General features: G+C 63.0%; 50 protein-coding genes (1 of these 50 running past the window's edge). 23 read left to right on the forward strand and 27 right to left on the reverse strand.

Annotation, left to right across the window (positions count from 1 at the left end):
• Window positions 1-56: 56 nt before the first annotated feature.
• The 3 genes from GVL04_RS21190 (at window position 57) to GVL04_RS21200 (ending at window position 4,418) form a co-directional block, all read left to right on the forward strand.
• Window positions 57-968 (forward strand): ABC transporter substrate-binding protein, encoded by a 912-nt coding sequence (locus GVL04_RS21190; protein ID WP_159708216.1) that lies wholly within the window; start codon window positions 57-59, stop codon window positions 966-968.
• Window positions 969-1,012: 44 nt separating this feature from the next.
• Window positions 1,013-2,758, forward strand: coding sequence for a urocanate hydratase (locus tag GVL04_RS21195; protein WP_159708217.1), 1,746 nt, complete (start codon window positions 1,013-1,015; stop codon window positions 2,756-2,758).
• A 211-nt stretch (window positions 2,759-2,969) separates the two neighbouring features.
• A complete protein-coding gene (locus GVL04_RS21200; RefSeq protein ID WP_159708218.1) occupies window positions 2,970-4,418 on the forward strand; it encodes an aromatic amino acid lyase in 1,449 nt (482 codons plus the stop codon).
• A gap of 83 nt (window positions 4,419-4,501) precedes the next feature.
• Here the strand turns inward: GVL04_RS21200 and GVL04_RS21205 are convergent, their stop codons facing one another.
• Together GVL04_RS21205 and rraA are read right to left on the reverse strand one after the other, a co-directional pair.
• Complete coding sequence (locus GVL04_RS21205; RefSeq protein ID WP_159708219.1) at window positions 4,502-6,154, reverse strand: MDR family MFS transporter; 1,653 nt, start codon at window positions 6,152-6,154, stop codon at window positions 4,502-4,504.
• Between the two features lie 132 nt (window positions 6,155-6,286).
• On the reverse strand, window positions 6,287-6,760 hold the full coding sequence (rraA, locus tag GVL04_RS21210) for a ribonuclease E activity regulator RraA (protein WP_159708220.1): 474 nt from the start codon (window positions 6,758-6,760) through the stop codon (window positions 6,287-6,289).
• Between the two features lie 158 nt (window positions 6,761-6,918).
• Here rraA and GVL04_RS21215 point away from each other — a divergent pair, with 158 nt between their 5' ends.
• Window positions 6,919-8,220, forward strand: a complete 1,302-nt coding sequence (locus tag GVL04_RS21215) for an MFS transporter (RefSeq protein WP_159708221.1) — start codon at window positions 6,919-6,921, stop codon at window positions 8,218-8,220.
• A gap of 2 nt (window positions 8,221-8,222) precedes the next feature.
• Here GVL04_RS21215 and GVL04_RS21220 read toward each other — a convergent pair whose 3' ends face one another.
• From GVL04_RS21220 to GVL04_RS21245, 6 genes are all read right to left on the reverse strand, one after another.
• Window positions 8,223-9,410, reverse strand: a complete 1,188-nt coding sequence (locus GVL04_RS21220) for a VCBS repeat-containing protein (protein ID WP_159708222.1) — start codon at window positions 9,408-9,410, stop codon at window positions 8,223-8,225.
• Window positions 9,411-10,121: 711 nt separating this feature from the next.
• Window positions 10,122-11,312 carry an FG-GAP-like repeat-containing protein gene (locus GVL04_RS21225; RefSeq protein WP_235036385.1) on the reverse strand — a complete coding sequence of 397 codons (1,191 nt, stop codon included), beginning with the start codon at window positions 11,310-11,312 and terminating at the stop codon, window positions 10,122-10,124.
• 173 nt (window positions 11,313-11,485) lie between these two features.
• Entirely contained in the window at window positions 11,486-12,760 is a 1,275-nt protein-coding gene (locus tag GVL04_RS21230; RefSeq protein ID WP_159708223.1) for a VCBS repeat-containing protein, read from the reverse strand.
• Between the two features lie 142 nt (window positions 12,761-12,902).
• Window positions 12,903-14,747: an FG-GAP-like repeat-containing protein gene (locus GVL04_RS21235; RefSeq protein WP_159708224.1), complete on the reverse strand. Its 1,845-nt coding sequence runs from the start codon at window positions 14,745-14,747 to the stop codon at window positions 12,903-12,905.
• 14 nt (window positions 14,748-14,761) lie between these two features.
• Window positions 14,762-15,910, reverse strand: coding sequence for a VCBS repeat-containing protein (locus tag GVL04_RS21240; RefSeq protein ID WP_159708226.1), 1,149 nt, complete (start codon window positions 15,908-15,910; stop codon window positions 14,762-14,764).
• Window positions 15,911-15,961: 51 nt separating this feature from the next.
• Window positions 15,962-17,089, reverse strand: a complete 1,128-nt coding sequence (locus GVL04_RS21245) for a VCBS repeat-containing protein (protein ID WP_159708228.1) — start codon at window positions 17,087-17,089, stop codon at window positions 15,962-15,964.
• Window positions 17,090-17,296: 207 nt separating this feature from the next.
• On the opposite strand from GVL04_RS21245, the gene GVL04_RS21250 reads away from it, so the two are divergent.
• A complete protein-coding gene (locus tag GVL04_RS21250; protein WP_159708230.1) occupies window positions 17,297-17,905 on the forward strand; it encodes a TetR/AcrR family transcriptional regulator in 609 nt (202 codons plus the stop codon).
• 280 nt (window positions 17,906-18,185) lie between these two features.
• On the forward strand, window positions 18,186-19,376 hold the full coding sequence (locus GVL04_RS21255) for an NADP-dependent malic enzyme (protein WP_159708232.1): 1,191 nt from the start codon (window positions 18,186-18,188) through the stop codon (window positions 19,374-19,376).
• 85 nt (window positions 19,377-19,461) lie between these two features.
• Here GVL04_RS21255 and GVL04_RS21260 read toward each other — a convergent pair whose 3' ends face one another.
• On the reverse strand, window positions 19,462-21,030 hold the full coding sequence (locus tag GVL04_RS21260; protein WP_235036386.1) for an alkaline phosphatase family protein: 1,569 nt from the start codon (window positions 21,028-21,030) through the stop codon (window positions 19,462-19,464).
• Window positions 21,031-21,284: 254 nt separating this feature from the next.
• Here GVL04_RS21260 and GVL04_RS21265 point away from each other — a divergent pair, with 254 nt between their 5' ends.
• Window positions 21,285-21,788 carry a DUF456 domain-containing protein gene (locus GVL04_RS21265; protein ID WP_159708234.1) on the forward strand — a complete coding sequence of 168 codons (504 nt, stop codon included), beginning with the start codon at window positions 21,285-21,287 and terminating at the stop codon, window positions 21,786-21,788.
• A gap of 84 nt (window positions 21,789-21,872) precedes the next feature.
• Here the strand turns inward: GVL04_RS21265 and GVL04_RS21270 are convergent, their stop codons facing one another.
• Entirely contained in the window at window positions 21,873-22,826 is a 954-nt protein-coding gene (locus GVL04_RS21270; RefSeq protein WP_159708236.1) for a polysaccharide deacetylase, read from the reverse strand.
• Window positions 22,823-24,358, reverse strand: a complete 1,536-nt coding sequence (locus GVL04_RS21275) for a cytosine permease (RefSeq protein WP_159708238.1) — start codon at window positions 24,356-24,358, stop codon at window positions 22,823-22,825. Before GVL04_RS21275 ends, GVL04_RS21270 begins: the two co-directional genes overlap by 4 nt.
• Window positions 24,359-24,466: 108 nt before the next feature.
• On the opposite strand from GVL04_RS21275, the gene GVL04_RS21280 reads away from it, so the two are divergent.
• A complete protein-coding gene (locus tag GVL04_RS21280) occupies window positions 24,467-25,936 on the forward strand; it encodes a PucR family transcriptional regulator (protein ID WP_159708322.1) in 1,470 nt (489 codons plus the stop codon).
• A 92-nt stretch (window positions 25,937-26,028) separates the two neighbouring features.
• Here the strand turns inward: GVL04_RS21280 and purU are convergent, their stop codons facing one another.
• Genes purU through glyA form a run of 7 tightly spaced genes read right to left on the reverse strand, consistent with a single transcriptional unit; the run spans window position 26,029 to window position 34,966 of the window.
• On the reverse strand, window positions 26,029-26,928 hold the full coding sequence (purU, locus tag GVL04_RS21285; protein ID WP_159708240.1) for a formyltetrahydrofolate deformylase: 900 nt from the start codon (window positions 26,926-26,928) through the stop codon (window positions 26,029-26,031).
• Window positions 26,929-26,930: 2 nt separating this feature from the next.
• Window positions 26,931-28,334: an L-serine ammonia-lyase gene (locus tag GVL04_RS21290; RefSeq protein ID WP_159708242.1), complete on the reverse strand. Its 1,404-nt coding sequence runs from the start codon at window positions 28,332-28,334 to the stop codon at window positions 26,931-26,933.
• Window positions 28,334-28,978 (reverse strand): sarcosine oxidase subunit gamma, encoded by a 645-nt coding sequence (locus GVL04_RS21295; protein WP_159708244.1) that lies wholly within the window; start codon window positions 28,976-28,978, stop codon window positions 28,334-28,336. Before GVL04_RS21295 ends, GVL04_RS21290 begins: the two co-directional genes overlap by 1 nt.
• Window positions 28,971-31,916 (reverse strand): 2Fe-2S iron-sulfur cluster-binding protein, encoded by a 2,946-nt coding sequence (locus tag GVL04_RS21300; protein ID WP_159708246.1) that lies wholly within the window; start codon window positions 31,914-31,916, stop codon window positions 28,971-28,973. The genes GVL04_RS21295 and GVL04_RS21300 overlap by 8 nt, the downstream gene beginning before the upstream one ends.
• Window positions 31,917-31,918: 2 nt before the next feature.
• On the reverse strand, window positions 31,919-32,350 hold the full coding sequence (locus tag GVL04_RS21305) for a sarcosine oxidase subunit delta (protein ID WP_159708248.1): 432 nt from the start codon (window positions 32,348-32,350) through the stop codon (window positions 31,919-31,921).
• Between the two features lie 16 nt (window positions 32,351-32,366).
• A complete protein-coding gene (locus GVL04_RS21310) occupies window positions 32,367-33,587 on the reverse strand; it encodes a sarcosine oxidase subunit beta family protein (protein ID WP_159708250.1) in 1,221 nt (406 codons plus the stop codon).
• Window positions 33,584-34,966: a serine hydroxymethyltransferase gene (gene glyA, locus GVL04_RS21315; protein WP_159708252.1), complete on the reverse strand. Its 1,383-nt coding sequence runs from the start codon at window positions 34,964-34,966 to the stop codon at window positions 33,584-33,586. The genes GVL04_RS21310 and glyA overlap by 4 nt, the downstream gene beginning before the upstream one ends.
• Window positions 34,967-35,118: 152 nt before the next feature.
• On the opposite strand from glyA, the gene GVL04_RS21320 reads away from it, so the two are divergent.
• The 6 genes from GVL04_RS21320 (at window position 35,119) to GVL04_RS21345 (ending at window position 42,065) form a co-directional block, all read left to right on the forward strand.
• Window positions 35,119-35,790 (forward strand): GntR family transcriptional regulator, encoded by a 672-nt coding sequence (locus GVL04_RS21320; RefSeq protein WP_159708254.1) that lies wholly within the window; start codon window positions 35,119-35,121, stop codon window positions 35,788-35,790.
• A 601-nt stretch (window positions 35,791-36,391) separates the two neighbouring features.
• Entirely contained in the window at window positions 36,392-37,744 is a 1,353-nt protein-coding gene (locus tag GVL04_RS21325) for an MFS transporter (protein ID WP_159708256.1), read from the forward strand.
• A gap of 28 nt (window positions 37,745-37,772) precedes the next feature.
• Window positions 37,773-39,029, forward strand: coding sequence for an aminopeptidase P family protein (locus tag GVL04_RS21330; protein ID WP_159708258.1), 1,257 nt, complete (start codon window positions 37,773-37,775; stop codon window positions 39,027-39,029).
• Window positions 39,030-39,129: 100 nt separating this feature from the next.
• Window positions 39,130-39,945 (forward strand): IclR family transcriptional regulator, encoded by an 816-nt coding sequence (locus tag GVL04_RS21335; RefSeq protein ID WP_159708260.1) that lies wholly within the window; start codon window positions 39,130-39,132, stop codon window positions 39,943-39,945.
• A 115-nt stretch (window positions 39,946-40,060) separates the two neighbouring features.
• A complete protein-coding gene (locus GVL04_RS21340; RefSeq protein ID WP_235036387.1) occupies window positions 40,061-41,392 on the forward strand; it encodes a sensor histidine kinase in 1,332 nt (443 codons plus the stop codon).
• Window positions 41,379-42,065, forward strand: a complete 687-nt coding sequence (locus GVL04_RS21345; RefSeq protein WP_159708262.1) for a response regulator transcription factor — start codon at window positions 41,379-41,381, stop codon at window positions 42,063-42,065. Before GVL04_RS21340 ends, GVL04_RS21345 begins: the two co-directional genes overlap by 14 nt.
• A gap of 140 nt (window positions 42,066-42,205) precedes the next feature.
• On the opposite strand, the gene GVL04_RS21350 is transcribed toward GVL04_RS21345, so the two are convergent.
• Window positions 42,206-42,685, reverse strand: coding sequence for a DUF4383 domain-containing protein (locus GVL04_RS21350; protein ID WP_159708264.1), 480 nt, complete (start codon window positions 42,683-42,685; stop codon window positions 42,206-42,208).
• 156 nt (window positions 42,686-42,841) lie between these two features.
• Between GVL04_RS21350 and GVL04_RS21355 the strand changes: the two genes are divergently transcribed.
• The 3 genes from GVL04_RS21355 to GVL04_RS21365 all read left to right on the forward strand — a co-directional run bounded on the left by GVL04_RS21355 (window position 42,842) and on the right by GVL04_RS21365 (window position 44,774).
• Window positions 42,842-43,813, forward strand: a complete 972-nt coding sequence (locus GVL04_RS21355) for a hypothetical protein (RefSeq protein ID WP_159708266.1) — start codon at window positions 42,842-42,844, stop codon at window positions 43,811-43,813.
• Window positions 43,814-43,923: 110 nt separating this feature from the next.
• Window positions 43,924-44,274, forward strand: a complete 351-nt coding sequence (locus GVL04_RS21360) for a helix-turn-helix transcriptional regulator (RefSeq protein ID WP_159708268.1) — start codon at window positions 43,924-43,926, stop codon at window positions 44,272-44,274.
• A gap of 32 nt (window positions 44,275-44,306) precedes the next feature.
• The gene (locus GVL04_RS21365) at window positions 44,307-44,774 is read left to right on the forward strand and encodes an SRPBCC family protein (RefSeq protein ID WP_159708270.1); all 468 of its coding nucleotides are present in this window, start codon (window positions 44,307-44,309) and stop codon (window positions 44,772-44,774) included.
• On the opposite strand, the gene GVL04_RS21370 is transcribed toward GVL04_RS21365, so the two are convergent.
• Window positions 44,771-45,427, reverse strand: a complete 657-nt coding sequence (locus GVL04_RS21370; protein ID WP_159708272.1) for a LysE family translocator — start codon at window positions 45,425-45,427, stop codon at window positions 44,771-44,773. The two genes, GVL04_RS21365 and GVL04_RS21370, sit on opposite strands and share 4 nt — an antisense overlap.
• Window positions 45,428-45,528: 101 nt before the next feature.
• Here GVL04_RS21370 and GVL04_RS21375 point away from each other — a divergent pair, with 101 nt between their 5' ends.
• A complete protein-coding gene (locus GVL04_RS21375; RefSeq protein ID WP_159708274.1) occupies window positions 45,529-45,984 on the forward strand; it encodes an Lrp/AsnC family transcriptional regulator in 456 nt (151 codons plus the stop codon).
• A gap of 23 nt (window positions 45,985-46,007) precedes the next feature.
• On the opposite strand, the gene GVL04_RS21380 is transcribed toward GVL04_RS21375, so the two are convergent.
• From GVL04_RS21380 to GVL04_RS21390, 3 genes are all read right to left on the reverse strand, one after another.
• A complete protein-coding gene (locus GVL04_RS21380; RefSeq protein WP_159708276.1) occupies window positions 46,008-46,679 on the reverse strand; it encodes a hypothetical protein in 672 nt (223 codons plus the stop codon).
• Window positions 46,676-48,157 carry a WXG100 family type VII secretion target gene (locus GVL04_RS21385; RefSeq protein ID WP_159708326.1) on the reverse strand — a complete coding sequence of 494 codons (1,482 nt, stop codon included), beginning with the start codon at window positions 48,155-48,157 and terminating at the stop codon, window positions 46,676-46,678. The genes GVL04_RS21380 and GVL04_RS21385 overlap by 4 nt, the downstream gene beginning before the upstream one ends.
• Before the next feature lie 116 nt (window positions 48,158-48,273).
• A complete protein-coding gene (locus tag GVL04_RS21390) occupies window positions 48,274-48,732 on the reverse strand; it encodes an Lrp/AsnC family transcriptional regulator (RefSeq protein ID WP_200846922.1) in 459 nt (152 codons plus the stop codon).
• A gap of 378 nt (window positions 48,733-49,110) precedes the next feature.
• On the opposite strand from GVL04_RS21390, the gene gluQRS reads away from it, so the two are divergent.
• Window positions 49,111-49,998 carry a tRNA glutamyl-Q(34) synthetase GluQRS gene (gluQRS, locus tag GVL04_RS21395; RefSeq protein WP_159708280.1) on the forward strand — a complete coding sequence of 296 codons (888 nt, stop codon included), beginning with the start codon at window positions 49,111-49,113 and terminating at the stop codon, window positions 49,996-49,998.
• A 25-nt stretch (window positions 49,999-50,023) separates the two neighbouring features.
• Complete coding sequence (locus GVL04_RS21400) at window positions 50,024-51,169, forward strand: serine hydrolase domain-containing protein (protein WP_159708282.1); 1,146 nt, start codon at window positions 50,024-50,026, stop codon at window positions 51,167-51,169.
• On the opposite strand, the gene GVL04_RS21405 is transcribed toward GVL04_RS21400, so the two are convergent.
• On the reverse strand, window positions 51,166-51,813 hold the full coding sequence (locus tag GVL04_RS21405) for a TetR/AcrR family transcriptional regulator (protein WP_159708284.1): 648 nt from the start codon (window positions 51,811-51,813) through the stop codon (window positions 51,166-51,168). The genes GVL04_RS21400 and GVL04_RS21405 overlap by 4 nt on opposite strands.
• A gap of 103 nt (window positions 51,814-51,916) precedes the next feature.
• Here GVL04_RS21405 and GVL04_RS21410 point away from each other — a divergent pair, with 103 nt between their 5' ends.
• Together GVL04_RS21410 and GVL04_RS21415 are read left to right on the forward strand one after the other, a co-directional pair.
• Entirely contained in the window at window positions 51,917-52,708 is a 792-nt protein-coding gene (locus tag GVL04_RS21410) for an SDR family oxidoreductase (RefSeq protein WP_159708286.1), read from the forward strand.
• Between the two features lie 100 nt (window positions 52,709-52,808).
• Window positions 52,809-53,345, forward strand: a complete 537-nt coding sequence (locus GVL04_RS21415) for a phosphohydrolase (protein WP_159708288.1) — start codon at window positions 52,809-52,811, stop codon at window positions 53,343-53,345.
• Between the two features lie 44 nt (window positions 53,346-53,389).
• On the opposite strand, the gene GVL04_RS21420 is transcribed toward GVL04_RS21415, so the two are convergent.
• Together GVL04_RS21420 and GVL04_RS21425 are read right to left on the reverse strand one after the other, a co-directional pair.
• Entirely contained in the window at window positions 53,390-54,634 is a 1,245-nt protein-coding gene (locus GVL04_RS21420) for a low temperature requirement protein A (protein ID WP_159708290.1), read from the reverse strand.
• A gap of 117 nt (window positions 54,635-54,751) precedes the next feature.
• A complete protein-coding gene (locus GVL04_RS21425; protein ID WP_159708292.1) occupies window positions 54,752-56,050 on the reverse strand; it encodes an ATP-binding protein in 1,299 nt (432 codons plus the stop codon).
• A gap of 299 nt (window positions 56,051-56,349) precedes the next feature.
• Between GVL04_RS21425 and GVL04_RS21430 the strand changes: the two genes are divergently transcribed.
• Complete coding sequence (locus GVL04_RS21430) at window positions 56,350-57,456, forward strand: FG-GAP-like repeat-containing protein (RefSeq protein WP_235036388.1); 1,107 nt, start codon at window positions 56,350-56,352, stop codon at window positions 57,454-57,456.
• 16 nt (window positions 57,457-57,472) lie between these two features.
• Here GVL04_RS21430 and GVL04_RS21435 read toward each other — a convergent pair whose 3' ends face one another.
• Window positions 57,473-57,671, reverse strand: partial view of an SDR family NAD(P)-dependent oxidoreductase gene (locus GVL04_RS21435; protein WP_159708296.1) — the end only. The gene runs 563 nt beyond the window's last position; the window shows 199 of its 762 coding nt (coding positions 564-762); the start codon falls outside the window, past its right edge; its stop codon occupies window positions 57,473-57,475.

Consider the following 57,671-nt stretch of genomic DNA (forward strand, 5'->3'; position numbering starts at 1 on the left):
CCCCACCCCCACCTGGCCGCTGCATGCCTTGCAGAGCCTGTTCCAGGAGAGTTGACATGAAAAAGTACCTGACCGGTTTCACCCTCGCGGCAGTTGCCGCCATCACCCTGAGTGCCTGCGGCGGCGGGGATCCCCTGAGCTCCTCCAACACAGCAGCTGGAGCGTCGGGCGACAGCATCATCGTCGGTTCCGCGGACTTCCCAGAAAGCCAGCTGATCGCCAAGATCTACGCCGAAGCCCTCAAAGCCAAGGGCGTCGAGGTCACCGAGAAGCCGAGTATCGGCAGTCGCGAGGTCACCATTCCCGCCCTCAAGGACGGATCGATTGACCTCATGCCCGAGTACGGCGGAGCGCTCCTGCAGTACCTCGACTCCGCCACCAAGGCTGTTTCCTCCGAGGACGTCGCCAAGGAACTGACCACCAAGATCCCGGCTGGCCTCGCGGTCCTCACGGCTTCCGAAGCGGAGGACAAGGACGTCCTGGCCGTCAAGAAGGACATCGCCGACCAGTACAAGCTCAAGACCATCGAGGACCTCCAGCCCGTTGCCAAGGATCTGGTCCTCGGCGGCCCGCCGGAGTGGAAGACCCGCCTCAACGGCGTGGCCGGCCTGAAGTCCGTTTACAACCTTGAGTTCAAGGAATTTTCAGCGCTCGACGCCGGCGGGCCGCTGACGCTGAACGCCCTTCTTTCCGGTCAGGTACAGGTAGCGGACCTCTTCAGCACGGATCCCGCGTTGGCCGAGAACAACCTGGTGGCGCTGGAGGACAACAAGAACCTGTTCCTCTCCGAGAACATCGTGCCGGTCATCAATGAGAAGAAGTCCACAGACGCCGTCAAGGAAACGCTGGACAAGGTCTCTGCTGCGCTCACGACTGAGGACCTGATCAAGATGAACGGCCGTGTGGCCAAGTTTGAGGACATCGGCGAAATCGCCAAGGAATGGCTCAAGACAAAGAACCTGGGCTAATCCCGTCGGTTCGCTTCAGCCGGTTGCTTTTAGAGGAGTAAAGAATGACTGCCGATTTCACTACTGGTGCCCGTCCGGTCAAGGCCGCCCGGGGTACTGAGCTTACTGCCAAGTCGTGGCAGACCGAGGCGCCGTTGCGCATGTTGATGAACAACCTGGATCCTGAGGTTGCTGAGCGTCCGGATGATCTGGTGGTTTACGGTGGCACGGGCCGTGCTGTGCGGTCGTGGGCTGCGTTTGATGCGATCACCCGGACGCTGGAGACCATGGAGAAGGACGAGACGCTGCTGGTGCAGTCGGGGAAGCCGGTGGGTGTGTTCCGCACCCACGAGTGGGCGCCCCGCGTGCTCCTGGCCAACTCCAACCTCGTCGGGGACTGGGCGACGTGGCCTGAGTTCCGCCGCCTCGAGGCTGAGGGTTTGATGATGTACGGCCAGATGACGGCCGGGTCCTGGATCTACATCGGCACCCAGGGCATCCTGCAGGGCACGTACGAAACCTTCGCTGCGGTGGGTAACAAGTTGGCTGCGGAGGGACGTCACCCGGCACCCGCCGCTGCTGGTTCAACTGAGGGCCCGCTGGCCGGGACCCTGACCTTGACCGGCGGTTGTGGTGGCATGGGCGGCGCGCAGCCACTGGCCGTGACGTTGAACGATGGCGCCTGCTTGATCGTGGACGTCGATGAGACCCGCCTGCGTCGCCGTGCCGGGAAGCGGTATTTGGACGAGGTCGAAACGGATCTGGATGCTGCGATCGCGAAGGTCCAGAAGGCCAAGGACGAGCGCCGCGGCTGGTCCGTCGGTTACGTGGGCAACGCCGCGGAGGTGTTCCCGGAACTGCTGGCCCGCCACAAGGCCGGGGAAGTGACCTTTGATGTGGTCACGGACCAGACGTCCGCGCACGATCCGTTGTCCTACCTGCCTGAGGGCATCACGGTGGCGGAGTGGCATACCGAGGCTGAGGCGGACCCGGAAGGGTTCACCAAGAAGGCCCAGGCTTCGATGGCCCGCCACGTCCAGGCGATGGTGGAGTTCCAGGACGCCGGTGCTGAGGTGTTCGATTACGGCAACTCCATCCGTGACGAGGCCCGCAAGGGCGGCTACGGGCGGGCGTTCGAGTTCCCCGGCTTCGTTCCGGCGTACATCCGTCCGCTGTTCTGCGAGGGCCTTGGCCCGTTCCGCTGGGTCGCGCTCTCCGGAGATCCGGAAGACATCGCCGTGACGGATGCGGCGATCAAGGAACTGTTCCCGGAGAACACGCACCTGCACAAGTGGCTCGACGCCGCGGCGGACCGGGTGGAATTCGAAGGCCTCCCGGCACGTATTTGCTGGCTCGGCTACGGCGAACGCGCCAAGGCCGGCCTGCTGTTCAACCAGCTCGTCAAGGAGGGCAAGGTCAAGGCCCCGATCGTGATCGGCCGTGACCACCTGGATTCGGGTTCCGTGGCGTCTCCGTACCGTGAGACCGAGTCCATGGCCGACGGGTCCGACGCAATTGCGGACTGGCCGTTGCTGAACGCCCTGATCAACACCTCTTCGGGCGCTACCTGGGTTTCGATCCACCACGGCGGCGGTGTAGGTATCGGCCGGTCCCTGCACGCCGGACAGGTCTCCGTCGCCGACGGCACCGACCTCGCTGCCGAGAAGCTCGAACGGCTCCTGACCAACGACCCCGGCATGGGCGTCATCCGCCACGTCGACGCCGGCTACGACCGCGCCGTCGACGTCGCCAACGAACGCGGCGTCCGCATCCCCATGAACGAGAATGCCTCCGAGAAAGCAAGCCAATGAGCGTGTCCACCGGCTCCGCAACGATGCATGCCTCGATGGGCGCCTCAACGGTCTCCGATTCTCCGGCAGTCAGGGTCGAGTGGCCGGACGCGGTTCCGCGGGAACGGGTTCCTGCCCGGACCCCGGAAGTTTGGAATCCAGTCCGCATTGCGCCTGAAACCGACTACCTAGCAGGGATCACTGCATCGACGATGGATGAAAGGATCGGTCCATGATCGAGATCGACGGCCGGAACCTGGCCTTGGCAGACATCGCAGCCGTTGCCGACGGCGCTTCCGTCCATCTTGCGCCTGATGCGTTGATTCGCATGGCTGGCTCGCAGGAGTCAGCCATTGCCACAGCCTCACGGCGACCCGTCTACGGCCGTTCAACAGGGGTGGGCGCGAACAGGACCGTTGCTTTGGCCGAAGCCGACGGCGGCGACCCCCACGGTCTCAAGCTTCTGCGCAGCCACGCCGTGGATGCGGGCAAACCCCTGGACCGCCGGACGGTCCGAGCGCTGTTGGTGGTCAGGCTGTCCCAGTTGGCAGCCGGTGGATCTGGGATCAACCCTGCCATTGCCGTGGCCCTCAGTGAGCTGATCAACTCGGATACGGTTCCTGAAATCCGGGAGTTTGGCGGTATTGGTACGGCCGATTTGCAGGCCCTGGCCGGTACGGCGCTCACGATGCTTGGGGAACGCGCGCCCTTGGGTGGGGGAGGTGCTCAGCGCAGCGTGGAGGGTTGGGCTACCGCGGATGCCCTGCCCTTCATCAGTTCCAGCGCCCTGACCATTGCCCAGGCCGTTCTTGCGCATCAGGAATTGTCGGGGCTCCTCCGCAACGCTGCGTCTGTTGCCGCATTGTCCTTCGTCGCGATGTCGGGCAACCCGGAGGCGATCAGTCCGGCAGTTGCAGCGGCAGCGGACACCCCTGCCGTGGCAGAAATGGTGGACACTCTGCGTGGCCTGGTTGAGGGGAGCGGAGAGCCATCCAGAATTCAGGATCCTTATTGCCTCCGGACCCTGCCACAGATCTTCGGATCCCAAGCCGAGGAGCTCGCGGCCCTGGGTACTTTGTTGAGCCGTCTGGTGACAGCGGGCAACGAGAATCCCTTGGTCCATGGCTCGACGTCCGATGGTTCAAACGACGTCGCCCACCATGGGCTCTTCCAGATGACCAACCTTGCCCGCCGTGCGGATGCCCTGCAGCTGGCCATTGGCGCCGCGTGCGCAACTCATCTTCGAAGGATTGATCTCCTCTGCGACCCCAACTACACGGGGTTGCAGCCCTTCCTGGCTGAAGACGGGACGGGACAATCCGGAGTCATGATGCTGGAGTACGTGGCCGCCGCCGCGGTGGGGCGAATCCGCGCGAATGCCCAACCCGCCAGCCTGCAGACGGTGGTGTTGTCGTTGGGAGCAGAGGAAGACGCAAGCTTCGCAAGCTTAGCCGCGGCGCAGTTGCAGTCCACCGCCGAAGCCTTGGCGACCGTTACCGCCGTCGAACTGGTCTGTGCTTCACGTGCGCTGCGACTTCAAGGACGACGCACCGCGGAGTTCAGCAGCGCCAGGATGCGAGCCATGATGGAGGCTGGATTTACCTTGCCCTCCGAGGTCACCGACCGGGACCTGCGCGGCGACGTTGAACAGGCCCATGAGCTTATTCGGGCCGCACATTGAAAATCGCTTCATGACACAACAACGGCAGGCGGTCCGTGGACTGCCTGCCGTTATTGTTCATGGTGCTTGGAGCGAGTCGCTGCCTAGTGTGCGGACACCGATTCCTTGGCGGCAGCCTTCGGGTCCGTGAGCTTCTTATTCGGCAATGCGAAGCTGATCAGGAACGCAATGATCATGAGCCCGGCTGCGGTCAGCATGACGATGTCGATCGCCTGGGCAAAGCCCTCTGTGATGGGCCTGGTCAGCGTGCTGTTGGCCGAGTGGAGCCAGCTGGTGTCGTTCAAGGACTCGTTGTTGGCGCCGTTCTTGAAGAAGTCGAAGAGCTTCGCATTTGCTGGGTCCGAGGCGACTGCGGGATCCCGCATGACGGCCTGGTAGTCCGGGTTGGCCGCAGCTGTCTTCATGCCGTCGGCGATCTTATCGGCAGCAGTGCTGAACAGCATGGAGATGAACACTGCCGTGCCCACGGCACCACCCATGGAACGGAAGAACGCCGCTGTGGAGGTACCAACGCCCATGTCCTTGGGAGGAACCGAAACCTGCATGGCAAGCGTCAGGGGCTGCATGCAGAAGCCCAAACCAACGCCGAAGAACACTGCAATCAGACCGGGAACCCACAGACCGGTGTCGACGCCAAGCACAAGGCCCATGACGGTAGCTGCAGCTGCCAAGGTGGCCGTGCCCATGATCGGGAAGATTCTGTAGACGCCCGACGACGAGATGGTGCGGCCGGCAGAAATGGAGCCGAAGAGGATGCCCACGGTAAACGTGATCATCATCAGGCCGGCCTCGGTAGGAGTCAGCCCCTTCACTAGCTGCAGGTACATGGGCAGCATGGCGATGGCGCCGAACATGCCGATGCCGATGATGAAGTTCAGCAGCGATGACAGCCCGAACGTCATGTTCTTGAAGAGCCGCAACGGAATCAGTGCGTAGTCTCCAGCTCGCTTCTCAGCGAGCAGGAACGCGACGATGCCGATGACGCCCAGGCCGTAGCAGAGCCACGATCCGGCGGAGGCCCAGCCCCACGTGCGGCCCTGTTCTGCCACGAGCAGCAGCGGCACAATCGCCAGCGTGATGGCGGCGGCGCCCCAGTAGTCGATCTTCTGCTTCACGTGCCGCGCTGGCAGGTGCAGGTACATGAAGACGACTACGAGTGCCGCGAGCCCGATGGGCAGGTTGATGAAGAAGACCCAGCGCCAGCCGTCAAACCCCAGGATGCTGGCCGAGCCGGCAAACGCGCCGCCTATCACGGGCCCGAGGACGGAAGAGATACCGAACACAGACATGAAGTAGCCCTGGTACTTTGCCCTGTCCTTCAAGGCCACGATGTCGCCGATGATGGTCAGCGCCAAAGCCAGCAGACCGCCGGCGCCGAGGCCCTGGATACCGCGTGCGATGGCCAGTTCGGTCATGGAGTGCACCGACCCCGCGTACAGCGAACCAGCCAGGAAGATCACGATGGCCACGAGGTACAGCGGGCGTCGTCCGAAGATGTCGCTGAGCTTGCCGTACAGCGGGGTGCTCACGGTTGAAGTGATGAGGTACGCCGTGGTGGCCCAGGCTTGGAGCGAGAGGCCATCGAGGTCGTTGGCGATGGTGTAGATGGACGTCGACACGATGGTCTGGTCCAGCGAGGACAGGAACATGCCGAGCATGAGTCCCACCATGACGGTGAGGGTCTGACGATGGGTCAGGACCTCACCGGCGGCCCGAACGGGCGTGGTTTTGGACATATCTTCTCCAGAGGTGGCAGAAAAGTGGATTAAGCAGGATAGTTGCTTTCAGTAACTATCTTACGGCCCAGTTGATTCCCGAAGGGAGAATATTTCTTCCACTTTCCCTCTAAGTCGTCCACGAGGGAAGGGTCAGCGCTCAACCAGGATGCCGTCCGGGTCGCAGTAGATCATCACTCCAGGCTGGATGCGGACGCGATCGATCACCAGCTCAACGTCCACTTCGCCCACGCCCGTCTTGGCGCTCTTTTTCGGGTTGCTGCCGAGAGCTTTGACGCCAAGGGGCAAACGGGCAACGGCCTCGCGGTCCCGGATGGCTCCGTTGATCACCACCCCGGACCAGCCATTGGCCACGGCGCTCTCCGCAATCATGTCTCCCATGAGTGCGGTCCGCAGCGACGCCTGGCCATCAATGACCAGGACGGCTCCTTCGCCGGGAGTGCCGAGGACGGCTTTGACCAGGGCATTGTCTTCAAAGCACCGGATAGTGCGGACCGGCCCGCTGAAGTGGGTGTGCCCACCCAGGTTTTCATACTGGACAGCTATGGATTCCAGTTCCTCGCCTCGTTCGTCGTAAAGATCGGCGGTATTTACATGCTCGCTCATAGTGCTTCCCCTCAATCGCTTTGAGGCCACAGTAACGCTCGTGCAAGGGCTATAGCAGCGCTTGTTTCGGCCTATGTGGATAAAGAGCACGACGGCGGTCCAGTGTCGCTACGCCGCGCTAGGCTGAATCCAAACATTGAAACGAGGGGGAACCTGCCATGAGCCTGTCCGACCTGCCGGGTCCAGTGCCGGATCCTGCCGTACTGCGGGGAACCACTACGGCGCTGGACGAACCGGTGGAACGCGTTCGGCCGCTCTGGGTCACGGGAGTGGTGCTGGTCAACCTGGGCATCAACGCGGCCTTCTTTGGACCCCTTCAAGTGCTCTTGGGACAGCAAGCTGCACACTTCGATGACGGCCAGAAGGAAGCAATTCTGGCCCTGGTCACCGGCTGTGGTGCGGCGGTTTCCATGGTGGCAAACCCCTTGTTCGGCGCATTCAGTGACCGCACAACGTCCCGCTTTGGGCGGCGGGTTCCCTGGGTCCTCATGGGCGCCATTCTGGGAGCTGTGGCACTGGTTGCCCTTGCCGGTGCTCCGAACGTGGCCGTCATGGCCTTGTTATGGTGCGTTGTGCAGGCCGGAGCCAACGCCATGTACGCAGCCATCACTGCCGCTGTCCCGGACCGGGTTCCAGTGCCCCAGCGCGGTACGGTCGGCGGCTTGGCGGCCATGGGGCAGACGGTGGGCATCCTGGTCGGAGCGGTGATCGCTGCCGTCGTCGCCGGTGACTTCGCCGCTGGTTACTGGGTGTGCGCCGCAGCGCTGCTGGCCGGCGTCGTGCTTTATCTCTTCAAGAGCGACGATCAGCCGTTGCCCCAGCGGGAACGTCCGCCATTCAAACTGCTGGAGTTCCTCAAGGGTTTCTGGGTTTCCCCCAAGCGCTACCCGGATTTCGCGTGGGCTTGGATGACCCGGCTCTTGGTGAGCACGGGCAACCACATGGTCACGCTATATTTGCTCTTTTTCCTCAGCGACGCTGTGCACTTGGAGGAAACCGAGGGCATCAAGCCGGAGTTCGGCGTTCTCATTCTGACCGGCTTATATGCCATCACGGTGATCATCACCAGCGTTCTGGGCGGGAGGTTGAGCGACAGGATGGGAAAGCGAAAGCCGCTGGTCATAGCGTCATCCGTCATCATCGCGGTGGCGTCGCTGATACTCGCATTTGCCCCCACGTGGATCGGCGGACTTGCCGGTGCGCTGGTGCTGGGAATCGGGTTCGGTGCCTACCTCGCCGTGGACTTCGCGCTGATCACCCAGGTCCTGCCCACCGCACTGGACCGCGGCCGGGACCTGGGCATCATCAACATCGCGAACTCGCTGCCCCAGGTGGTGGCGCCATTGATCGCGTTCCCATTTGTCGCTTACTGGGGCGGCTACGTCTCGTTGTACGTAGCCGCCGCAGTGATTGGGCTCTTGGGAGCGGTGTTTGTGGTGAAGATCAAGAGCGTGGACTAGGCCTAGAAGACGGCGGTGAATCCGCCCCAGCCCCAGCCGACGACGGAGGACCCTTTCCAGCCACCGGCCCCGTTACCGTAGTACATGTGCATTCGGCCGGAATAGTCGATGCCATAAACATCCTGATGACCGTCTGCGTTGAAATCGCCGGCGGCTCCAACTCTGGCCATGACCTGCCACCCAACACCGATGACCTGGCGTTGATCGATCTTGTCACCATTCAGTCGGTAGCTGTAGAGCTGTCCGGAGGGTGTACGCCCCATCAGGTCCTCGACACCGTCGCCGTTGAAGTCGCCGGCCGGGAAGACTGTGTTGAACATGTTCCAGCCAGTTCCCACCGGGTACCCTCCGTAAGTCAGGCCACCACCGCTGTAACTGGCGAAGTGCCAGAGAGTTCCGTTGGCGTCGCGGCCGTAGATGCCGCTGTGACCACCGTCGATGGTCGTGCTGGTGGCCGAGAAAACGGTGTTGAAGACATTCCAGCCAGTGCCGATTTGCCGCTGCTGCAGCCAGCCGCCTTGGCCGTTTCCCGGGTACAGGAAGAGGCGGCCCGCGGCGTCCCTGGCCACGACATCGTTCTTGCCATCACGGTCAAGATCGCCTGCCTTGAATATGGACGTCATCTCAGACCATCCCTGCCCGATGACCCGCGGCGCCTGCCATCCGCCCTGAACTGATGTGGGGTACAGGCTTAGTATTCCGGACCGGTCGCGGGTCAGGACATCCGTCGTTCCATCGCCATCGAAACCACTGGACCAGTGGGAGTCCTTGATATTTTCCTTCCATTCGCTGGTTACAAGCCGCAAGGTGTCCCAGCCAGAGGAAACGGTGACCTCGGCGGCGACGTAGTGCTCGGAGTAGCCGTGGGCTTGGTCCTGTGGGGTTGGCCGATACGTCGCGCCGCCCGGGCGCTCCACATACGGAGGTCCTACCCAACGGTGTTTGACAACTGCGGTAGCCCCAGACGGAACAGCAACTTCGGCAAGGCTGAAGTCAGTTCGGAGAATAGAACCAACTGCTCCTTCGCCCAGTACTTTCGGCCGACGTGGCTGAATGATGGGCCCCACCGCTTTTGAAACAATCGCTGTGGGCAGGTAGTCGGATGCATACACCACTGCTCTGAAGGAAATCAGCGAGCCAACGTCAAACGAGGAAAAGTCATAGTCATAGGTCTTTCGTTCGTGGTCCACGCCATCACGCACCCACTGATAGTCAGCATGTGATACTCCCCCTTTCCACGAGCCAAGGTTGGCTCTCGCCCAAATACCGGTTTCGGGGGAACCCTCAACGTAAGCGGGGGTCAGGTTAACATTTGGCTGAAGTCTCAGGGCCGGGTTACTGACGTCAAAAGCAGCCTTAGGAAAGTCATCCGTTGCAGGTGAGCTGGCTCCGAACTTCTTGGGCCGTATCGTGGCGTTTGAACCGTCGGCGAAGTAAACGGTGGCTTCCCGCAGTGTGTACTTTCCTTCTGCGTCGCTTGCCTGGACAGAACGCACCGCAGACCCGGACACCTGTGGTTCTCCGCCAACAGGCTGCTTCCAAGATAGGAATCTTTCAGTCACTTGCGATGCATCGACCAGCACTATTTGCACACGGGTCGCCGGACGAGCAACCGTGAAGTTCATGCGCATCTCGCCTGAGACCGGAATTGGGGCAGTGGTTGCTGCTGCCATGCTCAGGAAAGCCGGATCCGGTGGCCAAACGTAGGATTCCACGGCTAACGATTGAGCCTCTGACGGCGATGCCTCAGCCGCCGGGCTGTGCAGAAGAAGGCCTGCCAGCATGGCCGTTAGTACTGCTGCAAGAATACGCAGATGGCGGCCTGGGGATAGGGTTGAATACTTCGTCATGTCCGAGTCTCCTCAAGAGAAGCAAATGTTGCCGGGCCGGTAGAATGCGGCCTAGAAGACGGCGGTGAATCCGCCCCAGCCCCAGCCGACCGTTGGGGAACCCTTCCAACGGAAACCGGCGATGCCCCGCTGCCGGAAGCCTGACGTGTCGCCCAAATACATGGTGAGTCGTCCGCTACGGTCGATTCCGTAGACGTCGGAATCTCCGTCTCCGTTGAAGTCACCGGCCATGCCGAAGCGCGCCATGGAATCCCAACCCCAGCCGATGGTTCCGGCGTAGCTTCCGGGGAGGCCGTACTCTTCAAAATAGCCATTGCGATTGGAGGTGCGCGCTTGAAGGTCGCCCCAGAATGACTTGGACAACGTAACAACGCTGGAATAGCCGAGGAAATGACCGGCCCCTACGGAGTCCATACCCTGCCATCCCTGGCCTATCCAGCGAGACGAGAGCCATCCACCGCGACCGTTTCCCGGATAGAGGAACAGGTTGCCTGCATTGTCTACGGCAAGGATGTCGTTGCTGCCGTCACCGTTGAAATCTCCGGCTGCACTTAGCTCCCTGAAGCCTTGCCACCCCTGACCTATCTGGAGTGCCTTCTTCCAGCCACCAGAACCGTTTCCTTGGTACAGGAAGAGGCGTCCCTGACCGTCACGGGCCAGAACATCCACCGTGCCGTCGCCGTCGAAGTCACCAGGTGAAACCAACAGGTTGAAGTTGTTCCAACCCCACCCGATCACCTGGGTTGGCTGCCAGTTACCGCGCCCGTCGGTGGGGTACAGCAGGAGCCGGCCCGAGGCGTCCCGCGCAAAGATGTCCAGGGTACCGTCGCCGTTGAATCCGCGGGCGCGGGGAGCTGCCGCGATGCGCAGCGGGTGGGAGGCTTGCACCGTCGTTGTGGAGTCCGCGTCATAGGTGATCGTGACGGAAGCGGCTACGACTCGTCCCAAGTCAGCTGACGTTGCGCGGTACGTCGTTCCAGTTGCGCCAGGGATTACAGCTCCGTCACGTGTCCAGCCGAATGAAACGGCCGGAGCCCCTCCCTCGGGTGACACATGGGCAAATGTATTTGAGATGTCCATCACCAACAGGCCGCCGACGGTTGCATCGCCGCCCAGTTGGGGTGGGGTACTGACATAGACCAAGCGCGCAGGCACTCCAATCGCCGGCACAGCCGCTTCTGCAGGCAGCGCCGAGGTGACAAGCAAACCGGCCACCACAGACGCGGCAAGGACTGAAAACAAGCGCCGTCGCTTGCGCGCAACGGCAGGCATAGGAGTACTGGTCTCCAAGGGGTTCCTCCAGGAAAGAGGCTGCCTGATTCGGGCAGCGGTAGATAAATTGGAAAAAATGTTCAGAGGGACCCCGCCCGATTCCATCGGCGGGGCATCCATCGTGGATGGGGTACCGAAAGCTTCTAGAAGACGGCGTTGAAGCCGCCCCAGCCCCAACCGACTACGCCCGAGGTCTTCCAACCGCCGGAGCCGTTGCCGTAGTACATGCGCATCTGGCCGGAGGTGTCGATGCCCCAGACATCGTTTGCGCCGTCGCCATTGAAGTCTCCTGCACCACCCAGTTTGGTGATGGCGTTCCACCCCTGGCCGATCACGCTGCTTGTGGTCCATCCACCGCGACCGTTGCCACCGTAGAATCGCAGGTTCCCGGCAGTGTCACGGGCCAGGATGTCGGGCTTGTGGTCGCCGTCGAAGTCGCCCGGAGAGAAGATGGACGTCATGCCGTTCCAGCCCCACCCGACAGTGCTTGCTGCGAAGAAGCCGCCCTGTCCATTGCCTGGATACAGAACGAGCTCGCCGGAAGGCTTGCGCGCCAGGAGGTCGTTGTTGCCATCTCCGCTGAAATCGTCAGCTGCGATAATTGTGGTGAAGATTCCCCAACCCCAGCCGATCTGCTGTCGCGGATACCAGCCTCCATGCCAGTCGCCAGGGTAAAGGAACAGTGCACCGGAAGCGTCGCGTGCGATCACGTCATTTTCGCCGTCGTTGTTGAAGTCCCCGGCTGCGAGCATCACATTAAAGATGTTCCATCCGGAGCCGACTTCGTAGGCTCCCGTCCACGTACCGTTCCCTCCAGTGGTGTACATGCCCAGACGGCCCAAGGAGTCGCGGACCATCAAGTTCATGGTGTAGGGATCCCAGTACTCACGGTAGAACCCGGTGGTGTGGGGACGATCCAGCGGGGTGGAGTATGTGAAGTCCATGGCGTCGAGCCTCACTGCATCGACTCCGGGGATAGCCAGGTTGCCCTGGTTCTCGATGAGTGATCCGTCGCGCCAGTAGACCACTACGTTGCCCGCGGTGGTGTGGATTTCTACGTACTGCGCAAGATAGGCACCTGACGGGGTCTGCTGTTCAGAGAACACGTCAAATGAATACGTCGAGTCAGAGGCGTTGTAGGAGCCCTGCGTCAGCTGCCGGTGAACGGTATTGGTAGCTGCGTGTCGGAACGCCACGTACACGTCGGCGATGGGACTTGTTGCCTGGAAGGTGATCCTCGATGTTGCGTGTCCTCCGGCCTCGAACGAGTTCGGCGTCGTCGACACGGCAACCGGAACCGGCGCGAAGAAGTCGTCGGCATGGGCGGCAGGTGCGTAACCAAGACCAGTAATCAGGACGATGCCGCTCGCAAATGCGGCCAGCCAGGTGCGCGCACGGCGCAGAGGAGTGCTCCCCATTGTTCCCCCAATTCAAGCCGGTCCCAGAGGGCCGGCGGGTGTCAGTGAATTGAGAGTACATTGGCAGAACCGAAGTCTGGGAATTCGCTGGCAAAGATTCACGAAAAAGACAAGTCAAACCCAAAACTCAACCAAAATCGGCTTAGAACACGGCGGTGAATCCGCCCCAGCCCCAACCAACCACTCCAGCGCCCTTCCAGCCGCCGCTGCCGTTGCCGTAGTACATGTTCAGCTGGCCGGCGGAGTCGATCGCCCAGACATCGTTGAGGCCATCGCCGTTGAAGTCTCCTGCGCCGCCGATGCGCGACATGACATTCCAGCCGGTGCCGATGGACCGTGCGGTGGTCCAGCCGCCGCTGCCGTTGCCGCCGTAGAGGCGGAGGTTCCCGGCCGTGTCGCGGCCCATGACGTCGGGGTTGCCGTCACCGTCGAAATCGCCGGGGGAGAAGAGTTGGCTGAGGGCATCCCAGCCCTGGCCTACCGCGCCTGGGGACCGGAAACCGCCCACGCCGTTTCCGGGGTAGAGGACCAGAGCTCCTGCAGGTGTCCGGGCCAGGAGGTCGTTGTTGCCGTCCCCTGAGAAGTCACCAGCGGCCAGGACGGAGTCGAAGACGTCCCAGCCCCAGCCGACTTCTTTGCGCGGCAGCCAGCCCCCGGTCCCATTGCCCGGGTAGAGGAACAGGGTGCCGGCATCGTCGCGCGCCAGGACGTCGTTGAAGCCGTCGCCGTTGAAGTCGCCGGCATTGAACACCAGATCGAAACCACCCCAGCCGGCCCCAATGGTCTTCACTGCTTGCCAGCGTCCGGCGCCGTCAGTGGGGTACAGGAGGAGGTTCGCCGCAGCGTTCCGGGCGAACAGATCCAAGGAAGTACCGGCGTCGAACCCTGCTGTGTGGGCCTTGTTCCGCACTACTGTGCGGCTGTAGACCGTAAACGGGCGCGTGGCCGTGGCGGGATTGCCGGCCTGGACTACCGCGCGGAAGCCGACGACGGCGCCACGGTCCGCCGCAGTCAGCGTGTAGGTTTTGGCGGTGGCTCCGTTGATCGGGGTACCGTTCCGCACCCATTCGTACTTGACGCTGACGGTGCCGCCGGCTGTGCCCGTGGCGACGCTGCCCTCGTTGAACACGCCGGTGAGCTTCTCGCCAACTGTCAGCTTGCCTTGGAGCGTGGGTGCCGTGGCTGTGATGGGCGATGTGGGCGTCAGCGGCAGCGAGGATGCTGACAAAGCGCGGTATCCAGCCTTCGTGGCTGTGACCCGGACAGACAGTGTTTGGTCCAGGTCGGCTTCGGCGACCCGGTAATTGTTGAGGGTAGCGCCGGTGATTGGCTGGCCGTTGCGGAGCCACTGATAGGCGAAGCCGGTGGGTGGGGATGTCCACGTGCCGTTGTCGGTGGTCAGCACTTGGTCATAGCGCGCCACGCCGGACACGACGGGGGCCTTGGTATTGGGATTGTCTACCAGCGGGAAGTTGGGGTTGTTGACGGAGAAGTCGACGCCGTCCAGGGCACCGGGCCGTTGAGTCGGCGCTTCGAGGCCTTGGCTGAGGAAGAGGATGTTGCCGTCGCGGCCATAGCGAACGGAGCCTTTGCCGGATGGAAGCACGATGTTGACGCTCAGGAGTTTGTAGCGGCCTGTGCGCTTAAATGCGCTTCCGTTGACGGGAATCTTGGCCTGGGCACTGTACGGTCCAGGCGCTTGGCTGGTGGGCCCGTACAGGGTTGCCTGTTCCAGCGTGTCCTCGTTGACGTAGGTGAAACCTACTTCCTGGGCGGGGCCGCTCAGGGTGAACGACAAGGAGATGGTATTGCCCGGCACCACTGTGGCCGGAGAAGTCCGCGTCACTACGGTGGGCAGCGGCACGTCCGGTCCCGCGGCCATGGCGCGCGGGGGAGGAACTGCGATCGCCAGGGCGGCGCACAAGAGAGTGGCCAGAAGGATGCGAAAACCTATCCCTGCATTACGCATGGAAGAAAGCGTTGTCATGGTTCCCCCAATCTCTAGAACACGGCGTTGAAACCGCCCCAGCCCCAACCGATGGCACCGGCACCGTTCCAGCCGCCGTCACCATCGCCATAGTAGGCAAGCAGTTGGCCGGAGCCGTCCACAGCGTAAACATCTGCATTGCCGTTGCCGTCGATGTCGCCGGCCGCGCCAATCGTGGTCATGCCGCCCCAGCCCTGGCCGACGACGGTCATCCCGTTCCAGCCGCCTGCTCCGTTGCCGCTGTAGAGGCGCAAGGAGCCGGCATTGTCGCGGGCAAGGATGTCCACGTTGTTATCGCCGTTGAAGTCACCGGGAGTGATCATCTTATTGACCACGTTCCAGCCGCTGCCAACGACAGACCGGCTAAGCCAGCCGCCGTCGCCGTTGCCCGGGTACAGATAAAGGAGGCCGCCGGAATCGCGGGCAAGGATGTCATTGTGGCCGTCACCATTGAAATCACCAGGGGAGACCACGGAATTAAACGCGTTCCAACCACTGCCTACCTGGCGTCCGGCGTAGAACCCGCCATCGCCCTTACCTGCGTAGAGGAAAAGATTTCCGGCGGAATCCTTGGCCAGGATGTCGTTGGTGCCATCGGAGTCGAAGTCGCCGGGCGAAACCACCGTGCCGAAGCCGTTCCAGCCCGGGCCGACAGTCCTGGCTGACTCCCAGGCGTTGTTCATTCGCGGGTAAAGCATGAGCGTGCCGTCAGTACGGCGCGCGAGCATTTCGTAACTGCCGCGGCTGGTGAAGCCGTTTGCCCTGTTGGAGGCAGAGATGGGGGCGGTCTCTTCGCTGGAGACTTCCAGCGGCTCGCACCCGTTCTGGCTGGCTGCCACGTGGGCGGCGATGGTCTTGCCGCGGTCCTCTTCGCCCAGCGTGTAGCGCCACCAGTCCCAGTGGTCCGCCGCGAGGACGCCGTCACGGGTCCAGTAAATCCGGTAGTCCGGCCCGGCAGCTGCGCCGCAGCCACGGTATGAAGCAGGATCGATCTCAAGCGTGAGCGTTGAGCCAACAAAGGGCGCACCGTGAATCACGGGATTCGAAGGGTCCATGGTTGCCATGGCCGGTGCGGGCGCGAAAGCCATCGCGGCAACAACTGCCGCTGCAATCCCAGCCACCACTCGGCGCACACCTGACGTAGGGCGCGTTGGTGCGTTCATGATGTCCTCCCCAGACTTTATGCGGCTAATTCTACCGCGACTGGGATTTCTCTAGAAGATCGCTGTGAAACCGCCCCAACCATTACCGGCGATGTCAGACCCGCGCCAACCGGCGCGGCCGTTGCCGTAATAGATCACCAGACGGCCCTGCTGATCGACGCCGTAAACGTCGTTGAAGCCGTCATTGTCAAAGTCGCCAGCCGCGCCCGCAGCCTTCAGCGCGTTCCAACCGACGCCTATCAGCCAGGACCTCGTCCAGCCGCCGGCCCCATTGCCGCCATAGAAGTACAGGTAGCCGCTGCGGTCCCGCGCGAGCACGTCCACATTGCCGTCACCGTTGAAGTCCCCCGGCGTCAGCAGCGCGTCCATCACCTGCCAGCCCTGTCCGACGGCGGTTCTCGCCAACCAGCCTCCGGAGCCGTTGCCCGGGTACAGGTAGAGGGCGCCGCCCGGTTCGCGGGCGAGGATGTCATTGTGGCCGTCGCCGTTGAAATCTCCGGGGCTGACGATCGCGTCGAAGATGTTCCACGCCTTGCCGATGGTCTGCGCCGGTTTCCAGCCGCCCGTTCCGTCCCCTGCGTAGAGATACAGGGTTCCGGCGGCGTCCCTCGCGATCACATCGCCTTTGCCGTCGCCGTTGAAGTCCCCGGGTGAAAGCGTCAGATTGAAGATGTTCCAGCCCCACCCCACGGTCCGGGCCGCTTCCCATACATTGCCCTTGCGACCGAAGAGCTGCAACGCCCCGTCGTTGCCGCGCGTCAGGAGTTCGAAGCTCCTGCCGGTGAAACCGGCAGCCCGGTTGGCGGCGCCCACGGGCTTGGTCTCGTCGCTGTGCAGCGACTCGCCGCCACAGGCCGTCTTGCTCGCGGTGACATGCGCGGCCATGCGGGCTCCGGTGTCATCTGCCTGCAGGGCATACGTCCGCGCAGTCTCACCGGCGACAAGGAATCCGTCACGGGTCCAGTAGATGGTGAAGTCGGGGCCTTTGCCGCCCCCGCAGCCATAGAACGTATAGGGGCCGATCTCTGTTGTCAGCTTCTGGCCGACGAACGCTTCACCGCTGAGTATGGGGTCCGGCCCGCTGCTGGTAGCGGCCGACGCCGGCAGGGGACTAAGTGCCATGGCCGCCACAGCGGCAGTCAGCAGCGTAGCTGCCATCCGGCGTCGAAATCTCCCCATTGTGTTCCTCCCAAGCAGCAGCTCAAACCTTCATGAAGTGTATGCGGGCGGAACGCCAATGGCTGGGAGCGGCGTGCGCGCTTCCATGTCAGGCGAGCTCTCAGGAAACGGTCATTTAGCTCCCGTATCATTGATGCGATCGGCCAGCCACGGGTCTTGCACCCCAGCCGGCCGCTTCCTTGTCAGCCTGCCAAGAGATCGCCGGAAATGCCCGTATCAAACTCACTGGAACCGTACTCCCTTGACCTGACCACGGGGTTGCCCCGTATGGCTGCCGCACCAACGACACCGCGGCAGCAGCTGCGCTATGCCCGGATCCTGAAAACGGCGGCCGGCTTTGCCCAGCGGCAGTTCGATACCTTGAGCCTTTCCGACGTCGCGGCCCGGGCAGACATCCCGCTCGGCACGCTGTACCGGTACTTTCCCTCCACAGCCCACCTCATGCTGGCCGTTTACAGGCAGCAGCTGCGGGAGCTCCGCGACGGTGTTCGTCGTCGCGAAGGCAAGGGCCATGCGCTCGCGGGTTTGATGATGGAGATCTTCCATCTGAGGGTCATGCAGCCGGGCGTGGAGCATTGCCTCATCCGGCCAGCAGGCAAGGACGATGACACGGCGCAGCTTTTGCGGGAGATCGATGCGCTGTCCGAGGAAGTGGTTGGTTCGCTGAGCAAGGACACCGGCAAGGACGCTGTCAGGGCCAGGATCCTGCTGCACTTGGTCAGTGGTCTTGTCCAGGCTGTGCGTTGCCGGCGGTTGTCGCTGTTTGAGGCGGAGAAGGACCTGAAGAAAGCCTGCAGCCTGCTCACGGGTGAATGACGTAATGTGCCCACTGGTCTAGACCAGGCAGCCGTAAGAACACGGTTTTTTGCATGACGTGGATCACATTTAGCGCTGGTTGAACGTTTTACTCTCGAATCGTCTCTCTTGGTATTGAATCTTGTACCCTCGCCCCCTCCTTAGGCTGGAAACACCGAAGCGGCTAGCAGCCCCTATCTGCAGAAGCAACGCCGGACCAGCCACCCTTGGTCCGCTACAGCAGTTCTGTTCCTGCCCGAATCGTGCCGTGGGTCCACGGCTAGCCTGAGGAGACAAAGACGTGTCCATCGAGACAATTGCTACAGACAACGACGCCCTGGTACTGACCGAAGAAGAGATCTTCGCAGCCCATGAAGGCGGCAAGCTGACCATTTCCAGCACCGTCCCGCTGAATAACAAGCGCGACCTTTCCATCGCTTACACCCCCGGAGTTGCGCAGGTCAGCCGCGCAATCCACGCCGACCCCAAGCTTGCCCGCACCCACACCTGGGCCGAGCGCCTGGTTGTCGTGGTCAGCGACGGCACCGCGGTCCTTGGCCTCGGCAACATCGGCCCGAGCGCTTCCCTTCCCGTCATGGAAGGCAAGTCCGCCCTGTTCAAGTCTTTCGGCGACCTCGACTCCATTCCGCTGGTGCTCAACACCACCAACGTGGACGAGATCATCGAGACCTTGGTCCGCTTGCGCCCCAGCTTCGGCGCCGTGAACCTCGAGGACATCTCGGCTCCCCGCTGCTTCGAACTCGAAGAGCGCCTCATCGAAGCCCTCGATTGCCCCGTCATGCATGACGACCAGCACGGCACCGCCGTCGTGGTTCTCGCTGCCCTGACAAACGCAGCCAAGGTGACCCAGCGCGAACTCGCCGGCCTCAAGGTTGTCGTGTCCGGTGCAGGTGCCGCAGGCATCGCCATTGCCGAGATTCTTCTTGCTGTTGGCATCGAGGACGTCATCCTGCTCGACTCCAAGGGCGTAGTCAACGCTGAGCGCGCCGACCTTGTGGCCGATCCCGGCAGCGTCAAGGCCCGCATGGCCCGCCGCACCAACCCGCGCGGCATCACAGGCGGTCCGGGTGAGGGACTGACCGGTGCCGATGTGTTCGTAGGCGTCTCCTCCTCCAAGCTGGACGAAGAGCACCTGAAGCTGATGAACGATCAGTCGATCGTGTTCGCCCTGTCCAACCCGGACCCGGAAGTTCTCCCCGAGGTTGCCCAGAAGTACGCGGCCGTTGTTGCCACCGGCCGCAGCGATTTCCCGAACCAGATCAACAACGTGCTGGCTTTCCCGGGTATCTTCCGTGGCGCACTGGATGCCGGCGCCCGCCGCATCACGCCCGCCATGAAGATCGCCGCCGCAAACGCCATTGCTGAACTCGCCGCGGAAGACCTCTCCGCCGACTACATCGTGCCGAGCCCGCTGGATGCCCGCGTGGCACCGGCCGTCACCGCGGCCGTTGCTGCTGCAGTCACCGAGTAGCAGCTACTTACGCAAGACCGACGACGGCGACGCCTCCCGTGCTGGGGAGCGTCGCCGTCGTTCTTTGGTTAAGGCGCCTAACGGCTTAGCGGTCCAGCGTCACCTGGTCCACCGTCCAGAAGGCGCTGTTGGTTCCGGTATGCCGGAAGCTGATTTTGGCCTTCTTGGCACCTTTGGGGACCTCGAGACCAAGGGATTCGAAGCCGTTGAAATTTGCGGTGTAGGCCTTCACCAGTTGGGGGATTCCGCCGTCGTAGCTGACAAAGACTTCGCCGCTCTGGGGTCCGTCGATCCTGTAGTTCGAGGCGAAGGACAGTGTTGCCGTCTTGCCGCCCTTGACCTTGAAGCCGGGGCTTACGAGGGTGGAGTCGAACTGTCCGGCGCCGTGTGCCTTGTCATCCCACTCATCGGAGTCGGCGACAGCGAAGACGTTGCGGTTGCGGACGGAGGTCTCGCGGCCCTGGTTGCGGTCGGTGTTTGTCCAGAACTCGTCGGTGGCGAACGACCAGCCGCGCCATTCGGTCACGCCGCCGGCCGGCATGGCGGAGTTGTCGATGCTCCAGCCTTCGGGCGCGGTGGTGGTCCACCCCTTCACGTCGGCGGCTGGTGCGGTTTCGTCGGCGCGGGTTCGCAGGCTGTCCCGGAGGGTATCGAAATCGTCTGCTTTGATGTCGGCGATGGGCTGTCCGTCGAGGTTCCAGGCGGCGTCGGTTTTGACTCCTTCGTGCTTCAGCACGGTGGGTGCGATGTCTGTGATCTTGACGTCGTTGCGGACGGTACCGGCCTGGATGCCCTTGCCTTGGGCGATGACGAACGTCTGGCGCTCGGCGGGAGTGCTGCCACCGTGGCCACCTGTGGGTGTGTGTCCGTGGTCGGCAGTAAGAACCACCAGCCAATCCTCGGACTTGTAGCTGGGGCGGTGCTTCACAGCATTCAGGACTTCGCCGATCTGGCCGTCCACCCTGCGCAGGGCTGCGAGGTATTCCTCACGTTCGGTGCCGTAGGAGTGGCCCGCGCCGTCAACCTCGTCCAAGTGGATGAACGTGCTGTCCGGGTTGCCGTTGGCAAGGTAATCCACGGCCTTCGCCGTGGTGCCGGCGTCGTTTCCTCCTGTGATCCTCAGGTCAACCTTTCCGCCGAACACCGTTTGGGGGATGGGAGACCAGGTGCCCACAACCAGGGTGGAGGCTTTAGGCTGGGTCGTTTCGAGGCGGCTCAGGTAGTCCGGGTACTGGCTGTAGTTGGGTGCCGTGAAGTTGTTGTCCACCACGTTGTGCTTGTCCGGCCACACTCCCGTGGCGATGCTCGACCAGCCCGCTCCGGAGACCGTGGGGGCCATCGGGTTCGCGAACAGGTTGCTCCTGGCGGTCATGCCGGAGTCCACCACGCTTTGGATATTCGGCACGCCGGCCGCGTTGAACTTGGCGATTGCTGCCCCGTCGATACCAATGACCAGGGTCTTCTTGCGCTTGGTCCCATCGGGAAGCCCTGCGTACGGAGCCTGGGCCGGGCGGCTGGCGGTGCTTGCGAAATGGGTGTTGGGCGCGTCCGGTGCCGGAGGCGCGGCTACTGCAGCGGACGGGAGTACGACGGCGGCGGCGAGCGTCAGTGCGGCAGTTGCCGTGACGGTTCGAAAAGGACGTGCGTTGTCCAATGTTTTCTCCAGGTTCGGGTCCGAGTGGGAGCTGTTGGCTGAGTGTTGCCGACAGCCTGACTCCTCAACCCTGCCGCTTCGATGGGGTCCAGACAACAAAAAATGCTACTTGTCTATACAAGTTCGATGCCTGTTAATCTCCTGTTTCCCAAGCGATTCTGCGCGGCCGAGAATCCGGCATGGACCATGGTTGGCTAGTTGTTCATACAGCTCTTGGACGCTCTTCATTGGCGGGCGACACCTAGACTGTGGGCATGAACGCCGAACTCATCGTGACCATCCTCTGCGGCCTGGCCATCGCGGTCGGTGTGGCCGGAACAATCATCCCCGTGCTTCCGGGCAGCATCCTTATTGGCGCGAGCCTGTTGGCATGGGCAATCTGGGGAGGTGCCGGTCCGCTCGGTTGGGTGATCTTCGCCGTCGGAATGGTGTTTGTGGTGGCAGGTATGGCCGCTAGTGCGGTGCTGACCGGACGCAAGCTGAAGCAGCATGGCATCCCCAACCGGTCGGTGCTGATCGGCGTGGTGCTGGGCGTCGTGGGAATGTTCGTCATTCCCGTGGTGGGGCTCTTTGTGGGCTTCGCCGTCGGGCTTCTCCTCAGCGAAGTCCAGCGCACCCGCAACTTCCCTGCTGCCTTGAAATCCAGTGGCGCCGCGCTCAAGGCGACCGGCCTCGGAATCTTGGTGGAGTTCGGGCTGGCGTGTTCCGCGGCAAGTACGTGGATCATCGGAGTGTGGATCAACGCCGTGAACGGTTGAAGCCCTTAAACACCGCGCCGAGATGGCAAAAGATGACAATCCCGAGCTCCAGGATTGTCATCTTTTGCCATCTCGGCGGTGGAATTAGTGGTGCGCGGGGAGGGGCGCCTTGACCTGTGCGGGGCGGAAGGTTGCTCCGGCTCCCGGGAACAGCGGGATGTCGATTCGGGCGTGGGTGTGGATTTCGTGCACGGTGTCCTTGGTGTGTTGCGCGATCCTGGCCAACGTGGTGACCCACATGCCATCCAGGTCCTTAACCCGCTCGATCAACTGTTCCAAAGCCACAGCCCGGGACGGCCGGCCGGAGATGAACGGGTGGTTGGTCAGGACGAAGCAGCTTCCCTGGGCGTGGTGCGCCTGGGCCTCGAGGGTCCACATTTCGAGCGCCTTGGCCGGGCTCTCGATGACCCCGCTCCCCGTGACGCCAGGGTAGAACCCATATTGCTCCCAGTCGTCCAGTGCCCAGTCCACTGGGATCTCCACGATGTCCCTGGAGTCGCCCTCGGCGACGGCCATGCGGTAGGGGGCATCGCCGTCGAGCAGGCTCGAATCGTAGAGGAAGCCGCGGTCCGCCAATAGGGCAGGTGACTGCCAGTTCAGCTCCCACCAAGGTGCCCGGTAACCCACGGGCCTGATGCCGGCAACGTTTGCGAGGGCCTCCAGGCCGCGGTCCAGATAACTGGCCTCGGTAGCGGCGTCGATGCCCTGCATGGGCTCGTGGAGGTAGCCGTGGTGGGCGATCTCGTGCCCACCGTCGGCGATCCTGCGGACCACGTCAGGGTAGCTCTCGGCTGTGAAACCCGGAATGAAAAAGGAAGCCTTGATGTCCTGGCGGTCCAGGATCTGGAGCAAACGCGGCACGGCGATCTTGGGGCCGTACGACTGGTGGCTCATAAGGGACATGCGCCGCGTGCTGGAAGGGTCATGGGCGATGGTGCAGGACTCGGCATCGACGTCGAACGTGAAGGACGCTGCGGCCCGGTAGCCCTCGGGCCACGTGATCGGGTGGAGTGAATCAGCGAAAGCGGGCTGGTTCATGCTGTGGTCCTTTCGGGAACTGCCGGAGCGGCCGGTACCGGCTGTGTTGCCGACACATGGTTCGAGTCCGCGAGGATGAACTTCTTGTGGGCCCGTGGCCCGAGGATTGCATAGGCTGCCGCGCTGGTGAGTCCCCCAGCCAGCCAGGAGAGATCCCACCCGCCCAATGCCACGGCGATGGGGCCCTGCATAGCGGGAACCAGGCCATACATGAACAGCCAGGTGGAGAAGATGCCGATCAGCAGGGATAGGATTCCGGCCCAGTTGATGACGGGCAAGCGGTGCGTTCCCACGGCGTCGAACAGGCGGTCAACCTTGGCAGGCCAGCGCTTTTCCAGCCAGAAGTAGTGCACCAGCATGACTCCGCCCCAGGCGGCCACCCAGGCAACCAGGCCGATCAGCCAGGCATCGAGCACTGCCGCGAAGTCCTCTTGGAAGATGAAGAACACGACGGCGATGAGCGAGAAGACGCCGACGAAGAGGTTCAGTTTGCGGCGGCTGATCTTGATGTCCAGGGCCTGCGTGGCCACGGAGAAGGTGTAGATGTTGAGGATGTTGGTGGCGATGGGGCCGTGGAGGACCATGAGGAGGACCGGGAGGGCAAGGACGCCGAAATTCTGGACGATCAACTTACCGGGATCGATCTCGCCGCTGTTGGTGGCAAGGCTGGCACCGAGGACGCCAAGCCACACCACGGGGATGAACTGGCCGAGAACAGAGGCGAGGTAAACCCTGCGCTTGGGAACCGAAGTGCTGACGAAGCGGGAGTAGTCGGCGGCGTAAGTGAACCACGTGATGCCCCAGCCGATGCCGATTGCTGTCATCACTGCACTCATGGCGGCGATCCGCTCGGATCCTTCCAGGATGTTACCGGCGGGACCTGCGTACCCCCAGTCGATCTTCATGCCGAACCACGCCACGCATGACATGACAGCCAGGATGATGATGGTGGGCGGGACGGTCCACTTTTCAAAAGCTGCGATGGCCTTGTAACCGAACCAGGCGATGGCCACCTGGGCTGCCATGATGGCGGTGGCGACGCCGATCTTCCAGGCGTAGTTCTTGGCCTCGGGATCTACCCACCCAAGGGTGCCGAACAATGCCATCACCAGGTCCAGGATGATCCAGGTATTGACGGCGCACCAGCCGATCACCAAAAGGGCCTGGATGGCGGCGGGGAGGTAGTTGCCGCGGCGGCCGAAGGCTGCGCGGGCCAGCACCATTCCCGTAGCGCCGGTTTTCTGGCCGAGGAGGACGAAGCAGCCGAAGAGCAGCATGCCGATCAGGTTTCCAAGGACCAGGACAATGACGGTGTCCGCGAAGCCGAGGCCGAGGTGGATTCCGAGTGCACCCAGCACCCAGTTAATAGGGGCGAGGTTTGCGCCTGCCCAGATCCAGAACTGTCCGGAAACCTTGCGCGTACGGTCTGCCTCGGGGATGGGTTGGAGCCAGGCTTCACTGTCGTGGGCCGGCGCCGTTGCCGGACCTGACTGTGCTGGGCTTGAAGGCGAAGGGGAGAGGTTGTCTTGCATGGGGAGAGCCTCCGTTTGTGAAAGGGACCCTTTCAGCGTATGTGCCCCAGATCACAGCAACAAGATACTATGTGTCTAAACAAGCCACCAATGACCGTACGGAGTGTCATGTCCATTGTGCTGGGTGCAGCTCTGGAGTACCAAAGCCTGAAATCTGCGGACCCCCGGGTCCTCAACGACGTGCCGGACGCGCTCTCCCGGCCGGTCCGTTGGGTGCACTCAAGCGAAGTGCTGGACATCGCCCCGCTCCTCAGTGGCGGCGAACTGCTGCTCAGCGGTGGGCAGGCGCTCGCCGGCGTGACCGCGGAACGGCAGGCCAACTACGTCCGCGAGCTGGCTGCCCGGGGGATCGCGGCGCTGGCGCTGGAGACCGGTCCGGCGCTTCCCGAGGTGCCGGCCATCATGCTGGAGGTGGCCGAGGCTGCCGGATTGCCGGTGATCGAACTGCGCCAGGTAGTCCCGTTCGTCGGTGTAATGCAGGAGATCAATTCCCTGCTGGTCAGCGAATCCGTGGAGCACCTCCAACATGCCGACCAAGCCAGCCATGCCATGGCCGCCGAACTTGCCCATGGCGGCGGACTCGACCAGCTCCTGGCTGTCCTGTCCGAAAGGACAGGTGCCAGCGCGCGGCTGGTCTCGCCGTCGGGCCTCATCCTCGGCGCCGCCGGCGGCATTTCTGGAATGGACGACGGCGGGAGCGTCACCGTGGTGGACGTTCCGGTGCGGGGAGTCCTTGCGGCCCGCCTTGAGTTGGTCATGCCCGACGGCGGCGACGGTGGCCTGGCGCGCGTGGCCGGGGAGCGTTCCGTGGACATCCTCGGATTGGCGTTGATGCAACGCATGCCGCCGGGGTTGAAGGAGCTGGCGGGAATCGAGCTCATGCGTGCCATCAATTCGGGGAGTCAGCGTTGGCAGCTTCAGCAGCTCGGACCTGCGTCGGGCTTCCCTACGGGCGGCGCGGTAGCCGCCGTCGTGATTCGATCAACAGGCGCAGGGCACTTGCGCCCGGCCGTGGATGCCCTGCTTCGCGAGTGTGTTCCGCACAGCGCAAGCTATGCGGGCAATGCTGAACTGATCGCGCTCGCCGCCTTGGGCGATGGGGCTGCCACCCGGCGTTCGCTGTTGGATGCGTTGCGTCGCTTGGAGGTGCCGGCCGGCTCTGCGGTGGCTGTCGGGCCGTTGGGTGTCGGCATTGATGATGCGCCATGGTCCCTGGCTGAGGCGCGGCGGACGCTTGACCTGGATTCGGGCACCGGGGGTGTGGTGGATGCTGACACCTTGGCGGTGGAGCTCCTTGCCGAAGAGTCCCTGGACCCGGCCGCGCGCGAAGGGTTCGTCCAGCGGCAGTTGGGCGCCGTCCTCGAGCATGACCGCCTGAAAAAGTCCGAACTGTTGCGCACGCTGACCGTCTGGTTGGATTCGGGATGCAACACGGCCCAAGCGGCACGTGGGCTGCACCTGGAGCGGCAGTCCATGCATCACAGGCTGCAGCGGATTTTTGACCTGTGCGGGGGAGATCCACGGGGGACTGGCCGGCTCGTGGCCTTGCATCTGGCAACGAAGCTTGCCCGCTTGTAGCGGCCTTTAACCGCCAATTCGACGGCTCGCTGCCCACTCGACGGCTCAAACCGTCTAACGCGCAGCAAACCGTCGAATCGGGTAGTCAAGGCCTACTTCAACACGATCGTCCTGGTCCCATTCAGGATGATCCGCCCCTCGCAGTGCCAGCGAACGGCGTTGCTGAGGGCCTTGCATTCTGTGTCCCGACCGGCGGCTACGAGATCGTCCGGTCCGAACGTGTGGTCCACCTCCACTACCTGCTGGGCGATGATTGGTCCTTCGTCCAACTCGCCATTCACGTAGTGGGCAGTGGCACCCACAGTTTTCACACCACGCGCGTAGGCCTGGTGGTAGGGCTTGGCACCCTTGAAGCTCGGCAGGAACGAGTGGTGGATGTTGATCGCCCGGCCGTCGAGCTTGCGGGCGAGGTCGTCGCTGAGTACCTGCATGTAGCGGGCAAGGACAATGAGCTCAACGTCCAACTCATCAATGATGTCCAGCAAGCGACCCTCGGCTGCAGGCTTGGTGGCAGCCGTGACAGGAACGTGGAAGAACGGAATCCCGTGCCACTCTGCCAAACCCTGATGGTCGGTGTGGTTGGACACGACGCCCACCACGTCAATGGGCAGCTCACCGATCCGTGCGCGGAACAGCAAGTCGTTCAGGCAGTGCCCGAACTTCGAGACCATGATCAGCACACGGCGCTTGTACCCCTGGCGCTCCAGTTGCCAGTTCATGCCGTACTTCTCGCCTACTGGAGAGAAAGCGGCCCGCAGCTCATCAACGGTGGAGATGCCGGCGTCGGACGCGAAGTGCACCCGCATGAAGAAGTGGCGTTCGGCTCGATCGCCGAACTGTTTGTTGTCGATGATGTCGCAGCCGTGTTCCAGCAGGAAGCCGGACACCGCGTGGACAATTCCGGGACCCTCAGGGCAGTCGAGGGTGAGCACGTGCTCCACAGTCGTCTCAGTGGGGGAAACGGCGGCAGTTTCAGTTTGGATGGCAGTCATGGCTAGCACTCCACTACGTTGACGGCGAGGCCTCCACGGGAGGTCTCCTTGTACTTTGATTTCATGTCCGCGCCTGTTTCGCGCATGGTCTTGATGGCTTTGTCCAAGGACACTTTGTGGCTGCCATCGCCGTGCAGGGCGAGGCGGGCGGCGTTGATGGCCTTGACGCTGGCGATCGCGTTGCGTTCGATGCAGGGGATCTGCACCAGTCCGCCCACGGGATCGCAGGTGAGTCCCAGGTTGTGTTCGATGCCCACTTCGGCAGCATTTTCCACCTGCTCAGGCGTTCCGCCGAGGACTTCGCAGAGCCCCGCAGCGGCCATGGAGCAGGCGGAACCAACCTCGCCTTGGCAGCCGACTTCGGCACCCGAAATGGACGCGTTGATCTTGAACAGAATTCCGACGGCGGCCGCCGCCAGCAGGAAGCGCACGACACCGTCGTCGTTGGCTCCCGGAACAAACTTGGTGTAATAGTGCAGCACCGCCGGGACAATGCCGGCGGCACCATTCGTGGGTGCTGTGACGATCCTGCCGCCCGCGGCGTTTTCCTCGTTCACGGCCAAGGCGAACAGATTGACCCATTCCATGGCGAGGAGGGGGTCTGAAGGATTGGATGCAGCGCCGGGGGCCTTGTTTGCGGCGTCGGTCGCGGCCAGCGTCTTGAACAACGACGGCGCCCGTCGCCTGACGTTCAAGCCTCCCGGCAGGATTCCCTCGGCAGAGCAGCCGTTGTCCACGCACTCCTGCATGACGGCCCAGATCCCCAGCAACCGTTCGCGCAGTTCTTCCTCGGAACGCCACACGAGTTCGTTGGCCAGCATGATGTCCGAGATGGACTTACCCTCGCGGAGGCAGATGGCCAGCAGTTCGTCGGCAGTGCTGAAGGGGTAGGGCAGAACGGTGTCATCGGCTACCACTTTGTCGGCTCCGGAGACGTCCCCGTCCACCACAAAGCCGCCCCCGATGGAGTAGTAGCTGCGTTCCCGCAGGACCGAGCCGGTGTGGTCAAGCGCGCGGAACGTCATGCCGTTGGGGTGGGCCGGCAACGACTTGCGCCGGTGCAGGACCACGTCCTCGTCCCAGTTGAAGTCAACCCGGTGGTTGCCGGCCAAGCGCAGTTCTGCATCGAGTGCGGCCGCTGCAACCTGGTCATCGGCAGTGTGAGTGTTGACGGTTTCGGGGGAGTGGCCTTGCAGCCCCAGCACCACAGCCTTGTCTGAGCCGTGGCCCCGGCCGGTGGCGCCCAGGGAGCCGAAAAGCTCTGCCTGGACGCGCACCGTAGCCGGAAGCTGGCCGGACGATTCAAGACCGTCCGTGAACTGCTTTGCCGCGCGCATCGGGCCTACCGTGTGTGAAGACGACGGCCCGATGCCAACAGAAAACAGATCAAGCACACTCAGTGCCATTAGGGGACCTCGGGGGAGGCGTACTCCCGCATGGCATCGAGGAGCCAGCGTCCCAGGAAATCGGCAAACGAGGCCCGGGGAAAGATCCGGTAGGTCTCGTCAGAGGTCTTCCAGAGCATCACCGGGATGTGGGCGAGCTCGGTGGAAACAGCCGTCCCGGCCTTGAAAACCCGCGGGTGCAGGTCCAAGGCGCACGTCTTCTCCAGTACTGCACGGGCGTGGCTGCCGGAGAGCTCAAACGTGGTGCGGTTGGCGGACAGGTCCACCACCTGGCCCGCGTCATTGCCCAATGCCGTGGTCAGATCGCTGACCAAAGAGCCTCCGAGCGAATCGTGGGCTTCCTCCGGCGCGACGACCATGAACTCGGTGGGGCCAAGCCACAGGGTGTTCACGGAACCGGTCCCCGTCACGTCACCGCAAGCGGCAGGCAATCCGCCGGTCACGGACGCAACGCGGGCACCGGCGTCGGACGTTCGGTCAACCCGAAGACCAACCATTGCCTGGTACGGGATTTCGGTGAGCGTCACCGTGCCCGGCACGGAGCCGGAGGTGAAAGCGTCAGCCAGGTGCTCGGCCGGGCTGCGGCGGGCGCCCCGGACGCGGTCGACGTGTGCGGTTTCTGCTGGTGTTGCTGTTTCAGCCATCTTTGCGGGTCCCTTCAGCATCGAAAAGTACGGTTTCGCCAACAACCACGTCCACCAATTGGTCTCCCAGCGAGGCCACAAGGGTCTCGCCGATGCGGTTGCGGCCGTTTTGAATGAGTGCCAGGGCGAAGGAACGGCCCAGCGCGGCGCTGTGGTAACTGGAGGTCACGAAGCCCTCCATGGGGACGGGTCCGTTAGCCGGGTTGACCGGGATACCCTTTTCCACCAGCTGCGTGCCTTCCGGCAACCTCAGCGAGTGGTCCACGGGAAGGACGCTCACCAGGTGCTTGCGGTCCTCGCGGCTGGCGTCCTCGCGGAGGTAGGAGCGCTTGCCGATGAAGTCCTTGGCTTTGGAGACGATCCAGTCCATACCGGCGTCCTGCGGGGTGACCGTGCCATCGGTGTCCTGCCCCACGATCGGGTAGCCCTTCTCGGCGCGAAGAACGTGCATGGTTTCCGTGCCGTACGGGGTGATGTTGAACTCGGCACCTGCGGCAGCAACAGCTTCCCAGGTGTTGAGTCCGTACCAGGACGGGATGTTGATTTCGTAGGCCAGTTCACCGGAGAAGGAGATGCGGCAAACGCGTGCCTGCACTCCGGAGGCCAGCGTGGTCTCGCGGAAGGTCATGAACGGGAAGGCTTCTGCATCCAGGCCACCGTTTTCGGCCAGCTGGGGAGCAACCTTGGCGATCACTGCGCGGGACTTCGGGCCCACGACGGCGATGGTGCTCCACTGCTCCGTCACGGACGTGCAGACCACATCGAGTTCCGGCCACTCCGTCTGGTGCCACTCTTCCAGCCAGTCCAGCACCTTGGCTGCGCCACCGGTGGTGGTGGTCATGAAGTAGCGGTCATCGTCCAAGCGGAGGGTTACGCCGTCGTCGAAGATCATGCCGTCCAAGGTGCACATGACTCCGTAGCGGGCCGATCCCGGGGCGAGCTTCTTGAAGGCGTTGGTGTACACGCGGTTCAGGAATTCACCGGCGTCCTTGCCGCGGATCTCGATCTTGCCCAGCGTGGTGGCGTCCATGAAGCCCACGGAGTCGCGGACGGCTGCGCATTCACGCAGGACTGCGGTGTCCATGTCCTCGCTGCCCTGCGGGTAGTACCAGGGGCGCTTCCACTGTCCAACATCCTCGAACAGTGCGCCCTGGGCAACGTGCCACGGGTGGATGGAGGTCACGCGGGCAGGGTCGAACAATTCGCCACGCTGGCGGCCTGCCAAGGCTGCGAAGGCCACGGGAGTGAACGGCGCGCGGTAGGCGGTGGTGCCGATCTCGCCGACGCCCGGGATGCTTTCTGCGCCACCGAACTTCAGCGCGGCGGCGATGACGCCGATCGCGTTGACGCCGGATGTCTTGCCCTGATCGTTGGCCGTGCTGATGGAGGTGTAACGCTTGACGTGCTCCACGGAGCGCATGCCGGCCCCGGTGGAGCGGAGAACGTCAGCCACGGACTGGTCGCGCTGGAAGTCGACAAAGTGGTGGTGCCATTCGCCGGGCTCACCGGTCTGGCCGGGAACCAGCCAGAGCTGGCGGCTGGGAGCGCTGGCTGCAGGTGCCTGCAGTTCCACAGGGATGGTGGCGGACTCGAAACCAGCCGCGATGGATGCTGCGGCTCCCGCCGAGATGCCCTCTGCCAGGCAATCCTCCAGTTCGTAGCTGCCACGGCCTGCGCCCACAACCTGCTGGTCGCGGACCGGTTTGGTGGGAATGAACGCTGCGAGCTCGTCATCCCAACGCAGCTTGCCCTGGCGCTGGCTGTGGAGGTGGACCACCGGGGACCAGCCACCGGAAACTGCGAGAAGGTCGGCAGCCAGCTGTTCGACGCCCGAGGTGAGTTCGCCGTCGTCGTTGATGCTGCGGACGGTGACGCCGTTCAGGCGGCCATTCCCGTCCGCCGACGTATCCGCCACGGCGCTGCCGATGAGGACCCGGATACCGGACTCGACGGCGGCGGCGGCCTTCGCGCTGATCTGCGGACGGGCATCGACGACGGCGGCAATCGCCACGCCTGCTGCCTGCAGGTCCGCGGCAAGAGCGTAAGCGGAGTCGTTGGTGGTGCTGATGACAACGCGTGAACCGGCGGCCACGGCGTAGCGGTTCAGGTAAGTGCGGGCGGCCGAGGCGAGCATGATGCCCGGGCGGTCGTTGTTCTCGAACACCAACGGACGCTCATGGGCGCCCGGAGCCAGGACAACCTGCTTGGCACGGATGTGCCAAATCCGCTGGCGGGATACGCCCGAAGCTGCCGGAACGCTCAGGTGGTCCGTGCGGTTCTGGGCTGCGATGAAGTAGTTGGAATCGTAGGAACCGAAGGCCGTCGTGCGGTTCAGGACCGTGCACTCGCCGGCGGAAACCAGCTCTGCCTCGACATCAGCAACCCACTCCAGGGCCGCCTTGCCTTCGATCACTTCGGCGAGGCCTTCGGCGGTTGAGCCGGAGAGCAGGGAGCCGCCAAGTTCGGGCTGGTCGTCAATGAGGATGACGCGGGCACCGGTGCGGACAGCTTCGCGGGCGGCCGCCAGCCCGGCAATACCGCCGCCGACTACCAGGACATCCGTGTGGACATACTTCTTGTCGTACTCAGCCTTGTCCTCGTTGGGATCAAGCTTGCCAAGGCCGGACAAGAGCTCAATGTTCATGCCGTCCACCAAGGAAACTGCCGTGGCGGGAAGCATTGATTCGGCGACGTGGCCCCGGAAGCGGGGAGCGATCTTGACCAGGGCGTTGGACTCTTCCACGCCGGCGGCCATGATGCCGCGGGGGCGGTCCTCATAGAGGGAGTTGCCGGCGCTGATGTGGCCGTTGGCCAGCAGCGCCGAAGCGATGGTGTCACCCGGGTGACCGGTGAATTCCTGGCCGTCCACTGTGAAGCGCCAAGAGATGCTGCGATCGATGCGTCCGCCGGTGGCGAGGCGTGCGTTCTTGCTGGTCACTTCTAGACTCCTTCCGAGGAGATGGGGGTGGTGGCCGTGGGGGCTGTGGCGCCGGGGGCGAGGCCCGGTGCGCTGGCTTGGCCGAAGTCGCCCGACTGGGTGAACTCGCCCGGCTGGGTGGGGTCGCTCTTGCTTGCCCCGGCGCTCGCAGCGCTTGCTTGGAGCTCCGGGCGGGGCTGGCCCATCCCGTAGATGGAGTGGATCTCGTAGGTCACGGTGTCGCGGAGCATGTTGAACCACTGCCGGCAGCCCGTGCTGTGAACCCACCGCTCGGCGAAGGTTCCCTTGGTGTTCTCGCGGTAGAACAGGTATTCAGCCCATTCGCGGTCCGTGAGGTCATTGGGGCTCTCCGGGTAGGCGACGTGTGCTTGGCCGCCGTAGTGGAATTCGGTTTCGTCGCGTGGCCCGCAGTTGGGGCATGAAATGAGGAGCATGTCTGTCCTGTCCTGGCTAGTGGGCTACGGCTGCGGCGCCGTGTTCGTCGATCAAGGCGCCGGTCTCGAAGCGTTCCAGCGCGAACGGCTTGTTCAACGTGTGCGGCGCGCCGGTGGCAATGGTGTGCGCGAACGTCAGGCCTGCCGCGGGCGTGCCCTTGAAGCCACCGGTTCCCCAACCGCAGTTGACGAACATGTTCTCCACCGGGGAGAGGCCCACAATCGGGGAGGCGTCCAACGTGGTGTCCACGATGCCTCCCCAGGTTCGGAGCACGTGGGCCCGGGCGAAGATTGGGAAGAGTTCAACGGCCGCCGCCATCTGCTCCTCGATCACGTGGAACGAGCCGCGCTGGCCGTAGCCGTTGTAGGAATCGACGCCTGCGCCCATCACCAGTTCACCCTTGTGGGCCTGGGAAACGTAGACGTGCACGTGATTGGACATGACCACCGTGGGGTGGACCGGTTCGTGCAGTTCGGACACCAACGCCTGGAGCGGGTGCGACTGGATCGGCAGGCGGAAGCCGGCCATTTCTGCCAGGACCGAGCTGTGGCCGGCGGCGCAGAGACCCACCTTTTCGGTGTTGATGTTGCCGCGGGTGGTCTTGACGCCGGTGACCCGGTTGCCGTCCTTGATGAAGCCGGTGACTTCGCAGTTCTGGATGATGTCCACGCCCAGTTCATCGCACTTGCGGGCGAAGGCCCATGCCACGTGGTCGTGCTTGGCGATGCCTGCGCGCGGCTGGTAGGTGGCACCCATGACGGGGTAGCGGATGTTGTCGCTGATGTTCAGGATGGGGCAGAGTTCCTTGACCTGCTGCGGGTCCAACCACTCAGCGTCCACACCGTTGAGCCGGTTGGCTCCTACGCGGCGAACGCTTTCTCGGACATCGCCCAGGGTGTGGGCCAGGTTCATGACGCCGCGCTGGCTGAACAGGAAGTCGTACTCCAGCTCTTCCGGGAGGATTTCCCAGAGCTTGAGCGCGTGCTCGTAGATGGCAGCGCTCTCGTCCCAGAGGTAGTTGGAACGGATGATGGTGGTGTTGCGGGCCATGTTTCCACCGGCCAGCCAGCCCTTTTCCAGAATGGCGATGTTCGTCATGCCGTGGTTCTTGGCCAGGAAGTACGCGGTGGCCAGGCCGTGCCCGCCGCCGCCCACAATCACGGCGTCGTAGCTTTTCTTCGGGTCCGGGTTGCGCCAGAGGAAGTCCGGGTGTTCGGGGAGGTGGTCTGCACTCACTGGGCTGCTCCAATCAGTTCTGCTTCGAGTTCGGTTTCGGCGCCTTTGCCGAGGTGGGGATAGAGGGGGAACTTGCCCGCCAGCGCGGTCACGCGGCTGCGGAGTTCGACGGCGGTGGTTTCGTCAAGGGTGACGTCACCTTCTGTGCTGCTTGCGTCGCCGCTTGCCTGGGTGCCGCTGTTCGCTGCGGCGATCAACGCCGTCGCAATAATGTCTGAGACTTCGGTGAAGTCCTCGGCGCCGAAGCCGCGGGCGGCGAGGGCGGGAGTGCCGATGCGCAGGCCGGAGGAAACCATCGGCGGGCGGGGATCGAAGGGGACGGCGTTGCGGTTGACCGTGATGCCGATGCGGTGCAGCGTGTCCTCGGCCTGCTGACCGTTAAGTACTGAGTGGCGGAGGTCGGCGAGGACCAAGTGGACGTCGGTTCCGCCGCTGACCACGGAGATGCCGGCTGCGGCAACGTCGTCCTGCAGGAGGCGTTCGGCCAGGATCTTGGAGCCTTCCAGGACGCGGACCTGGCGTTCCTGGAACTCGGGCTCGGCGGCCATCTTGAAGGCAACGGCCTTGGCTGCAATCACGTGCTCCAAGGGGCCACCCTGCTGGCCGGGGAAGACAGCGGAGTTAACCTTCTTGGCGATGTCGGCGTCGTTGGTCAGGATCACTCCACCGCGGGGGCCGCCGAGGGTCTTGTGGGTGGTGCTGGTGACGATGTGCGCGTGGGGGACCGGGCTGGGGTGAAGTCCCGCTGCCACGAGGCCGGCGAAGTGGGCCATGTCCACCATGAGGTAGGCGCCCACCAAGTCCGCAATGCGGCGGAACTCGGCGAAGTCCAAGTGGCGGGAGTACGCGGACCAGCCGGCGACGATCAGCTGGGGCTTGCTCTCAAGGGCGAGGCGCTCAACTTCGGCCATGTCCACGGTGTGGGTGTCCTCCCGGACGCCGTACGGGACAACCTTGTAGAGCTTGCCGGAGAAATTGATGCGCATGCCGTGGGTCAGGTGGCCGCCGTGGGCGAGGTTCAAGCCCATGATGGTGTCGCCCGGGGTGATCAGTGCGTGCATCGCCGAGGCGTTCGCCTGGGCTCCGGAGTGGGGCTGGACGTTGGCGAATTCCGCGCCAAACAGGGACTTGAGACGGTCGATGGCCAGCTGCTCGATCACATCAACGTGTTCGCAGCCGCCGTAATAACGCTTGCCCGGGTAGCCTTCGGCGTACTTGTTGGTCAGCACCGAGCCCTGGGCTTCCATGACAGCCGTGGGGGCGAAGTTCTCAGAGGCGATCATTTCCAGCGTTGACTGCTGGCGGATGAGTTCCTGGGCGATCGCCTGATCGACCTCCGGGTCCGCCTGGGCGAGCGGGCGGATCAGCGGTTCAACCATGGTGTTCTCCTTCAAAAGCTTTTCTAGTGGCCGACTGTTAGGCAACTGATATATTAGAACTATTGCCATAGTATGTTGGAGATCACATAGTCGTCAACAGGTCAGCGGTAACTCATCCAGCAGACTATGAATGCGACTAACGGGAGAGACTAATGAGCGCAGCACTGGAAGCACTGGAATCAGTTCCGCAGGGTACGTCCCTGGCGGAGAACGCCTACTTGCTGCTGCGCGACCGGCTCATCATGCTGGACATCAAGCCAGGCGACCCCATCAATGACGGCCAGATTGCCGCCGAACTGGGAATCGGGCGCACCCCCGTCCGTGAAGCCATCAAACGCCTCGAAAGCGACCACCTCGTGGTGTCATACCCCCGGCGCGGCACGTTCGCCACCGGCGTGGACATCACCCAACTCGCCGAGGTCTCCGAGATCCGCGAACTGCTGGAACCCCTGGCCTCCCGGAAAGCTGCCCGCATGGCCAGCCCCGCCATGCGTTCAGAGCTCCGCTCCGTCGCTGATGCAATTCGTGACCTGGAAGGTCAGGACAATTCCTCCCAGGAACTCATGCGCTACGACATTCAAGTGCACCGGCTTATCTACAAGGCCTCGGCCAACGCTCACCTCGAAGACGTCCTGATCCGGTACGACAACCTCGCAACCCGCATCTGGTGCCACATGCTTGAGAAAATGCCCTCAGTCTCCGGCCACATCTCCGAGCACGCCGAGCTGCTGACTGCCATTGCCGACGGCGACGAAGACCGCGCCGCCGAGCTCGCCCTCCACCACGTAGTCAGTTTCGAAGAGACCATCCGCAAGGTCCTCTGACCCCCTCTCACTGTTAGCGCGGTTTTTCCTGACGCTCTCTCACGGTGTGCGCGGTTTTTCCTGACGCTCTCTCACGGTTAGCGCGGTTTTTGCCGACGCTCTCTCGCGGTGTGCGCGGTTTTTCCTGACGCTCTCTCACGGTTTGCGCGGTTCTTGCCGATGCTCTCTCACGGTGTGCGCGGTTTTTGCCGATGCTCTCTCACGGTTTGGCCGGTTTTCCCTGACCTTCTCTCACTCCGGGCCGGGCTACTGCGCTCGCGCGATCCCGACTCGCGTCGTCTTGGCCTCGGGAGCCTCCTCAGCCGCCAGAAGGCAGAGTCCGACGACGATGCCGCCTTGAGTGCCGACGTCGGCCTCCACCACCCAGGTGAGAGGGCGTCGGCGAAAAAGGTCCGGAAGGTGAGAGAGGATCGATTGCAAATGCAACTCGGTTGGCGTTATCGCAACAGAGTCGACTCGCTTCGGCCAGGGTTCGCGCAAGCCAAGGTCATATCCACGGTCACATAAAGATTCAAAATTGCCCTTGACCGTGGCGTCGCTCACACATAGTCTGATGCAACAGCGTTGCGTTGAATGCAACCCCAATGATTTTGGTGGACACATGAGCAATGAATCCTCTGTGGCAGCCGAGCAAGGCATTTCCTCCGCCTCCGGCCCCAACCACACCCCCAACAACACAGTCAGCAAGGACACCCGACGTCGTGTGGTCACTGCCAGCTTCATCGGCAACTTTGTTGAGTGGTTCGATTACGCCGTCTATGGCTACCTGGCCGGCACTATCTCTACTGTTTTCTTCCCCGAGTCCGACCGTCAAACAGCCCTGCTCGCGACGTTCGGTGTCTTCGCAATCAGTTTCTTCGTGAGGCCGCTTGGCGGTTTCATCTGGGGCCATATCGGCGACCGCCTTGGAAGGAAGCAGGCGCTTTCCCTCTCGATCGTCCTGATGTCGGTGGCGACGTTCTGCATCGCACTGATACCGGGCTACGCCACAATCGGCGTGATGGCGCCCGTCCTGCTCCTGCTGGTCAGGGTTGTCCAGGGCTTCTCCGCAGCAGGCGAGTACGCCGGGGCGTCCGCCTTCCTGGTGGAGTATGCACCGGCGAATCGTCGCGGACTGTATGCCGCCGTCGTGCCTGCAAGTACCGCAGCGGGACTGCTGCTGGGGTCTTTGCTGGCCGCGCTCCTCAGTTCGCTGCTCACCGCAGAGCAGCTGGGCGACTGGGGCTGGCGGTTGCCGTTCCTGCTCGCGGCGCCCATGGGCCTCATCGGCAGATACATCCGGACCAAGCTGGAGGACACCCCGGCGTTCCGGGAACTGGCCGAGAAGGACAACAGCGTCAAAGCCCCGGCCTTGGCCATGTTCAAGACGTACCGGAAGCAGCTCATCATCGCCACGGGCGCGGTGCTGCTCAACGCCGTCGGGTTCTACGTCATCCTCAGCTACATGCCGACGTATTTGTCTGAGGAACTGGGCTTCGGTGCCACGGAGTCGTTCCTGGCCACGACCATCGCCCTGGCCAGCTACATCGGCTTCATCTTCCTGACGGGCATCGCCTCGGACAAGTTCGGCCGAAAGCGAATGCTCATCACGGCCTCAGTCCTCTTCATCCTGCTGACGGTGCCGGCATTCATGCTCCTGGACACACGCAACTTCCTGGTGATCGTGCTGGTGCAGATCCTGCTGGGCGGCATGCTTACCCTCAACGACGGCACCTTGCCCAGTTTCCTCGCCGAGCTGTTCCCCACGAAGGTCCGGTACACCGGCTTCGCCGTGAGCTTCAACCTCTCCAACGCGTTGTTCGGCGGCACTGCACCGTTCATGGCAACCCTCCTGATCGGCGTGACCCACAGCAAGCTGGCGCCCGGCTGGTATCTCGTGGCGGCCGCAATAGTTTCCCTCATCGCAGTCCTGTTCGCCGCCGAGACTTCCAAGAAGCCTCTCCTGCAGGACTAGAACTACCAACCCATTGAAAGGAAATACCATGACCATCACCCAGAACGAGGCCGTCAACGATGTCGCCAAGCTCGAGCGCACCAAGGTCCTCAACAACGGCGGGAAGGTCTCGCTGACGTTCACCGATGCAGAGTTCGAGCGCCGCCTCAGCGGCCTGCGCCGCATCATGGCCGAGAAGGACCTCGACGCCGTCATCCTGACCAGCTACCACTCCATCAAGTACTACTCCGACTTCCTCTTCACCTACTTTGGCCGTTCCTACGGGATGGTGGTCACCAAGGATGACACTGTCACCATTACGGCTAATATCGACGCCGGGATGCCTTGGCGCCGCAGCTACGGCGACAACCTGGTCTACACGGACTGGCGCCGTGACAACTACATCCACGCAATCCAGGAAGTCCTGCGCACCCGCGGCATCAACCCCCGCCGCATCGGCGTCGAAGATGACTCGCTGCCGCTGGATAACCGCAACAAGATCCAGGCCGCCTTCTCCGGTGCGACGCTGGTGGATGTGGCCCAGGCGGCCATGCGGCAGCGCATGATCAAGTCGGACGAGGAAATCGCGGTCATCAAGCACGGCGCCCGCATCGGTGACCTGGGCGGCGAAGCCATCCGGAACGCCATTACGGCCGGCATCACGGAGTATGAGGTCGCACTGATCGGCACCGAAGCCATGGTGCACGAGATCGCCCGTACGTTCCCGGACTCCGAAATCCGGGACACGTGGGTGTGGTTCCAGTCCGGCATCAACACCGACGGCGCCCACAACTGGGCCACTACACGCAAGATCCAGGACCACGACATCCTGTCCCTGAACTGTTTCCCCATGACCAGTGGCTACTACACGGCCCTGGAGCGCACCTTGTTCTACGGCGAACCGGATGCCCGCTCCCTGGAACTGTGGAACATCAACGTGGAGGTCCACAAGCGCGGACTGGAGCTGATCAAGCCCGGCGCAGTCTGCAAGGACATCGCCGCTGAGCTGAACGAGATCTACGTCAGCCACGGGCTGCTGGCCAACCGCACGTTCGGCTACGGACACTCGTTCGGCGTGCTCAGCCATTACTACGGCCGCGAGGCAGGCCTTGAGCTGCGCGAAGACATCGATACCGTGCTGGAGCCGGGGATGGTGGTTTCCATGGAACCGATGATCACCGTGCTGGATGGCCAGCCGGGTGCCGGCGGATACCGCGAACACGACATCCTGGTGGTTGGCGAAGACAGGGCCGAGAACATCACCAAGTTCCCGTTTGGCCCCGAGTACAACATCATCGGAGCCTAGGTGGTTGGGCCGGTGGATACTGTGCACGGTGTCCACCGGCCAAGCGGCTTCCTCTGGCGCGGACCCCGGTCAAATAACTCCAGCGAAATATAGTGAACACATGACTCCCCCGGAATCCAGCGAGACTCCTGACAACAGCAGCAGCACCGGCGACAACAAAAGCACGTCGGTGATCGTCAACGCCATAGCAGTCCTGCGAAGCTTCACCGCCGACGAACCCCTACTGGGAGTTACCGAAATCGCGGGCCGGATCGGCCTGCACAAGAGCACCGTCTCCCGCATCCTGGCGACGCTGGAACAGGAGAACCTCGTAGAGCGCGACGTCGATTCGCGCAGGTTCCGCATGGGGCTGGGGATGATCGCCATGGCGGGCCCGCTCCTGGCGGAACTCGAAGAGCGCCGTGTCGCCTACCCGGTGCTGCGCGAACTCACCGAGCGTACAGGGGAGACCAGTGCGCTGATGGTGTGGAACGGCAACGAATCCATGTGCGTGGAACAGATCCCCAGCCGGCACCAGGTCAAGCACCTCGCTCCGCTGGGTGCCCGGTACAACGAGGCCCTGAGCTCGTCGGTGCAGGTGTTCCTTGCCGCGGAGAACGAGGACCGCGTGCGCCAGCTGTTGCGCAGCGGTTCGGTCATCCTTACTGGCATGGACGAGGACGCGGTTGAGACATACCTCGTGCGGCTGAAGGAATCGATGGAGCGCGGCTGGGCTGTGAACTTCGGGGAAACGTCCATCGAAGAGGTGGGCGTGGCATCTCCCGTTTATGACCATCGGGGCGACATCGTGGCGTCGGTCCTGATCCCTGCGCCGAAATTCCGTGTCTCGCAGGACACCCTGACCAGCCTCGGCGAAGCGTGTGCTGCAGCCGCTGCCAAGGTCACCACACGGTTGGGTGGACGCGCCCCGCGCTAAGCCCGGTAGTGGTGCCTTGGCCCAAAGGATGAATCTGCTGGCCCATGGGTGGAGATCGACGGCGGGGCCGATTATTGGCGGAGCAGCATCCACCTGCGTGGATAGTCTGACTGGCATGGAACGAACACTGAGAGTTGTCCGGCATTGGGGCGCCCCCGCGGCGGCAGCCATCTTCTTTGTGCTGTGGTGCGTGGGGGAGGCAGGTCGTATGGGGCCGTGGCCGGGCTTCTATTGGCCGGGTGCCATACCGCTCCTGGTGATGACGGCAGCGATCGGAACTTCGATCTGGAAGCCCTACATTTCACTTGGGCTGACGGCCGTCCTGCTGCTCGGCCAACTGCTCCACGCTATCCCCGCCATGTTGGCGAACCATTGGGCCATCTACCTGGGATCCTTTGTATCACTGGGGTTCATCATGTGGACGGGCAACAAGAGGCAGAGAATCCTGGCCGTCACCGCCAATGTCCTCTTCGCTTTGGTCATGACCTACATGATGATCTCCGCCCGCTACGGCAACGGGGTCGGATGGTTCAGGCCGTTGTACGTGGGAGATGGCTTCGCGCTGAGGAACTACGGCTGGCAATTGTTGAGCATTTTGCTGCTGGTTGCTGCCGCTTGCGGCACACTTGGCATCCTCATAGCCCTCTACGAAGACCGCCGGGCATTGTCCAAGGCACAGGTACTCACCCAGGCCAGCCTTAAGGAAACTGAAATCGAACTGATCGTCGAGCAGGAACGTACGCGGATCGCCCGTGACCTGCACGATGTGTTGGCGCACTCCCTGGCGGTTATCGCTGCCCAGGCCGACGGTACGCGGTACTTGAGCCATGGGCAGCCGAAACCGGTCTTGAATGCTTTGGAAAACATAGCTGTGTCGGCAAGGCACGCGTTGGTCGATGCGCAACGAGTGATTGAGGGTGTCCGGGGCGACGGGATGGTTGCGCCGCAACCGTTGATCAGCGATGTCGAACCCCTGATGGAACGTATGAGGCAGGGCAACCTCAAGATTCAACACAGCGAAAGCGGGTTGCCTGTTGAACTGGGGGCCGGCCAGCAACTCGCCGTTTTTCGAATCGTTCAAGAATGCCTGACCAATGCCTTGAAACATGCCGGCAGGGGCTCCACGGTGAGCGTGCACTTTGACTGGAGCGGGCCCGGCCTGACACTCCATGCCTCCTCTGATCTGCCGGTGTCCGCTTCATTGGGGGAAACGGACACCGGCAATGCCGGGGAGCGTATCGGGCGGGGTATCGCCGGAATGCGCGAACGCGCCCATCTTGCCGGCGGCTGGCTGACGGCCGGTCCCGATGGCCAACAGTTCCGCGTCACTGCGTTTCTTCCGTATGGCGTGCAAGGTGGGGCCGGGCTGCCCGGTCCCAGGCTGCCGGAGGAATCCCTTAACGACATGGACAAGATCGCCCTGGAGGAGGCCAATGAGCGTGGCTAATACCTCCGAGGCCGTCTCCGTCGCGTTGATTGACGATCAGGCCCTTTTCCGGGCGGGGATTCGGATGCTGGTTGAAAGCCAGCCCGACATGCGGCTGGCCTGGGAGGCCGGCGACGGCAGTGAGGCCGTTGCACTCGCGGCGGAGCAGCCGCCTGATGTCATGCTCATGGATCTTCGCATGCCTGTCATGGACGGTGTCACCGCCACGAAGAAGATCTCGGATGCAGCTGCGCGGGAGGGTACGGAAAAACCGAAGATCATCGCGCTGACGACTTTCAACCGCGACCAGGCAGTGGTGGAAGCTGTCCAGGCGGGGGCCAGTGGGTACCTGCTCAAGAGTGCGGAACCGGAGTTCCTGCTGGCCGCTATCCGGACAGTTCATTCAGGCTATTCGGTGATCGCGCCAGGATCGGTCCATGATTTGTTTCAGCACGCCGCCCGGACGGTCCCGCCCGCCGGCCCGGATCTTTCTGTTCTCGAATCTTTGTCGGCCCGGGAGAAGGACGTCTTCCTGCTGGCGGCAAAGGGTTTGAGCAATAGCGAAATGGCCGAGAGCCTGTTCGTATCGGAAGCAACGGTCAAGACCCACCTGCGGAGCGTTCTTACCAAGCTCGGCGTCCGTACGCGCCTGCAGCTCGTTGCGTTCGCCTACGAGCACCGCCTGCTCGGATAGACCTGCGCCGAGATGCCATTTGATGACAATCCCAGGCTCCGGGATTGTCATCAAATGCCATCTGGGCGGAGACGAAACGGCGGCCGTCCCCACGAGGGGGCAGCCGCCGCCGTCGTTGATTCACAAGACGTGCAGGAAGGTTACATGTTCCTTCGCGCCGCCGGTGATTCGTCCATGGCATCCCTGCCCAGCCAGGCGCCCAAACCGATCATGGCAACGCCGAGGATCAGGTGCAGCCAGTTGTCGGCCGTGTTGAACGGAACGAAGTTGGCGCCTGTTTCCTGGTTGATGACCAGGCCGTAGATCCAAAGAACGATGTACACGGCGCCGCCGCCCAGGAGAAACAGGCGGGCCATGCGTGCGTTCCTTGCCATGGCCAAGCCGGCCACGCCAAACAGCAGATGAACGATGTTGTGGAGTATGGACACTTGGAAGACTCCAAGCAGCATGGCGCCGGATTCATGTCCCGCAAAGGTCATGGCGCCGAAATTGGTGGTGATTCCCGGGATGAAGCCCAGGACACCAACCAGCAGAAATACTATGCCAACGCCCATGGCGGTGTTGCGAAGTGTCAACCCCATCATGTGGTGGTGTTCGGCGGGGTGCGAAGCGGTGGTCATCAAGTCCTCCCTTTCACGCGGTTAACCGGCTCTTCTCATGGAGAGCCGACCTGCGGCAAGGGGTGTGGCAAAACCTTGCCGACGCCGCCATAATACTCCTGAAATGCTTCCGATAGCAGGGGATGTGCCCAGTTCAGCGGCGGTTAGCATGGTTTCATGAGCCAAGTTCCAAATGGGCGCGTGCACACGATCTTCCATGACACCCGGGATTTGACGCCGTTCCGGGAGGGTTACGTGCGGACACCGGTCCGCGGCTTGGCGGAAGGCGTCAATGACGTTCTCTCCGGGGTCCTGAACGGCCGGGACCACGCGAAGTTGTCCTTGGTGGGCAATGTTCCGAGGCTGAAGATGCTGTCCCCCAAGACGGCGAAGGCGATGCACGAGGCCGTCTTCACGTCCACGGAGCCGGATCGACTCCTTGCCTTTGGCCGGATGAATCCGGGGTGGGCCGGGTTGTGCAATGTGATGGCCGGCCTGCTCGCGTACAAGCACGGCGGGTTCCTCAGGGCGTCCGAACTGTTGCAGCGCGGTCTGACAACAAGGATCGACGACGACGCCAGCCAGTTCTCGGCCATCTACCTTGGGCAGGTGGTCACCCGGGTTGAGGTTGCCGAACGTATTGAGGTTCCGGTCTTGTTCAGCGAGGAATCCGTGTTCCTGGCGCTGTCCCATTGCCTGCGGGAGATGGGGATGACCGAGTCGGCCCTGGAAGCGGTGGTTGGCCTGCCGCCGTCGTTGCCTTCTGCCTTGGCACGCTGCACTGCTGCGTACTCGTTGGAGCGGCACCGCGACGTTGTGCTCTGGACTGAGGGTTTGCTCAACACGGACGACCTTTCGGCCGCCTTGTTGTTGGTCCGGGCACGTTCCCTGCGGGCCCGGGGCGATTTCGAATCTGCGCAGGCTGCCTTGAAGGAAGTCCTGCGGCGTCGGAAGACCAATCTCGCACTGAAGAATGACGCCGTGACAGACAGGGCACTCCTGGCGGTCGACCAGGGCCGCCGTACCCTGACTCCTCGGTCCAAGCGGCCTGCCCCGCCGGCAGAGCTGGAGACCTTGGAAGTCATCCGTAAAGACGCCGAAATGCGCAGGCTTTGGGAGAACGACTTCCGGCAGCTGGGCGGCGAATAGAAAAACCATTGTGCCTTCCGCAGGAGAGGCGTAACGTCGTAATCAACCAAACAGTTGATCAAGCAAAGAGTTGATTAGAGTTTGGCTGACGACGAAAGGGTGACGCGGCGATGGAACAAGATGCTCCGGGCCCTGACACCTTGGACAGAGCCTTCATGGCATTGGCTGATCCGGTCAGGCGTGCGATCGTTGCGCGGCTTTCCCGGGGAGACGCGACTGTCAACGAGCTCGCTGAACCATTCGCCATCACCAAGCAAGCCGTTTCAAAGCACATCCAGGTCTTGGAGCACGCGGGGCTGGTGACCCGCTCCCGCGACGCCCAGCGCCGGCCTGTCCATCTGGATGCGGCGGCGCTTGAGCGTTTGACGGCCTGGATTGACCAGTACCGGCTGATCGCCGAATCCCGCTTCCGGCGGCTCGACGCGCTGCTGGGCGCCAGTCCATTGGAACAAGAACCATAAACACAACCAGCAAAGAAGAAAGAGGAACTGAAATGAGCAATCCAACAACAATCACCGCCGACAACGGCGTCCCGTTCGTTGACACAGTCCGCGAATTCGATGCCCCGGTCAGTGCAGTTTTCAAAGCCCACGTTGACCCGGACCTTCTGGCCAAGTGGCTGGGGCCGCGGAGCGCGGTGACGAAAGTAACCGAGTACAACGCGACCACTGGTGGCAGTTGGCACTATGAAAGTGGTGGTGGCGATGGGATGTACGGCTTCCGCGGTATTTTCCACACTGTGGATGCTGACGCGCTGATCATCATGACCTTCGAATTCGACGGCGCCCCGAACCAGGTCGGCCTGAGCACCACCACGTTCGAGGAAGTGGATGGTCGCACGCGCATCGTTGCCCATGAGGTCTATCCCTCCGTTGAAGCCCGGGATATGGCGTTGGCCACCGGCATGAACTACGGAGTTGTTGAAGGCTACGAGCGCCTGGACGAGCTGCTGGCGGCCTAAGCGCCCGCCGGCGCCTGCTGCAGCAGCAGTGGAAGGAGTTGTTCCGACAACAGTATTGTCCCGAGTCCGATCATGATGATCCCGCTGACCAGCGTCACAACGCGCGCGGCCCCCGGCCGGGAAGCCAGCAGCTTCCGGGACGTCAAGGCCACGCCGGTATAGACCGAGCCGGCAAGGATGACGAAGGTCAGGCCCAGCAAGCCTGACTGGACCGGAACGGGCAGCGATGCCTCGGGGCTGACGAACTGCGGAACCAAGGCGACGAAAAACAGCAGGCCCTTGGGGTTGATGCCGCTGGTGCCCATGCCCTGGAGAAACGTTCGGAGCTGGTTTCCGGACTGCACGACGCCGCCTTCCGCGCTGAAGCTCGCCCCTCGCCACGAGCGGATCGTAACGACGCCGAGCCAAAGCAAGTAAGCGGCGCCGGCGATGGTCAGCCACCCGAGGAGTCCCGGGACTCCTGCCAGCAGCGCGGCCAATCCTGCTGCCATCAGCAATGTATGGACGACGTACCCACTGCAGAGGCCGGCAACAGCAGGGACGAAACTCCGTTGACGGAGGCCGGCGGAAATCGAGTATGCCCAGTCGACGCCGGGGGTGCACGCCAAGCTGACGGACACAAGCATGAAGGCGAGGAACAGCTGCGGATTCACGATCTCTCCAGAGTTAGTTGGTAGGAAAACTCTAGGGAAAATGGCCCCATAAGTGTTCCCTGATTTAGCTCTGAATCGCGTGTCTTGGGTAAGATTATTGCGTGATTGACGGAATCGATAGAAGCATTTTGCGTCACCTCAAAGAGGATGGACGAATGACGGCCACGGCGCTCGCTTCCAAGGTGGGTTTGACCGTAGCCCCATGCCACCGGCGGCTTCGCGATTTGGAGTCATCGGGGGTGATCCGCGGGTACCGTGCCGACATCGACCCTGCCGCGGTGGGGTTGGGTTTCGAGGCCATTGTGTTTGTCACCCTCAGGCAGGTGGAACGCACCATTTTGGCCGAGTTTGAGGAGCGCATAACAGCGAGTCCCAATATTGTGGAGGCCCAACGGCTCTTCGGCTCTCCGGACTACCTGCTGAAGGTCATCGCCGCCGACCTGCCTGCCTATCAGCGCTTCTACGACGACGAGCTCGCAGCGCTTCCTGCGGTAGAACGCCTGACATCAACCCTGGTGATGAAGAACCTGAAGACGAACATCGGTCCACCCGTCTAACCCGACCCCAGGTAACAGGCGGGTCAGCTTGCCGGGCTCACGTGAACGATGATGACCTGCTGGTCCTTGGAGCCGTCAAAGCGGAGGTCGTAGTTCACTTCAAGCCCCGTGCTGGTACCCGAGGTCAGCGAGTAGTCGCTCTTTGACCCGGGGTCCTTGCTGGCGGAGTCAATCCAACGCTCGGCATCATCGGAGTCGATGCCGTACTTCTCCACGCCATCGCGGATGAGAGTGCTGAGTCCGTCAAGTGAATCCGCGGTGAGGAAGTAGGTGACCTCGGTGAAATCGGGCCTGGCGTCCGTGGTCTTGAACCGGATGCGGTCCGTTTGGCCGCTGATCTCGCCGCTGGGGCCCACGATCGTGAGGTTGATCTTGCCGGAGCCTTGGGTGTTGATTTCCGGGCCGTAGCTATCCCCGGAAACACGCACGGCTGATTTCTGCAGCGTACCGCTGCCCATGTCCAGCCGGGCCTGTTTGTCTGTCCTGATCCGGTCAACACCTGCGGCGTCGAGCGTGGAAAATTCCGAGGTTATCACTGTGCTCCCTTGGGAAGATGGGGACGTTTCCGACGACTGCGACTGCGGAACAGGGCCGGGCATTTGGCATGCAGTGGTGGCAAAAATTCCGAGTCCCACCATCACCGAGACTGCGAGCTTCAGGAACCCGGGGGCCGGGCGGAAGGCGGGCCGGATCATTGGTGCACCTCCGCGTCGAAGCCATCCACGAACCGGTCCATGATGCCGGGAATATTGTTGGTGGGCCGATACTGCTCAACGCGATCGTTGAAGTCTGAGCCGATGATGTCCCTGGCCTCCTGCGGATTGTTGGCCAAGAGGTCCTGGTAGGCCGGCAGCGTGTCCTGCTTGATGAGGGCCCACCTTTGGTCGGCGTCCGCGATGTTGCCGTCCGGGAATCCGGTGGTGAAGTCGGTGCGGAACTGTGCCGGATTATCCCAGTTGGTGAAGGGGATGTTCTGGGGTCCCGGGCTCTCCACGCTGAATTCGTAGGGGAAGACCTCGGGATAGCTCTTGGCTCCAGGGATGGATGGCTCGCCGGCCAGGGTGACCATGTAGGTTACGGCTTCCCCGCCAGGGTGGTTGCGCATGTTCGTGTAGTCGTCAGCGATGATTTCGTTCTGCTCGCGGTACAACAGGGCTGTGTTGCCCTCCTTGACCTGAGCGGGGTCGCCGGAATCGATCTGCGCCCACGCCTCTGCAGTTCCGGGGTCGATGGCCCCGGAATCACGGAGGCGGTTGATCTCGTCTATCCCGCCATTCATATACGCCTGGTGCTGGCGGGCCTGGTCCAGGAAGATCTCTTTGTTCATGTCCAGCATGGACGTCTCATAGAACTTGATCTCGGCATCGGTCATGCCGGCCAGTTGCTCGATCTGATCCAGGACCGGGATGGGGATGTCCGAGGCCGGGTTGTCGGCTATTTGCTGTGCGAGGTCACGCAGCATGGCCATGTCCTTGAAGCCACCGGCGAAGGAGGGGCCGATCATGTTGGCCATGCCAGCCCATTGGAGGTCCGGGTTGGACAGGAAAGCCTGCCCGTAGAAGTCGTAGACCTTTTTGATGGTTTCCCAGTTGTACTCGGTGCCCTTGCTGGTGTCCCAAGTGGAGGGATCTATGCCCATCTCCCGCATGGCCTGTTGGTTCCAGTAATCGCTGAGGAATTGGGAGTATTCGGGTGACTTCTTTTCGATAAGCCCCGAATCCGCGGCCGCATCCATGGCTGCCTTGGCTTCGTCGGGATGTTCGAGCGCCCACTTCTTGAACTCGTCGCTGCGGAGGTATTCGGACCGCTCCTCGGGCGTCATGCCGTTGAGCAGGTCCGTTAGCTCCTGTCCCTTCCCGCCGGATGAACCAGGTCCACCGGAGCCAGCGCCACCGGGCCCGCCACCAGTGCTGGCTGCGTCCTGTTCCTGAGCGTTCTTCAGCAGGCTCTGCGACGCTGCCTTGATGCCGGAAGCCGCACTCTGGAGGGCCCGCAGATGCGAGCTGTTCCAGTCATGACGGAAGCGGTCGCCGTCGTTCCCCCGCCATGGACTGTTGGTGATGGACCCTGACAACTGTTGTCCCAGATCCGTGAGGCGGTCCGCGTTACGGGCCAGTTCCTTGGCCAACTGACGCAGCTGCGCGACGTCTGCGCCGTAGAAGTTGCCCGCCACCATGCCCCCAAAATTGTCTGCCGTTGATCTGTCCCCATCCTAGGCCGCGGCCAGAGACCGGCACATGGGCACAACTGCCCTATGTGAATAACGTGCGGCGTGAATAACGTGCCGCCCTACTCCTGGAGCAGGCCGGTGGTTCGATACGGAATGACTTCCCGGAGGAACATGCTGGTGGACGTGCGCACGATTCCGGGACACAGTCGAATTTCCTCGGATACCCGGTAGAGGTCGTCCGGGCTCTTGGCCACCACCCTGATGATGAGGTCGGTGTCTCCGGCGGGTGCGTGGCATTCGAGGACTTCGGGGATGTTCCGGAGGGCGGCGATGGCTTCGTTCAAATGGCTCTGGTCGAGTTCTGCGCTGACTGCGGCGGCAACACCGCGTCCCAGGGCGGACGGCAGAACACGGCTGCTGTTCGGGCGCAGGGCTCCGGCCGTGGTCATCCGTTCCAGCCGTGATTGAACAGTCCCCCGTGCGAGGTGGAGCTTCTGCGCCAACACCATGATGGGCACCCGCGGATCTTCATCAAGCGCGACGAGGATCCGGCGGTCCGTGGCATCGAGTTCCTGCAATGTGACCACTTCCTGTCCAAGTTTTCACGACAGACTGGTCAGATCGACCATTCTTATCGTTGTCCGTTGCACCAACTGTATGTCTCCTGCTCAAATGGTGACAACGAAGCAGGACGAGGCTACCGCCGGACCCCGCAGGCACCAGGCACCCGGAACACCACCCGGAGCCCTGCACAGGTTTCCCGCAAGGAAGCAGCCGCTGATTGACTCTTGTTCACAGCATTGTCATTCTGCACTCGCCCGTTCGTGCGGGCAGCACAGTAAGAGCCCCTGAGCCACCGGATCGTTGCGGTAGCTGAGGGGCTCTTGCGTTGCCTGGACTTGAGACGCAACACCAGCCCGGCGGCCCTGCCCCGAAGACCCACATAGGCTTGGATCATGACTTCCGCTGGCCGATTCGCCCCGAGCCCCTCCGGCGAGTTGCACGTCGGCAATCTCCGCACGGCCATCCTTGCTTGGCTGTTCGCGAAATCCAGTGGCCGTGATTTCCTGCTGCGCGTGGAGGACCTGGACCGCGCCCGGTCAGGTGCGGAGGCGGAGCAGCTCCGCGATCTTGAGGCAATCGGCGTCAGCTGGGACGCTGCCGTCGTACGCCAGACTGAGCGCGCGGCGCTCTACGACGACGCGATCGCCCGCCTCACCCATGAAGGCCGCACCTATGAATGCTTCTGTACGCGCCGGGAAATCCAGGAGGCACCGTCCGCGCCGCATGCGCCTCAAGGCGCCTATCCGGGCACGTGCCGGCGGCTTTCCCACGCCGAACGTGAGATCCGGCGCGCCTCACGTCCGGCGTCGATCCGCCTGCTTGCGGACGTTGCTGAGTGGGGTGTTGAGGACCAGTTGCATGGGAAATACGTGGGCGTGGTGGACGACTTCGTCCTGCGCCGGAACGACGGCGTGACGGCATACAACCTGGCGGTGGTGGTGGACGACGCCGCACAGGGAATTGACCAGGTGGTGCGCGGCGACGACCTCCTTCCATCGACTCCCCGGCAGGCGTATTTGGCTAGGCTGTTGGGCTTGCCGGTCCCGGAATATGCCCACGTTCCGCTGGTGGTGAATCACGACGGCGCCAGGCTGGCAAAGCGGGACGGCGCGGTCACGCTGGGCGACCTCGCCGCCGTCGGAATTCCTGCGGAACGGGTGCGGGACCTGATCCTTGAATCGCTTCACCTTCCTGCCGGTCCGTTGCCCGACGTGCTGGCGGCATTCAACCCTGGAAACCTGCCGAAGGAGCCTTGGGTGTGGATAACGCCCAGAAGCTGAGAGACCCACCACGTAGGCTGTCTGGATGCATTCACAGGTGATCGCCCCAGGTTTTGAAACCGTCGCTGAGCTCTTCGGCACTTTCCTCGACCGGGATCCGGACTACTCGGCACAAGTTGCGGTCTACCATCGCGGCGTCAAAGTGCTGGACCTGAGCGGTGGACCACACATTCGCCCGGATTCGGTGACTGGCGTATTTTCGTGTTCCAAAGGCATGGCCGGCCTGGTCATGGCACTGCTGGTACAAGACGGTGTTCTGGACCTTGATGTCGAAGTGGTCAAATATTGGCCCGAGTTTGGCGTAGAGGGCAAGGCGTCGATCACCGTTGCGCAGCTTCTGTCCCATCAGGCCGGGCTTTTGGGCGTAGAAGGCGGGCTGACGCTTGGGGAGGTTAATAACTCCGAGCTCGCCGCAGCGAAGCTCGCCAAGCTGTCCCCACTATGGAAGCCGGGTGCAGCATTCGGGTATCACGCGCTGACCATCGGCATTTTCATGGAAGAGCTATGCCGCCGTATTACCGGTTCCACCCTGCAGGAAGTCTTCGAACAGCGGATCCGTGCGGTGACCGGAGCCCATTTCTATCTCGGACTGCCCGAGTCCGAAGAAGCCCGATTCGCACCATTCCGCTGGGCCGCCGATCCTTCGTGGCCATGGGTGGATCCCGCCAGCCACATCGGCCTGGCGGCCAACTCTGCGGTGGGTGACATCCTGGACCTGCCGAACATCCGGGAAGTGAGGGCCGCGGGGTTGAGTTCCGCTGCCGGCGTGGCGAGTGCCGAAGGAATGGCGAGGATCTATGCGGCGGCTTTGACTGGACTCGCTGGCGATGGTGCCGGTTCAGCGTCCGGCGGGCAAATCGCCGTCGTGCCTCTCCTTACCGAGGAGACCATCCGTGCGGTGAGCGCCGAGCAGGTGTTCGGGGTGGACCGTGTGTTCGGTGAAACCGGCTGCTTCGGCACTGTTTTCATGAAGTCCCATGCCAGGATGCCATTCGGCAGTTACCGCGCGTTCGGGCACGACGGCGCCAGCGCATCTTTGGGATTCGCGGACCCCGTGTATGAACTCGGCTTCGGGTACGTGCCGCAGCAGGCGGAGCCCGGGGGAGTGGGCTGCCGCAACTTCCAGCTGAGCTCGGCTGTGAGGAAGGCTATCGCAGGGCTCGCAGCCTAGCTGTGCCCTGCGGCCTCGCCGAGCTGCCCTGCCTGTTCGAGCTGCGCGGCCGGGACCCCCGCCGCCATGCCTGCCCACAGGGTGTCGGTGGTGGCAGCCACCACGGCGTCCACCGTTGTCCCCTCCAGATGCTTGCCGGCCGCAAGCAGCGCGGCGCCGTGGAGGCTCACGAAGCACACCATGGCCAATGTTTCGGGGTCGCCCGCAGCCAGTGCGCCGGCATTCTGTGCTTCAGTGATCATGCCTTGGGCAATATGGATCCCTTGCTCGCCTGTGCTCCGCAATTCGGTGCTGGAATCAGGGTGGTGCTTGGTGGAGTACATCACGGTCAGGAGTGCCGGGTGCGCCACGGCGAATCCGACGTACGCCTTTCCAACCCTGACGAAGCGGCTCCGGAGATCGCTGTCGGACTGGGCGGCATCCAGGATGAGGCGGTTCATCGACTCAAAGCCTGCCAGCGCCATCGCATCAATCAGGGCTTGTTTATCGCGGAAGTGCTTGGCCGGGGCGCCGTGGCTGACATTCACGTCGCGGGCGAGCTGCCGCAGGGAGAGTCCGTCGACGCCGGCTTCTTCGATGGTTTCCATGGCGCGTTCCAAGAGGGCTTCCCGGAGTTTGCCGTGGTGGTAGGGCTGCTCGATCATGGGATAAGTCTAGGCCAATGTAGTCATTGACAACAAAGTAGACACTGCCTACCATGTTGACAGTGACTACATTAGTTTCAGCCTCAAACCGATTGGATATGCCATGACCATGACCTACACCGGCACCACCGCACTCATCACCGGTGCCAGTTCCGGACTCGGTGCTGAATTCGCCCACCGGTTCGCTGCCCGTGGCTCCCACCTTGTCCTGGTGGCCCGGCGGGTGGATCGCTTGGAGGAGCTCGCTAAGGAACTGCGCTCCAAGAATGGAGTCACGGTGACGGTGCTCCCCATGGATCTGGGCCGCGCAGGGGTTGGCCGCGAGCTCTTCGACGAGCTGGCCAGCCGCGGAATCACCGTGGACACGCTCATCAATAACGCAGGTTTCGGCACCCATGGTCCATTGGTCGAGGAGGACCCGGACACCATTGCCTCTGAGATTTCCTTGAACGTTGCCGCCCTCGTGGATATCACCCGCGCCTTCCTGCCAAACCTGCTCGCTTCCGGGAAGGGCGCCCTGGTGAATGTCGCAAGCACGGCCGCCTTCCAGCCCATCCCCGGCATGGCCGTTTATGGTGCTACCAAGGCGTTCGTCCTGAGCTTCACCGAAGCCGTGGCCCACGAGACCAAGGACTCCGGACTCAATGTCCTGGCTCTTTGCCCCGGAGCAACCCGCACCGAGTTCTTCGAGGTCCTTGGCGGTGAGTCCGCAGCCGTAGGCAAGATGCAGACCTCCGCGCAGGTTGTAGGGACTGCGCTCAAGGCCCTGGACCGCAAGGGAACACCGGGCAGCGTCGTCTCGGGCTGGGTCAACCGCGTGGCTGCAGGGTTCGCGCAGCGCTTGCCGAGGGCCGTCACCGTCGCCATCGCCGCACGCGCAGTTCAGGATTGGTAAACAGGTCCCGACCCGCAAAGCGCGCTTTCGGCCACGCAACAGCGGATAGCCTGAACATGGGACCAATCCCCGTGGTCCCATGTTCAACCCGGAGGCCCGCATGACCGAACCACGCTTCACTGTAGAGACAGCCCAGGTCCTGGCGGAGGTGGCTCACAACCGGCAGAAGGACAAGCTCAAGCGTCCCTATCGGGAGCATGTCCTGGCCGTGGGCGATGCACTCGCGGACTTTGACGAGGACATCCAGATCGCAGGGTACCTTCACGACATTGCTGAGGACACGCCCATCACCCGGCAGGCGTTGCTGGACATGGGTGTCTCCGAGCGTGCGCTCGCGATTATCGAAAGAGTCACCCGCCGCTTCCACGACGACCCGGAAGATTACGACGCCGGCATCCGTTACGTCGCCGAAGACCACGACGCTACGTTGGTGAAGATCGCCGACAACGCCCACAACTCGCTGCCCGAGCGGGTCCAGGCCCTCGCCGAGAAGTGGCCGGACAAGCCGCCGGTAACCCGCTACGCTGATGCCCGTCCGGTGCTGTACACGGCGGTTCCCCGCGAGGAAATCCTGATGATCCTGGAGCGGATCAATCCGTACTTGATCGCGGAGCTGGACGAGATCGTTCCCGAGTAGGTCTTGCGGGGCCGTTGCCAGGCCTCACAACGCGACGGAGAGCCTTAGCCGGCGGCGGTTTCCAGCCGCCGGAGTGCGGCCGCCCTGCCCCTATGGCCGCGGCGTTCGTCGTAGGCGATGGAAAGGCCCAGGACCAGCATCATCTCCAGCATGCACAGCGGTACCGAAGCGCCGGCGGCCGCCATGGCGATGCTTCCGGCGAGGGCAAGGACCACCAGCGCAGAGCTCCAGAGGTGTTCGCGCTCCAGTCCGAGCATGATGCTGTACAGCGTGGTCAGTGAAACCTTGAACAGGATGATCGGAATCGCGATGGAGGCAATAGCCGCTGCTGCGGGGATGTGTGCTTCGTGGTCGATGTAGTAGGCAGCCACGTGGAGCCCGGCGCCGGTCGCAGCGATGGCAGCGAAGATGAAGATGTGGCCATAGCCGAAGATCCATGAGCGATGCCGCTGTACATGAAGTGCCGGACCTGAGGGCAGGATGAAGTAGATCCACCACATGGCGAAGGCCAGGCCTGTGCCGCTGAGGCCAACCAAGGCGGCATCCAGCGTCCAGCCGTGTAGGGCAACGATCGCGCGCAGGGTTTCGATGGCGCCGATCAGGCACTCGCCCAGGGCGATGATGGCCAGGAGTCCGTAGCGTTCGGCGATGTGGTGGGCATGCCAAGGGGTACGGATCTTGCGTTCGGCAAAGTACGGTGCCGCCATCTCCAGGATGAACAGTGGGGTTGCCATGAGGAAAGTAGTGAGGATGTTCGCATCGATCAGGAGCACCGCCACCCAGCCGACCTGTATGGCCGCCACGTACTTTGCGTAGCGCAAACACGTCTCGCGGCGTTCGGGGTCCTGGCGGGCAGCGCGCAGCCACTGGAAGATCAAGGCCACCCGCATCACGATGTACCCGAGCACCATGGTGACGTTGTCCACGTGCCTGCCCTCGATGATCGAATGGAACACCGGCTCGATGCCCATGGCCAGGATGAGCACCCCCAACATTTGAACCATGGTGACTACGCGGAATACCCAGTCGTCGGTGTCGTAGGCACTGGCGAACCAGGTGAAGTTGATCCAGGCCCAGATCACCGCGAACATGGCGAACGAAAATGCCAACAACCCCGGCCAGAAATGCGCCTCGGCCACGGCATGGGCGAACTGGCTGCCGGCAACACCGAACGCAATGACGAAGGTCAGGTCGAAGAACAGCTCCAACGGAGTGGCTGTACGGTGCTTTTCATGGGGATCGCGGCCGCCCATGCGCGAGAGTGCATGGCGAAGGGGATTCGTGGACATGGCTCAAAGATTACCGGTGCCCTTGCCCCCGCGCCGAGATCGCGGGAATGCGTCGAGATCACCCGGAAGATTCCGGCGATCCCGCAGCGTTCCGGCGAACTCGAGGAAAGGCAGCCCCTAGACCCGGCCCAGCACGTCGATGTCTTCCAGGAAGTCCTGGTGCACCTCCGGGCTCACGGTCGTCCGGGTGTCGGCGATCGCGTCGAGGTAATCCTGGGTGACCGGTCCCTTACGTCCGTTGGACGCAAGACCGGAGCCGCCGTCGTCGTACACGGCCTTCTCCAAAGCACGCTGGGAGGCGCTGCGGGCGGCGAACTCGATGTCTGCGGGCGAGAAACCCTCGGTCCGCTCCACAAGCTGCGCGATGTCCACCGAATCCACCACCGTGGCGGGGATGAATCGCTGCCACATGGCCTCGCGGGCGTGGACGTCGGGCAGGCCGATGGGGATCACGTAATCAAAGCGGCCGTGGCGCAGGAACGCAGTGTCCAAGGCGCGGATGAAGTTGGTGGCGCACACCAGCAAACGGCCGGGTTGCTCGCGGAAGGCCGGGATGATTTTGAGGAGCTCGTTGGTGACGCCCTGCAATGGCGACGGCGGATCCCCGGCGCGCTGCGACGCGATTTCCTCGACCTCGTCGATGAACACCACGGCGTGCTCCAGTTCGGCGATTTCCAGGAACGTCTCGCGCAGCGCACCGGCCAGGCCCTTGGGATCAGCGGCCAAACGCGAGGGGAAGACCTCAACGAACGGCCACTCGAGCCGTGAAGCAATGGCCTTGGCGAAGGTGGTCTTGCCCGTGCCTGGCGGGCCGAACAGCACGACGGCGCGCGGCGGGACCACACCGTATTCGTCGGCGAGATCGGCCTCGGCCAGCGGAAGCACCAAACGGCGTTCCAGCAGTTCCTTCTCACGCCGCATGCCCGCCACGTTCTCCCAGAGATCCCGCGCCAGAATCCGCCCGCCCAGCAGCCCCAACGCACCAAGCTCCTGCCGCTGCACGGGAATGGTCCGTTCGAAGTAGCGAAGGTTCTTCTTCACCACGAAACCGCGGCCCAGGAACGCCTCTACGCGCGTCTCGGTTTCCGGCATCAGCGCGGACAGCTTGTTCAGGCCGTGAGGAGCCATGCGGTTCTCGACGGCGGACAGCAGCGAGGTGCCGATGCCACGGCCGCGGAATTCGGTGAGGGTGGCCAGGAAAACGATCCAGCCTTGGTCGTGCGCGGCGCGACCCACTGCGGCGCCAACTACTTGATCACCCTGCACGGCCACCACCGCGTGGTCCTTTTCACACGATGCCAGGACCTCGGACAACGCGTAGACGGGTTCCACGCCATCGGCCTTCAGTGATTCCCACAGGTGCAGGATGCCGTCGAGGTCGGACGAGTGGAAGTCCCTGATGCGCCAGTTGCTCATGGCTGTGTCTCCTGGGTTTGCTAAGTGAGTCGCCGTTGATTCCTTGTGGTTGAGCATAGGCGAACCGTCAGGGCAGGACGTTGCGGGCCAGTTGCGTTACGCAATGGAGGTCACTGTGGGAATCAAACGCACGACGGGGAATCAAACGCACGACGGGGAATCAAACGCACGACGGCGGCCTGTCGCCGCCCGCGTTCGTCCCGCCGTCGGGGGCGCCTCCTAGGATGGGCGCATACGGCACCTGTCGAGGGAGAATCGTGGGCCTGTTTTGCGGGAAAAGAATCAGCGCGGCAGGAACCATGGCTGCGTTGCTGGTGGGCACAACCTTGGCGCCGGCCGCGCACGCAGCAGACGCCCAGGATGTGAAAGTTTATGGCCATCCGATCGTGGGCGCGGTCCTGTCCGTGGAAGGTGCGCCGGCCTACTTCGCCAACTGTGGTGGGAGCGGCGAGTCCAGCTATTCCATCCAGTGGCTTCGGGACGGCGAACCCGTGGAAACCAGTCCGCCCTATTCTCCATACCTCTATCCCTTGGAAGCTGATGACCTTGGCGGCCGGATCTCTGCGATCGCCACTGGCTCGCCTACCAACTGCGCCGGCCAGGAAGTCGTCACCGGCGAGTCGGAAGAGATCCGCAAAGAACCAATGCGGGCGGAAGGCTTCACCGGCCGGGGCGTGTTTGAGCTGATGGCCCGCAGGCACGACGGAACGCTCATGATGTACCTGGGGAGGGACGAGGTCCAAGGTTGGCAGGAAACCCGGCAAGTAGGCCCTGGATGGGACGCGTTTACCAGGATCTTTGCCGCCGGCGACTTCACCACTGACGGCATCACCGACCTCATGGCCACCGATGGTTCCGGGACGCTGTACCGCTTCCAAGGAACGGGTGACGGCGGGTTCTATACCTTCCGCTATGCCGTGGGCTGGGGGTGGAACAGCATCGACAAAGTGGTGGGTCCCGGCGATTTCAACGGCGATGGCCTCAATGATCTCTTGGGCAGTGAGGCGAACGGGGATCTCTACGTCTTCCCTTCGCATCCGTGGGGCGGTTGGAGTCCCAGGGTGAAGGTCGGCCAGGGCTGGGACGTCATGGACCTCCTGATCGGTCCCGGCGACTTTGATGGCGACGGCAACGTCGATGTCCTGGCCAAAGACAAGGCCGGAGGACTCCATCTCTACGGCGGAGACGGCGCAGGCGGATGGACCAGCTCACGCCAGATCGGGCAGGGCTGGAATGCGCTGACCAATATCGGCAGCGCGGGCGACTTTAACCGAGATGGCTTCAACGACATCCACGGTGTTAATGCGGCGGGTGAACTGGTGATGTACTACGCCGACGGCCGCGGTGGTTGGAAGGGCGCAGAAACCGTTGGCTGGGGCTGGCAGATCTTCAGCGGGCTCTACTGATCCAGCCCCACGCCGGTTACTGAGCCGGCCGCAACCGCAAACCCTGCATGCCGCCGTCGACCGCCAGGGAGGTGCCCGACGTCGAACCTGACAGCGGGCTGGCGAGGTACGCGACGGCGCCGGCCACCTCCGTAGGGTCAACCATCCGGCCGTGGGGCTGGCGGGCGTTGAGGGCGGCGCGCTCGCCGGAGGGATCAGCCGCCGAATCGAGCAGT

Source organism: Arthrobacter sp. 18067, from assembly GCF_902706295.1.
Lineage (GTDB): Bacteria > Actinomycetota > Actinomycetes > Actinomycetales > Micrococcaceae > Arthrobacter.

Bases quoted from the DNA above. Each gene is read 5' to 3' on its own strand.
- GVL04_RS21240 (WP_159708226.1), bottom strand. From the start codon at position 15,910: ATGAACGCACCAACGCGCCCTACGTCAGGTGTGCGCCGAGTGGTGGCT.
- GVL04_RS21205 (WP_159708219.1), bottom strand. From the start codon at position 6,154: ATGTCCAAAACCACGCCCGTTCGGGCCGCCGGTGAGGTCCTGACCCAT.
- GVL04_RS21425 (WP_159708292.1), bottom strand. From the start codon at position 56,050: ATGAGCAACTGGCGCATCAGGGACTTCCACTCGTCCGACCTCGACGGC.
- rraA (WP_159708220.1), bottom strand. From the start codon at position 6,760: ATGAGCGAGCATGTAAATACCGCCGATCTTTACGACGAACGAGGCGAG.
- GVL04_RS21350 (WP_159708264.1), bottom strand. From the start codon at position 42,685: ATGACCACCGCTTCGCACCCCGCCGAACACCACCACATGATGGGGTTG.
- GVL04_RS21400 (WP_159708282.1), top strand. From the start codon at position 50,024: ATGCATTCACAGGTGATCGCCCCAGGTTTTGAAACCGTCGCTGAGCTC.
- GVL04_RS21340 (WP_235036387.1), top strand. From the start codon at position 40,061: ATGGAACGAACACTGAGAGTTGTCCGGCATTGGGGCGCCCCCGCGGCG.
- GVL04_RS21290 (WP_159708242.1), bottom strand. From the start codon at position 28,334: ATGGCACTGAGTGTGCTTGATCTGTTTTCTGTTGGCATCGGGCCGTCG.
- GVL04_RS21410 (WP_159708286.1), top strand. From the start codon at position 51,917: ATGACCATGACCTACACCGGCACCACCGCACTCATCACCGGTGCCAGT.
- purU (WP_159708240.1), bottom strand. From the start codon at position 26,928: ATGACTGCCATCCAAACTGAAACTGCCGCCGTTTCCCCCACTGAGACG.
- GVL04_RS21215 (WP_159708221.1), top strand. From the start codon at position 6,919: ATGAGCCTGTCCGACCTGCCGGGTCCAGTGCCGGATCCTGCCGTACTG.
- GVL04_RS21355 (WP_159708266.1), top strand. From the start codon at position 42,842: ATGAGCCAAGTTCCAAATGGGCGCGTGCACACGATCTTCCATGACACC.
- GVL04_RS21415 (WP_159708288.1), top strand. From the start codon at position 52,809: ATGACCGAACCACGCTTCACTGTAGAGACAGCCCAGGTCCTGGCGGAG.
- GVL04_RS21200 (WP_159708218.1), top strand. From the start codon at position 2,970: ATGATCGAGATCGACGGCCGGAACCTGGCCTTGGCAGACATCGCAGCC.
- GVL04_RS21305 (WP_159708248.1), bottom strand. From the start codon at position 32,350: ATGCTCCTCATTTCATGCCCCAACTGCGGGCCACGCGACGAAACCGAA.
- GVL04_RS21360 (WP_159708268.1), top strand. From the start codon at position 43,924: ATGGAACAAGATGCTCCGGGCCCTGACACCTTGGACAGAGCCTTCATG.
- GVL04_RS21320 (WP_159708254.1), top strand. From the start codon at position 35,119: ATGAGCGCAGCACTGGAAGCACTGGAATCAGTTCCGCAGGGTACGTCC.
- GVL04_RS21330 (WP_159708258.1), top strand. From the start codon at position 37,773: ATGACCATCACCCAGAACGAGGCCGTCAACGATGTCGCCAAGCTCGAG.
- GVL04_RS21195 (WP_159708217.1), top strand. From the start codon at position 1,013: ATGACTGCCGATTTCACTACTGGTGCCCGTCCGGTCAAGGCCGCCCGG.
- GVL04_RS21280 (WP_159708322.1), top strand. From the start codon at position 24,467: ATGTCCATTGTGCTGGGTGCAGCTCTGGAGTACCAAAGCCTGAAATCT.
- GVL04_RS21430 (WP_235036388.1), top strand. From the start codon at position 56,350: ATGGCTGCGTTGCTGGTGGGCACAACCTTGGCGCCGGCCGCGCACGCA.
- GVL04_RS21365 (WP_159708270.1), top strand. From the start codon at position 44,307: ATGAGCAATCCAACAACAATCACCGCCGACAACGGCGTCCCGTTCGTT.
- GVL04_RS21230 (WP_159708223.1), bottom strand. From the start codon at position 12,760: ATGGGGAGCACTCCTCTGCGCCGTGCGCGCACCTGGCTGGCCGCATTT.
- gluQRS (WP_159708280.1), top strand. From the start codon at position 49,111: ATGACTTCCGCTGGCCGATTCGCCCCGAGCCCCTCCGGCGAGTTGCAC.
- GVL04_RS21275 (WP_159708238.1), bottom strand. From the start codon at position 24,358: ATGCAAGACAACCTCTCCCCTTCGCCTTCAAGCCCAGCACAGTCAGGT.
- GVL04_RS21345 (WP_159708262.1), top strand. From the start codon at position 41,379: ATGAGCGTGGCTAATACCTCCGAGGCCGTCTCCGTCGCGTTGATTGAC.
- GVL04_RS21250 (WP_159708230.1), top strand. From the start codon at position 17,297: ATGCCCGTATCAAACTCACTGGAACCGTACTCCCTTGACCTGACCACG.
- GVL04_RS21295 (WP_159708244.1), bottom strand. From the start codon at position 28,978: ATGGCTGAAACAGCAACACCAGCAGAAACCGCACACGTCGACCGCGTC.
- GVL04_RS21190 (WP_159708216.1), top strand. From the start codon at position 57: ATGAAAAAGTACCTGACCGGTTTCACCCTCGCGGCAGTTGCCGCCATC.
- GVL04_RS21380 (WP_159708276.1), bottom strand. From the start codon at position 46,679: ATGATCCGGCCCGCCTTCCGCCCGGCCCCCGGGTTCCTGAAGCTCGCA.
- GVL04_RS21235 (WP_159708224.1), bottom strand. From the start codon at position 14,747: ATGACAACGCTTTCTTCCATGCGTAATGCAGGGATAGGTTTTCGCATC.
- GVL04_RS21335 (WP_159708260.1), top strand. From the start codon at position 39,130: ATGACTCCCCCGGAATCCAGCGAGACTCCTGACAACAGCAGCAGCACC.
- GVL04_RS21265 (WP_159708234.1), top strand. From the start codon at position 21,285: ATGAACGCCGAACTCATCGTGACCATCCTCTGCGGCCTGGCCATCGCG.
- GVL04_RS21325 (WP_159708256.1), top strand. From the start codon at position 36,392: ATGAGCAATGAATCCTCTGTGGCAGCCGAGCAAGGCATTTCCTCCGCC.
- GVL04_RS21420 (WP_159708290.1), bottom strand. From the start codon at position 54,634: ATGTCCACGAATCCCCTTCGCCATGCACTCTCGCGCATGGGCGGCCGC.
- GVL04_RS21270 (WP_159708236.1), bottom strand. From the start codon at position 22,826: ATGAACCAGCCCGCTTTCGCTGATTCACTCCACCCGATCACGTGGCCC.
- GVL04_RS21245 (WP_159708228.1), bottom strand. From the start codon at position 17,089: ATGGGGAGATTTCGACGCCGGATGGCAGCTACGCTGCTGACTGCCGCT.
- glyA (WP_159708252.1), bottom strand. From the start codon at position 34,966: ATGGTTGAACCGCTGATCCGCCCGCTCGCCCAGGCGGACCCGGAGGTC.
- GVL04_RS21405 (WP_159708284.1), bottom strand. From the start codon at position 51,813: ATGATCGAGCAGCCCTACCACCACGGCAAACTCCGGGAAGCCCTCTTG.